The organism is Flagellimonas amphidinii, assembly GCF_013090115.1.
In the GTDB taxonomy this organism is placed as follows: domain Bacteria; phylum Bacteroidota; class Bacteroidia; order Flavobacteriales; family Flavobacteriaceae; genus Flagellimonas; species Flagellimonas amphidinii.
In genome coordinates this window covers 1-57671 of record NZ_JABFNN010000033.1, presented here as the reverse complement: position 1 = coordinate 57671, position 57671 = coordinate 1, and the positions used below count along the sequence as shown (strand labels likewise).

Below are 57671 nucleotides of genomic sequence, written 5' to 3'. Positions count from 1 at the left end.
TTCGTCCAATGCGCCAGTAAGTTTTATTTCTTTATGAAAAGTATCAATTTTTGCAGCATCTGACTCGCAATTTTCACAATCCACAGCATGGGATTTTCCATAGGAAATGTGTACTTCTACATTGTCAACGGGCCATCCTTTACGTTTAGCGTACATTTGAATGGTCATTACTGTGCATGCTGATAGCCCGGCGGATACGAACTCATAGGGAGAAGGACCAAAATCATTGCCTCCATAACTTTCAGGTTCATCAGCAAGCATATAATGATTGCCGATTTTCATTTGAGTGGTGAAACCGTCTTCACCATTTAAACTTGCAACTACTTGATGCTTTGTATGAAGTGAACTATCCACTTTTTCGCTGATATCGAGGTACCTCTTCGCCCATCCCGAAATGACATCCCCAACATATAGCGAGTCTTCTTTCCTTGACAATAAATGATCCGCTCCATCTAATGAGACAAAACTTTTTGGGTGATGCGCAGCAACATAAATATCTTCTGCATTTTTAATTTCCACGGTATCATCTTGGGGCGAATGCATAATCAATAATGGTTTTCGAAGCTTTTTAGCAACTTGGGGCAAAGATTGTTCTTCAAGATCCTGCACAAATTGCTGTTTTATTTTAAAGTCCCGACCTCCAAGATTTACAACGGCCTCACCTTTCTCCTTGATTTCATCCAATCCATTTTTCAACAAATGCTTTACATGAAGTGGATTTGATGGAGCTCCAATAGTTGCGATGGCATTCACGGAAGTTATTTTTTGAGCTGCAAAAACTACAGCAGCACCTCCCAATGAGTGGCCTATCAAAAGGGTAGGCGCCATATAATGCTCCGCAAGAAAACCTGAAGCGGCTACCAAATCCTCTACATTTCCGGAGAAATTGGTGTTGGCAAAATCTCCTTCACTTTCTCCTAGTCCGGTAAAATCAAATCGTAGAACGCCGAAACCATTAGATGTTAGAGCCTTGCTAATGTTTTTGACTGCCAATAAATTTTTGGTACAGGTAAAGCAATGTGCAAAAATTGCAAAGTTATGAGGATGTTGGTCAACAGGAAGTTCTAACCTGCCCACTAAGGTTTCCCCATTTTGGTTTTGAAAACTAACTTTTTGAAGACTCATGCCCAAATAATTTTGATGAACAAGGGCCTTCTGTTTACAATTTTGCCACAAGGACTAATCAGATGCGCCCGAGCTCTTGTTTTTCTTAAAGATACCCCTTAAGTCGGGATTATAGAAGAATCCTATCTGTAACCTATCAAAAACTGAGCTGGTAAATTGGTTGCGCAAATATCCAAATTGAACACTGCTATTTTCAGTAATATGGATACCAACGGCACCGTACAATCTGTTCTGTCCAAAAAGGTCATCCTGTAAATTGATGAACAGTTCATCGTAAAAGTTAAGAAAGAAAGTATCCGTAAGCGGTAATGTAACTTGAATGCGATATCGAGCTCTGTGTTGTGTGTCTGTGGAATTCCCAAAATCCAAAAATCGCTGTTCCAAACGATAGCGGTGTTCAAAAAGAAATTCCCATACTTTATTCTTTAGAATAAACTGTTCAAAAATTCGATGTTCCCTCGAATCCATTGCGGCAAAAGGTTCGTCAAAAGTATTGTCGGTTTTGATGAACCCATAACCTATAGTGGCAATGGCAGTAGGATTAATGTGATAATTCAATCCGGTACGGAGCAACAACTGATTGAAATTACTCGCGGTTTCGTAATAACGGAACTGAGCTTCGGTATGAATGCTGAATCGTTCTGCTACTTTGTTCGTGCCAAAATACATGTACCAAGCTCCTAAGTCCTCTTCCCCAGGATTTTGAGCACTTATTTTTGCGATGGCTAGCAAGACTATCCATAAAACCCATGTTTTTTTCATTAATTCAAACTAAAAGTTTCTGTTTCTTTAAAAGGAGATAGCTCCAAGGATTCAATGGATGTTCGGTATGGTTTCCATTTTTCTTCAAAAAAGGTATTTGTTTTTTCCAAAGCAGCCTTTAATTCATTTTCAGCAAATTCAACAAGTCTATGCTCCGTGGCCGTAATCCCATTTTTTCTGCTTCCAACATAATAACCAGCGGTATTGATTCTTTGCATAACAGTAATTTCAGGATTTCTGGTAATGCCTTGGCGTTTGTCCTCTTTTCCTAGATAGAGTGCTATTACAGTATCAATTTGTTTAACGACTTCTTTGGAGGCTTTGATTTGATCCTTGAACTTTTCTTTATCCAAATCTGTGAGCTCTTTTTGAAACTTGTTGGCCAAGTTTTTACTTTCCACCAATTGTTTTACGGCATCAGCAGCAGTTTGTGTGTAATTTTCAAGTTTTTTTCCTGTCTCATACACTTGGTTGATGGAAGCTGGACTCACTTCAAGTCTTGGGTCTGTTTTAACAGTTACATTGGTTGAATCCGTCAAACCCCCATAATGAATTTTGACCTTGTAGGTTCCAGGTTTAACGCTAACTCCACCAGACTCTTTTTTATCCTTACTGATTTTTCTTGAAGGAGCATCAGGGCCTTTTTCATCCAATCCCCAATAAATTCTATGGAAACCTGCCTTTTTTGGAGTTTTATGGCCCAAGGTTCTGATTAATCTATCTCCATCATAAATTTTAAAGTAAATGGAATCCTTGGATTTTTCTTTTTTCACTGTTTCATCGGTATCGTTGTCTTTTTCCTCACCTTCTGTTTTTTCTTTGGATTTTGAAACACCCTCTTTAAGGTAATAGGTAATCATGGCACCTGATTTTCGGTTTTCTCCATTGTAAAGCGCATCACCTCCAAAACGACTGCCAGTAGGTTGTTGGTAGGCGGCCAAATAGGCATCTGGACTTTTAAAAAGACTGACTTCTTTTTGAAGAAGAGACATATTTCCGGCTAAAGCTCTTAGCGGACGAATATCATCCAGTACCCAAGCAGCCCTGCCAAAAGTGCCGATTACAAGGTCATTTTCTCTGGGATGGATAGCCAAATCTTTTGTGGAAACTGTTGGAAATCCTTCACTCCATTTTTTCCAAGAATCACCAGCATTGAAGGAAATATAAAGCCCATCATCTGTACCTAAAAACATCAAGTTGGGATTTTCCGTATCCTCAATTATGGATAAAGTATAGCTTTTTACATCATTTTGATCTACAATTCGAGTCCATGTTTTTCCATAATCCTTGGTTCGGTATGCATAAGGTGTATAGTTGAACCTGCGATAATCATTGGCAATCAACAATGCTTCACCTTTATTTGTTTTTGAAGCCTTGATTTGGGGAATCCAACTATCTTTGGGCAAGCCTTTGATGTTATTGGTCACCTCAGTCCAAGAGGAACCACCATTTTGTGTAAAATGTACTCTACCATCGTCTGTCCCAACCCATAGCATATCTTTTTCTACGGCAGAAGGTTCAACAACTAAAATGGTACAATGGTTTTCAGCTCCAGTGGCATCCATTGTAAGGCCACCACTTTCACTTTGCTTTTGCTTTTCTGGGTCGTTGGTGGTCAAATCTGGAGAGATTACCTCCCACGTTAAGCCTTTATCTGTTGATTTATGTACAAATTGACTTCCGAAGTAAACTGTGCTATTATCAAAAGGGTCTTGCCCAATACCCGCATTCCAATTAAAACGTAGTTTGGTGTCAGCATCAGGTGGAGTAGGACGGACCGTAAAATTGTTCCCCGTTTTCCAATCGTACCGCCTTACATATCCTTGCTGGCTCATGGCGTATCCGTATTGGCTGTCATCCAAATCAGGAACCACATCAAAACCATCGCCAAAAGCGATTTCCTGCCAGTAACTGTTTCTAATGCCTTGAGCTTTCCAAACATAAGCTGGGCCTCTCCAAGATCCATTATCTTGCATTCCGCCATACACATTATAAGGGTATTCGTTGTCAACGTTGATATGATAGAACTGCGCTACTGGAAGATTTCCAATAAAGCGCCATGTTTTACCGCCATCTTTGGTAATATTCATACCGCCATCGTTGCCATCAATCATGAACTGGCCATTCTCAGGATGAATCCACCAAGCATGATGGTCGGGATGAACCCCGTTATCCACTTGGTAGGCAGGCATCAATTGGGTAAAGTTTTTACCGCCATCTTCAGAAACATTCACATAAGTAAAAATGGAATATACCCGATTCTCGTTTTCAGGGTCTACATAGATTTCTGAATAATAAAATGGACGGTTACCAATATCATTTTTGTCATTGATTTTTTCCCATTTGAAACCTCCATCTTCAGATTTGTACAATGCGTTTTTTTTGGCTTCGACCAAAGCGTACAATACATTAGGTTTGTTTTTGGCAATTGCAATCCCTATTCTGCCCAATTCCCCTTTGGGGAAACCATTCTCATCCGTTATTTTTTTCCAAGTGGCGCCCCCATCATGGGTAATGTGCAGTCCACTTCCATCACCGCCAGATTTAAAGAACCAAGGGTCACGTTTATGTTCCCACATGGCAGCGATCAATTTATTCGGATTGGTAGGGTCCATGACCATATCTGCAACACCGGTTTTGTTGTTGACAAAAAGGACTTTTTTCCAACTCTTTCCTCCGTCGGTTGTTTTGAAAACGCCTCGTTCAGGATGTTCACCCCATGGAGAACCAATAGCACCTACATAAATTACATTAGGGTCAGTTGGGTCGATAATGATCCTATGGATATGCCTGGTGTTTTCCAGTCCCATGGATTTCCAGGTTTTCCCTCCATCCAAAGATTTGAAGATGCCATATCCACCATTTAGGCTGTTACGGGGATTACCTTCACCGGTTCCCACCCAAATTACGGAAGGATTGGATTGTTGAATGGCTACTGCTCCTATGGAAGCCGTAACTTCTTTATCAAAAATAGGCTCCCATTTGATACCTCCGGAGGTGGATTTCCATAAACCCCCAGATGCTGTGCCCACATACATAATATCAGGATTGGAATGGGCTACATCAATTGCGGTAACACGACCGCTCATTCCTGCAGGACCAATATTTCTGGGTTTCATGTCTTGCACAAGTTCTATGGAAAAATCTTGGGCAAACAAACTGGAAGAGAGAATTAGAAGGATAAAGGGTAATAATTTTTTCATTTTCGGAAGTTAATTAGTCGCCTAAAGATAAAGAAAACGTTAAGCTGAATTCTTAAAGTGATGTTAAGGTGCTTGTGGACAATAGTTTGGTTTTGCGTAGTTTTGAAACAAAGGCGTTCATTATAGATTCCATAGAAAAAAACAGGGCACCGTGGTATTATCTCATTTTGCTGATTCTAGCAGGTGAAGCGGTATTCATTCTACCTTTTGTAATTCCAAGAATTTTTAGACCTACAGTTTTAGATGTATTTCAGATGTCGAACTTGGATTATAACCTTGGTGTTTCGGTATATGGGATTATAGCGATGGTTTCCTATTTGTTGGGAGGTCCTTTGGCCGATAAGTATCCCCCGAGAAAATTGATTGCCATTGCCCTTTGGTTGACCGCCTCGGGAGGGTTTTTGTATGCGCAGTACCCAAATTTTGGAACACTTCAAATATTGTATGGCTATTGGGGCTTTACTACTATTTTTCTGTTTTGGGCTCCAATGATCAAGGCCACAAGGGTTTGGGGTGGTGCCACAGCCCAAGGAAAAGCCTTTGGCTTTTTGGATGGAGGAAGAGGACTTACAGGAGCTTTGTTCGGTCTGTTAGGGGTGTTCATATTTTCTGTGTATATGACTCAGGATGGTCCTGAGACTTCCTTGGAAATCAAAAAGCAAACTTTTTCGTATCTAATTTACGCTTCATGTGGAATCATTATGTTGATAGGTCTTATGGTTTGGTTTTTCATGAAGTCTGGAAAAGATGATGAGAGTGTCCAACTAGAACGTGTTTCATGGAAAGAAATCAGACAGGTACTTCGGTTGCCATCGGTTTGGTTATTGATGATCATTATTCTTTGTGCCTATGTGGGCTATAAGATTACGGATATCATTTCTCAATATGCAGAAGAGGTGATGTTATATGACCAGGTGGGTTCTGCAAAAGTGGGCACGTTGTTGCAATTTCTGCGCCCAACAACTGGAATTGTTCTGGGGTTGATGGCCGATCGACTTAGGATTACCCTTTTGTTGGTGGTAGGTTTTGTGTTGACTTTTGCCGGAGGGATTCTTTTTGCAACTGGAATTATTGCCCCAAGCACAACTTTTTTGTTTTTCATGTCAGTTGTTATAATAGGTTTGGGGGTATATGCTTGCAGGGCATTATATTTTGGAGTGATGAGAGTAGGGAAAATTCCATTGGCCTTAACGGGAACGGCTGTGGGACTTATTTCATTGATTGGATACACTCCAGATATTTTTGCTGGACCAGCTTATGGTTATCTATTAGATCAGAATCCTGGGGAAATTGGCCATCAACATGTGTTTTGGATGTTGAGCGGTTTTGCTTTTGTGGGAGGAATTACAGCTTGGATTTACCTAAGATTGTATGGTGAAAGTTCTTTATGATTCTTTATAAAATTATCTCGTATTTCTTGATTTCACATTGTTTTCACAGAGGTGGATAATCTCTTCGATTCGTTTTTGACGCGTTGCCTCACGTTTGGCCTGTTTTAACCAATACAGATAACTTTTACGTTGTCCATGGGTAAATTGGTTAAAATTATGCAGTGCTTTTTTATTGTTGTTGAATGCTTTTTGCAAATCAGGCGGGACAATTCCCTTTTCCACATCATCCAAAACAGTCCAAGAACCATTTTGTTTGGCAATTGCAATAGCTTCCATCCCGCTTTGATGCATTAAGCCCATATCGGACAACTCTTTAATATGATCTTTGTTGACTTTGCTCCAAACACTTTTAGGTTTTCTAGGACAGAAATATTGCCTTCGTTTTCCGTTTCCCAAACTCTTTACAGTACTATCTATCCAACCATAACAAAGTGCCACACGAACAGCTTCTTCCCATCGCATACTTTCGTTTACATGGGCCACTGTATAAAAAATAAGATAGATTCCTTCAGAAGAGCGGTGATTTAGATGTAGCCATTTGCGCCATTCCTTATCATTTTTGAAATAGTGCTCTGGATACTTTTCCATGTCAGATTTTTTGTGTTTCGATATAAAAATTATTGTCAAAAATCATTTCCTCACCCGTTAGTTGCTCTGTTTTCCATTCATGATTGGGAAACAACCACTGTTCTTGCCCATCAACAAAAACCCGAATGGGCATATCAAAATCCTCAACAATGTTCACATATCGGTGCTTAATAGAGCCATCTTCTAGTTGGTATTCCAGTTTTGGAATCATGGTAGTCCTCAAATACTGGTTAAAGAAGGCGGAGAGGTCTTTTTTGGTTTTTTTACTGATGTAATTTTCAACTTGTTGGGTGGTTACAGTTTTGTGGTAAAACTCAGCATTCAATCCTCTTAAAATAATGCGCCAAAGCTCATCGTCTTCAATAAGTTGACGCAGTGTGTGAAGAATATTTGCACCTTTATAATACATATCGCCAGAACCACTTTTATTTACACCGTAAGGACCAATGATAGGTCTGTCGTTCAGGACATTGGCACGAGTGCCAATTACATATTCTGCTGAAGCTTTGGTGCCAAAATGATAATCCAAATACAAGTTTTCAGAATATGCAGTGAATCCTTCATGCACCCACATGTCTGCAATATCTTTATAGGTGATGTTATTGGCAAACCATTCATGGCCAGCTTCATGGATGATGATAAAATCAAACTTTAATCCCCATCCCGAACCGGATAAATCTCTGCCTAAATAACCATTTTGGTATTTGTTTCCGTAGGTAACAGAACTTTGGTGTTCCATGCCCAAGTAGGGGACTTCTACCAATTTAAAACCATCTTCGTAGAAGGGATAGGGGCCAAACCAATGTTCAAAAGCTTTTAGCATTAAAGCAGCTTGTTTGAACTGTTCCTTAGCTTTTTCCAAATTTTCAGGAAGTACATAGAAATCCAAATCCAAGATGCCTTTTTCACCTTCAAATTTTTCTCCAAAGTGCACGTAGTTTCCAATATTCACGTTCACTCCGTAATTGTTGATGGGGTTGGAGACAAACCAGTGATAGGTTTTAAAGTCGCCATTTTCCTCTACGCGCTCTAACTTTCCGTTGGAAACATCCACAAGGTTTTTGGGAACGGCCACACTTATACGCATGCTGTCAACTTCATCGTACATATGGTCTTTGTTGGGCCACCAAACACTGGCACCCAGACCTTGGCAAGATGTTGCTACAAACGAATTGCCATTATCATCTTTTTTCCAAGAAAAACCACCATCCCAAGGAGCTCTGACAGCCTTTCGGGGTTTTCCAGAATATTTCACCAAAAGTTCATTGAATTCCCCTGGGATCTGCTCTTTTTTAAGTTTGATGAAATGAGCAGAACCTTCTGAAGAGAACTCCAATTCCTTGCCGTTTTGTACAATGGATTCAATTTGCATGGGTTCTTGAAGGTCCAATTGTAGTACTTCGGCCTTTTCCAATACTTTGTATCGTACAAGATTACTACCAGAAATGAATTCTTTATCGGGTTCCACTTTGATGTCGAGATGGTAGTAATTCAAATCCCACCATTCCCGTTCTGGGGTAATGCTTCCGCGTAGGGTGTCTTGACGGGTGAAATTTTGGGCCGAAACGGCCAAAGAGGTTAAAAATAGTACTGCTAGTAGTGTCTTCTTCATGTTTATCTATATACTTTATTAGGGAAAACCACGGGGCTTTCATGTCCATTTTCACCAACGGATGCTATTCCGAAAAAATAATTGTCAACAACTATGCCTTGTAGTTTTTTGGTTTTAAAATCGGTTAAGGTAGTAGTTTATGTAAGATTTAATTACCTATAACTTCTACAAATACTCCATCTGGATCCTGAAATAAAATAAAAGTTCTTCCATCTGGCAAATTTATTGGTGTCTCACCAAGCAATGGAATATTGTTCTCTTTTAAGCGCTGTAGTATTTTATCTGTGGATTTGATAAAATAAGTGGTGTACTGCATTCCATTCTGATCTTGAATATGTTTGTCCGGAGTGGTTTTTTCATTGCCGAAGGTAACCAGTTTCAATTCAGTGGCATTAGGGTCGTCTACAACTTTCAATATTTTTACATCAAAAGGAGTACCACCACTCAATCCAGATCTTTTACCGAAAGTTTCATCAATACTGAAACCTCCGGTTTCTTTCATTCCCATGATTTTGGTGTAAAAATCCAAGGATGTTTCAATATCCGAAACAATTATTCCAATTGATATGGTAGGATTTGCATATTCGGTCTGTGCCCTGCCAACAGCGATGGAAAATGCTAAAAATAAAATGCTGAAAATAGTATGCTTCATAGTTGAAGGTTTTTTTGATTTCTTTAAAGTAGCAAATTGGATCAATCTATAAAAGTAACCTTGATGATTTTGCCATTTTGAACCTCATAAATGGCCACTGTACTGATTTGGGAACCATTAATGGTGACAAATTCTTCATCAATGACCTTGTTTCCCATAACAATACGATTCTTTATTTGGCAATGTAGGTCTGGCGTATTTTCAAAAAAGGTATTGTATTGTTTCTTCATTTTCTCTTTTCCTTCAGAAATCAAGTCATTGGGAAAATTATAGAGTTTAACATCTTCGGAATAGGTGTCCATGAAAGCTTCTATATTTCTTGCGTTGTATGCATCAAGCTGTTTTTGAACAATCACCTTTGGTGATTCCTCGGCCACAAATGCCAATCGGGTTTTAGCCGGATTGACTGCTATTCGGGTTATGTTATTGATTTCTTCCTGAGAAAATTGCATGATCTCTTGCCAACCTGATTCAGATTCGGTTTCAAACATTAACAAGGATTTACCATTGCCTGTTAAGATGAGATTATTGTTCAGCCAACATATATCTTCTTTTCCGTAGGTTTTGGCAATTGATACCATGTCCCCAGAAATGGGGTTTATAGACCTTATCTCCCAAACTTTGTTCGCTTTGCTGATAAAACTGATGAGGTCGGTACCTGGAATCTTGTGCAAAGACCTGCCCACATTTTTTTGAAGTGTACGATTGGTTTTGTTTTTTAAATCGGTCACTACCAAATCCAATCTGTCTTCCACTAATACCGATGAAACCAAAACATGCTCATTATACCAAACATGGTACCCTATTTTCAAATCTGAAATGGGTTTGGATTCACCTGAATCAATATCATATTCATAGAGCAATTGTAACCCATCCAAATCCAACCGTATGGATGAAATGGCATCTTTACCGGGCATTTTGAGTGGAGAATATTCGCTTCCCAAAGGTGTGTCCGATATCCAAGTGGAAGTACTTCCTTTATTGATATTGAACTTTAAAATATCTGTCTGGTCCGCTCTTGTTGAAGAAAACAACAAAGTGTTATTGTCCCAAAATGAAGGTTGGTTGTCATAGCCCTCATTATTTGAAATATTTTTAGGGTTGGAAAGAATAGGTTTTCCATTGTCCAATGTTAAATCAAAAAGATATACTTCTGTATTGGCTTGACCACTAAGAAACAATAGTCCAGAGAACCAAATCAGTATAAAAACCCTGAAGATCATTTTTTTACAAAACTTTTTAATACTTCCCGTACTCGTTTGGTATTTTCTACGTGGTATTTTGCTTGGGTTTTCTTGAGCCCAACCTTAACGGTGACTGCTGAATTTGGTAATTCTTGGAACATAAATTCATCTGTCCAGTCATCGCCCATGGCAAAAACAAAATCATAATCGGCTTCGCCTAACATCCTAACGGCAGCTCTTCCTTTGTTCACGTTGCTGCTTTTTACTTCCATCACCTTATTTCCGTTTAGGACGCTGATGTCATCATTGCCAATGAGGCTGGTAAGCACGGTATTGAGCTCTGTGGCTCTTTTTTCACCAAAATCAGGGTCGGTGTTACGATAGTGCCAAGCCAAGGAATAGTTTTTTTCTTCAACAAATGAACCAGGGGTTCTATCTACAAAAGATTCTAGAACCGGTCTAATCTTTTCCATCCATTCTCCTTTCACTTTTTCCAAAAGCTTAAAATCTTCACCATTTCGGGAAATCCATACCCCATGTTCCACAATCATATTGTACTTTTTTGGGAGGAACCATTTACCAAAAGTTTGTTTGTCTCTTCCACTGATCAAAAACAAAGTGGTGTTTTCTTGTTGTGCCAATTGATCTAATAGCTGATAAAGTTCTTCATCTGGGGAAGCCTTTTGTGGGTCTTTGTGAAAACCAACAAGCGTGCCATCATAGTCAAGGAAAACCAATCTTTTTTTGGCTTTGGCATAACTGTGTTCAATGTCTTCTAGAATAGAATCGGATAATTTTTGGGAGATGAATTCCTGACTTCCATCGCTTTTTTGCTTCAAGGCACTCATGAATTCATTGGCCCAGACTTCAACATTATAGCGTTCCAAACGGTTCTGGAGGAAAGTATTTCGGGCTATTTGTTCTTCAACCGTCATGGTTATGGCTTGTTTCAGAGTGTCCGCTTGTTGTTCAAAATTATTGGGGTTGATCAAAAGGGCTTCATTCATTTCATATGCAGAACCCGCCATTTCACTCAAGATGAGCACTCCAGTTTTATCAGTTCTTGTGGCTATATATTCTTTGGCCACTAAGTTCATGCCATCTCTTAGAGGGGTCAACCATGCTATATCACTAGACGTATATAAATCTATAAGGTTTTCAAAGGGCAAAGAGCGATAAAAGTACCAAATGGGAGTCCAGTTGACGGTGGAAAGTTCACCATTGATACGTCCGACCAGTTCATCAATCTCTTTTTTAAGTAATTGGTATTGGGGCACATTGGAGCGAGAGGGAACGGCGAGAATAATCAATCGCACCTTTTCTTTATACTCTGGGTATTTGTTCAAAAAATACTCAAAAGCATTGATCCGCTTGGCGATACCTTTACTGTAATCCAATCGGTCTATGGAAAGAATCAGTTTAGTATCTGGAGCTGAAGCTATATGGCTGTCGAGTCTTTTTTGAAGGTCACTTTTGTTTTTGTTCTTTTTCTTTTGGTGGTCAACAGCTGCATTTTTAAATTTTTTATAATCAATTCCCATAGGGAAAGAGTCCACTTTAATAACACGATTATCCATGTAAATATCATTGAAGCTTACCTCCAGACCCAGCAATCTTCTCACGGAACTTAAGAAATGACGTTCATAGTCATAGGTGTGAAAACCAATCAGGTCAGCACCCAATAAACCTTCTAAAACTTCCTGGCGCCAGGGAAGTGTCCTGAAAATCTCATAAGAAGGAAATGGAATGTGCAGAAAGAACCCGATAGAGGTTTTTGGTCTTTTTTCGCGTACCATTTGTGGAACCAATAGCAACTGATAATCGTGTACCCAAATTATATCATCTTCATCTGATTTTTCTATAATGGCATCGGCAAATTTTTGATTTACTTGCTTGTATGTGTTCCAAAAATCAAGTTCAAACTCAGAGTACTCCAAAAAATAGTGAAAGAGTGGCCAAACCGTACGATTGCTAAACCCAAAATAAAAACCTTCCACCTCATTGGCCGTTAAGTTGACCTTGGCGCAGCCATTTTCTTTCAAAGCTTCATCAATATCGGCTTCAAGTTCATGGGGAGTATCCTCAGAAGTAAGTCCAGACCAACCAATCCATAGGCTTTCGCCACCGCTGTGAACAGATTTCATACCTGTGGCCAAACCTCCTACACTCGGAATTGCATCAATATTTCCATTGCTAATTTGTAATTGAATTGGGAGTCTATTTGAAATTATGATAGTTTTGGGCATAAAAGATAGCTTTTGGCGGGTTTTACTTTTAAGTTTTTTTAAAATTCGTGAAATTCGGGCGCAAAAGCAATTGATTGGAAACCTTTTGCCGAAATTTGATTTATGGATAACTTAGATTACGGAATTATTGGTAATTGCAGAAGTGCTGCTTTGATTTCAAAAATAGGCTCATTGGACTGGTGTTGTTTGCCTGAGTTTGATTCTACCTCGGTCTTTGCAAAACTTTTGGATGAAAAAAAAGGAGGAAGCTTTCAAATCTTAACTGATGAAGAATATACCATTCATCAAGAATATTATAAGCACACCGCCATATTGGTTACTAGATATTCCCGTGAGGAAGATGTATTTGAGGTACATGATTTTATGCCAAGGTATCTTAAAAAGAACGGAAAGTATAACGCTCCTCCAGAGATTGTAAGGTATATTAAATATGTTTCTGGCACTCCTAGATTTAAGGTGTTGTACGACCCAAAACTAGAATATGCACTGGGGCAGACAGATCACCACGTTAAACCTAGTTTTGTGGTTAGCTTAACCCATAAAGTACAATATGACACATTGTTTCTCTATACTTCTTTTAATAAGAACACCGTTATGGATAGCGGTGAAATCATACTGAAGGAAGACGGATTTTTTTCCATCTGTTACAACGAAAAAATATTAAAACCCACCACTCCCAAAGTAGCTTTGGAACTTGAAAGAACAAAAGTCTATTGGTTGGACTGGGTGGACAGGACCCCAACGTACAAGCAGTTCAATGATGAAATCATCCGAAGTGGGATTACCTTAAAGATGTTGACATACGATAAAACCGGTGCCGTATTGGCAGCCGCAACCACTTCTTTACCAGAGACCATTGGCGAGGTAAGGAATTGGGATTATCGTTTCTGTTGGATACGGGATGCCTCTATGGTCATTAAGGTGGTATCAGAATTGGGGCATAAGAATTCAGCCAAGCGTTATCTGCAGTTCATCATCGACTTGATGCCAGATAAGGATGAAAAACTCCAAATCATGTATGGTATCAATAAGGAGAAGACCCTTACCGAGAAAACCTTAAAACACTTAGATGGGTATAAAGGTTCCAAGCCTGTGCGCATAGGTAACGCTGCTTATAAGCAAAGACAGAATGATATCTATGGTATTTTGATGGATGTGATTTATGAGCAGTTGGTCAAATTCAGTAATGATATTGAAAATGGTGAGGAACTTTGGAGTATCACCAAAGGCATTGTATGGATTGTGAGCAAACACTGGATGGAACCTGATAAGGGAATCTGGGAGTTTAGAGGTGAAGATAGACACTTCACTTTTTCCAAGGTTTTGTGTTGGGTGGCACTGGATAGAGCGATTAAAGTTGCCAAAATATTTGGAAAAAACCGAAAGATTGAAAAATGGACTGCTTTGGAGCAGGAGATCAAAAAGGACATCCACGCAAATGCATGGAACGGTGAAGTCAATGCATTTGTACAATCATATGGTTCTAAACATTTAGATGCTTCAGTACTGCTGATGGAACCTTATGGTTTTATTCATGCTAAAGACCCTAAATATGTAAGCACAGTTCAAGCGATTGAGGAAAATTTGAGCAATGATGGATTGTTGTACAGATATAAGAACGAGGATGACTTTGGGCTGCCTTCTTCATCTTTTACCATTTGTACGTTTTGGTTCATCAACAGTCTCTTTAAAATTGGAGAGGAAGAAAAAGCGTTGGAGCATTTTGAACGCTTGTTGAGCTACAGCAACCATTTAGGACTCTTTAGTGAGGATATTGATTTTAAGACCAAAAGGTTGTTGGGGAACTTCCCGCAGGCGTACTCACATTTGGCATTGATTGAATGTGCCATTAATTTCTCCCGCAAGAAGAGTGAGGAAAAGATTTTGGAATCGATACGATAAAAACAAAAACCGCTCCTTTAAGAGCGGTCTTCACAAATTTCAGCTTTGTCTCAGCATTATTTGAATTAGTCAAAGGTATACCCGTTATCCGCAGCTACTTTATCCGCAATTTGGGTGCGTAGTGCTACGACATTGGGTTGATTTGTATATTTCGTAAAACGTTTAAGGCCCATGAGCATCATGCGTTGTTCATCTCCTTCGGCAAAAGAAACAATGGCTTCTTTTCCTTTTTGATTGATGATATCCACAGCTCTGTAGAGGTATAATTTAGACATTGCAATTTGAGTAGCTTGTGCCTCCTCACCAAAACGTTTGGCATTTTTCTCTGTACGAAGAATGGTAGATTCAGCTAAATAAATTTGAATCAAAATATCAGAGGCTGACATTAACAGCATCTGGTGTTGTTCCAAGTCTGGTCCAAATTTTTGAACTGCACTACCAGCAACCATAAGGAATACTTTTTTCAAACGAGCTACCAAATCTTTTTCCTCTGCAAAAAGCTCGGAAAAATCAGGCGTGTCAAAAGAAGGGATTCCCATTAATTCTTCACCAACTGCCGTAGCCGGACCTAAAAGGTCTACATGGCCACGCATTGCTTTTTTCACCAACATGCCCACGGCCAACATTCTATTGATTTCGTTGGTTCCTTCATAGATTCTAGAGATACGGGCATCTCTCCAAGCAGATTCCATAGGGGTGTCGGCACTAAAGCCCATTCCACCAAAAATCTGGATTCCTTCATCTGTAGTATGTTGAACATGTTCTGAGACCGCCACTTTTAGTATAGAGCACTCAATGGCATATTCTTCCACACCTTTAAGCTCTGCTTCTTGATGGGAGTTGCCTTCAGATTGGCGAATAGCAATTCTATCCTCAATATTTTTAGCTGCACGATAGCAAGCCGATTCATCTACATAAGCATTGGTTGTCATATCGGCAATTTTAGCCTTAATGGCACCAAAGTTCATGATTGGTGTCTTGAACTGAATGCGCTCATTGGCATATTTGGTAGCTTCGGTAATGATTCTTCGTTGAGCTTCCAAACAGGCTGCGGCCAGTTTAATTCTACCAACATTTAGAGCATTCATGGCAATCTTGAATCCATTGCCTCTTTCAGAAAGCATGTTTTCTACAGGAACTTTGGTCTCGTTGAAAAATACTTGTCGGGTAGAGGAGGAGTGAATTCCCAGTTTCTTTTCCTCATCACCTAAGGTGATGCCGTTTTCTGGGTCATTTTCTACAATAAAACCAGTAATGTTCTTATCATCTTCAATACGGGCAAAAACAATGAATAGGTTACAAAATCCTGCATTGGAAATCCACATTTTTTGTCCAGTAATGCTATAGTGTTTTCCATCTTCGGACAAAACAGCTTTGGTTTTACCAGAATTGGCATCAGAACCAGCTCCAGGCTCCGTTAAGCAATAGGCGCCAAACCATTCACCTGAAGCTAATTTGGGGACGTACTTTTGTTTTTGTTCTTCAGTTCCATACAGTGTAATGGGCATTGTCCCGATTCCTGTATGTGCGCCAAATGCAGTACTAAAAGAACCTGTGGCTCCAGAAATATAATCGCAGACCAACATGGTGGATACAAAACCCATTCCCATTCCACCGTAGGCTTCAGGTACCGCTATACTGAGCAACCCAAGTTCACCGGCTTTGCGCATACATTCTTCTGTAAAACCATAATCTTTTTTCTCAAAACGCTCCCAATGCGCCCAAAGCTCGCGGTCTACATATTCTTTGGTACTTTCACGCATCATCTTTTGTTCCTCGCTGAGGTCTTCCAAGGTAAATATGTCTTCGCAGTTGGTCTCCTTTACCAAAAACTGACCACCTCGAAGTAGATCTTTATTTAGGGTTTCAGCACTCATAGCTATTGTGTTTAATTTTTCAGTTTAAAAATTCGTAAATACCAGCTGCGCCCTGTCCTGTTCCGACGCACATGGTCACCATTCCGTATTTGCCTTTCATGTCGCGTTTGCGCATTTCATCAAAGAGCTGTACGGATAGCTTTGCTCCGGTGCACCCTAAAGGGTGGCCCAACGCAATGGCGCCGCCATTGACATTGACCAGCTCTTGGTTCAGGTCCAATTCACGGATTACTGCCAAGGATTGGGAAGCAAAGGCTTCGTTCAATTCAATAAGTTCAATGTCCTTTTGTTGCATTCCAGCTTGTTTCAGCGCTTTTGGAATGGCTTTTACTGGACCTATACCCATAATCCTGGGTTCTACACCAGCTGCGGCATAGTTTACCAAGCGAGCAATAGGTTCAAGCTTCAACTCTTTTACCATTTCTTCGCTCATCACCATAACGAAAGCAGCACCATCACTCATTTGGGACGAGTTACCAGCAGTCACGCTACCATCTGCAGCAAAAACGGGGCGTAATTTGTTCAAGGTGGGAATATTGGTTCCTTTCCTTGGCCCCTCATCCTTGTTTACCGTGTAGTTTTTGGTTTCTTTTTTTCCGGCTGAATTAACGAAAGTGTGTTCTACTTCTATGGGAACAATCTGGTCTTGGAATCTGTCTTCTTCCAAGGCTTTCAATGCCTTCATATGGGAGTTGTATGCAAAAACATCTTGGTCTTCCCTAGAAACTTTGAATTGTTTTGCGACAGCTTCTGCCGTCAAACCCATGCCCCAATAATAATCTTCGTGGCCTTCTTTGGCCGTGGCATAATCTGGGGTGGGCTTATAGCCTCCCATGGGGATAAAGCTCATACTTTCTGAACCGCCGGCAATGATACACTCCGCCATTCCCGATTGGATTTTTGCTGTTGCAATCCCTATGGTTTCCAATCCGGATGCGCAATAACGGTTGACGGTGACCCCGGGGACATCTTCAATATTCAATCCCATCAAAGAAATAAGGCGGGCCATGTTCAATCCTTGCTCTGCCTCTGGCATGGCATTGCCCACAATAACGTCATCAATACGTTTTTTGTCCAATTGAGGCAGTTCTTTCATCATATGCTCAATGGTTTCTGCTGCCAGTTCATCGGGTCTTTTGAATCTGAACAGACCACGGGGAGCTTTTCCTACTGCCGTTCTGTATGCTTTTACGATATATGCTGTTTTCATTCTAGTTTCTTAAAGGTTTACCTGTTTTCAACATATGTTGGATGCGTTCCAAAGTCTTTCGTTCTGTACAAAGTGAAAGGAAGGCTTCGCGTTCTATATCCAAGAGGTATTGTTCGGTCACATAACTGGCTTCGGAGAGGTCACCACCTGCCATGACATAAGCCAATTTATTGGCCATTTTCTTGTCATGTTCAGAAATATACTGTCCCGCTTCCATGGAATCCGTGCCCACCAAGAACATTCCCAAGGCTTGTTTGCCCAATACTTTGACATCCTTTCTTTTTGGAGGTTGAGTATAGCCAGCTTCTGCCATCAATTTGGCATGTGCCTTTGCTGTAGCTATTTGTCGGTCTTTGTTCACAACCACTACATCTTTTCCTTTTTGAAGAATGCCCAAATCAAAGGCTTCATAGGCCGAAGTGGATACTTTTGCCATTCCTATGGTCAAGAAATATTCTTGTAGTACGTTAAGTTCCACATCATTTTTTCTAAAGGTGTCGGAAGCACGTAGTGCCATTTCCTTGGAGCCTCCACCACCGGGAATCACACCAACTCCGAACTCTACTAAACCTATGTAGGTTTCTGCGGCAGCCACAACTTTGTCTGCATGCATGGAAAGTTCACATCCGCCACCCAAGCACATACCGTGGGGTGCCGAAATAGTGGGAATGGACGAATAACGCATACGCATCATGGTGTCCTGAAAATATTTGATGGCCATGTTGAGTTCGTCATATTCCTGTTCGACGGCCATCATAAAAATCATTCCGATATTGGCACCGACGGAGAAATTGGCAGCTTGGTTACCAACAACCAATCCTTGAAAATCTTTTTCAGCCAAATCGATTCCTTTGTTGAGTCCGGCCAAAACATCTCCACCAATGGTGTTCATTTTGGATTGAAATTCCACATTAAGGATTCCATCGCCCAAATCTTCAATGACAACGCCACTATTTTTGAAAACCTCATTGGATTTTCTGATGTTGTCCAAGATGATAAAGGCATCCTGTCCAGGCACTTTTTCCATGGCCTTTTTGGGGATGTCATAAAAATAGGTCGCCCCATCTTTTACGGAATAGAAGGTTTCGATTCCAGCAGCTTTCATTTCTGAAACCCAAGAAGCAGCTTCCAATCCTTCGGCTTTGATGAATTCCAATCCTTTTTCCAATCCTACAGCATCCCAAATTTGGAACGGACCGTGTTCCCAGCCGAAACCGGCCTTCATGGCATCGTCTATCTTATAAAGCTCATCTGTGATTTCTGGAATGCGATGGGTGACGTAAGCAAAGAGGGCTCCAAAACTTTTTCTGTAAAATTCTCCAGCCTTATCTTTTCCAGCAGTCAACACAGCAAACCGGTCAATGACCTTGTCTATGGTTTTTGTCAACTCCAACGTGGCGAATTTGGCGCTTTTTTTGGAGCGATAGTCCATCGAATCCAAATCCAACGTCAGGATTTCACTTTTCCCATCATCTCCTTTGACTTTTTTATAGAAACCTTGGCCAGATTTACTTCCCAACCATTTGTTTTCCATCATGGTATTAATGAAGTCGGGGAGTTGGAATAACTCGTGGCGTTCATCGTCCTTACAGTTTTCACTGATTCCATTGGCTACATGCACCAAAGTGTCCAAACCAACAACATCCACGGTACGGAAAGTAGCTGACTTTGGTCTGCCGATAACAGGACCTGTAAGTTTATCAACTTCCTCCACCGTCATGCCTAAATCCTTCACGGCATGGAATAAACTCTGAATACTGAAGATTCCTATTCGGTTTCCAATAAATGCCGGAGTATCTTTGGCCACTACCGAAGTCTTGCCCAAAAATTGCTCTCCATATCCGTTTAAAAAGTCCAATACATCTTTAGATGTATTTGGACCGGGAATGATTTCAAAAAGTTTTAAATATCTAGCAGGGTTGAAAAAGTGGGTGCCACAGAAATGTTTTTGGAAATCCTCACTTCTTCCTTCATTCATAAATTTAATAGGAATCCCCGAAGTGTTGGAAGTGATCAGTGTTCCGGGAGTTCGGTGTTTATCCAGATTTTCAAACACTTGTTTTTTGATATCCAAACGCTCAACCACAACCTCAATAATCCAATCTACTTCGCTTACTTTGGAAATATCATCTTCCAAGTTTCCAGTAGTGATACGGTCTGCAAACTTTTTATGGTAAATAGGGGAGGGTTTGGATTTTAAAGCAGCGGTTAGGGAATCGTTCACTAAACGATTTCTGACCACCTTCTCTTCAAGGGTAAGGCCTTTAGCCTTTTCTTTTTCAGTAAGTTCTCTTGGAACGATGTCCAATAATAAAACCTCGACACCAATATTGGCAAAGTGACAGGCTATGCCACTTCCCATGATACCGGAACCGATTACGGCAACTTTGTTGATATGCCTTTTCATTTATGAAATTCTATTAATTAGTTGTTTTGATGTATATTTTCTTATCAGAGATAAGCTTGTTGATGACTTCAGCGGTTCTAAAAAAACTGATTAAATCTTCTTCCGAAACATGTTCCCGAACCACGTCATTGAATCTCAGTACCACATCTTTGGAGTCTTTACGTTTTTCCAATCCCAATGCCGTTAGGTGAATCAATACACCTCTTCCATCTTTTGGGTTTGGTTTGCGTTGAATGTATCCTCGTTCTTCGATGTTCTTTAAAATTCTGGAGAGACTTGTGGCCTCCATCCCCATTTTTGGCCCAAGTGCGGTACTTGGAGTGCCTTTTTTTGGATCAATACTCAACAACGTAAAACCAATGGCCATGGTAAGCCCATAGTTCTTAGCTTCTTCATTGTACATTTTACTCACCGCTTGCCAAGTGGCCCTTAGGGCATAATCTATCGTCAAATCTTTCATGAACGTTGGTTGAATGTGCTCAAATATAACAAAATTTATTATGCATGCATAATAAATTCGATAAATGATTCAACCTTTGAATAGAAAAAGTCCTCAAAACAAGAGGACTTAAAAGTTTCTATAGAAGAAGGTCATTTTTCTTAATGCCCATAGATATCATTATAGAGGCTTTGATATTTCTCCCGTATAATTTTTCTGCGCAGTTTCATGGTTGGAGTCAAATGTCCATCATCCACGCTCCACACATCCGGAGTCAACCTGAATTGTTTTACTTTTTCCCATTTGGCAAATTCCTCATTGGCTGAATCCACTTCTTGTTGGATGCGGGCAATTACCTTATCATTTAAAATAATATCTGAATTTTCTCCAATGGTTACCTCATGTCTATTGGCCCATTCATGTAAAAATTCAAAATTGGGCTGGATAAGTGCAGCAGGCATTTTTTCGCCTTCACCCACGACCATGATCTGTTCAATAAAACGGGATTGTTTAAATCGGTTTTCCAACAGTTGTGGTGCAACATACTTTCCGCCAGAGGTTTTGAACATTTCCTTTTTGCGATCCGTGATTTTTAAGAACCCTTCAGAATCAATCTCACCAATGTCGCCAGTGTGAAAATAATTATCCGTCATCACTTCGGCCGTCTTTTCGGAATCTTTATAATAGCCCATCATCACGTTAGGGCCTTTGCACAGAATTTCCCCATCATCGGCTATTTTCACTTCTACGCCATCAATAATACGACCTACGGTGCCAATTTTCCATCCTTTGTTACGTTCATCGTTCACAGCAATTACAGGAGAAGTTTCCGTTAGGCCGTAACCTTCCATAACGGGCATGCCAGCAGCTGCAAAAACTCTTGCTAAACGAGGTTGCAGAGCGGCACTTCCAGAAACCATAATTTCCAGATTTCCACCGAGACCATCTTGCCATTTGCTGAAAATCAGTTTTCTGGCCAAAGCCAACTTTTGATTGTACAGCCATCCATTTTGGCCATAGGGTTTGAATTTCAACCCAAGCTCCACCGCCCAGAAGAATAGTTTCTTTTTAACACCCGTCAACAAAGCTCCCTTTGCAATGATGGCATCGTATACTTTTTCCAAAAGTCGCGGTACTACGGTCATCACATTAGGTTTGACCTCTTTTACATTATCACTGATTTTATCCAAACCTTCTGCAAAATAGATTTCAATACCGCAATACTGATATAGGTATAAAATCATTCGTTCAAAGATGTGGCAAACAGGAAGGAAACTTAAAGCACTTCCACCGGATTCAAAAGGAACTCTTTTTTCACTGGAAACCACATTGGAAACAATATTGTCATGAGATAACATCACCCCTTTTGGTCTTCCTGTTGTTCCAGAGGTATATATTAAGGTAGCCAAGTCTTCTGGTTTTACTTGGTCTTTTAATTCCTGTACATTTTTTTGGTTGGATGTGTCGGCCCCCAAATCCAAAATTTCTTTCCAATTCTTGCAATTTCCTAGCTCATCAAAAGAATAAATATCCTTCAATTTTTTCAGTTTGGTACTGATGGATAGTACTTTTTCCAACACCTCGCCACAGGAAACAAAACAGTATTTGGCTTCGGAATGGTTCAGTACATATTCATAATCCTCTTCTGAAATCGTAGGATAAATAGGTACGGTCTGCGCTCCAATCTGCAGTACCCCAATATCCATAATATTCCATTCTGTTCTGTTGGTCATGGAAATAATGGCAATTTTATCATTGGGTTTTACGCCTAGTCTTAAAAGAGCCCTGCTCACCGCATTGGTCTTGTCTATATACTCTTGGGTTGAAGTAGCTACCCATTTACCGTTCTGTTTGGTCACCAATGCCTTTTCAAGGGGGAGGGTATTCAATTGATAATAGGGGAAATCAAATAATCTAGTAACTTTTTGCATAGTAAGTTTCAGTAAAGTAATTGCAAAATAGGGAAAGGAAGTGGGATTTTAAAATGGGTAATTCAAAATTTGGTCGGATTATTTGATAATCTTATGGAATATGTAGTTTCATTCCTTCATGGGAATCTATAAATCCCAATGATTTATAAAATTCCAGGGCATCGGGTCTTTTCTTATCCGTGGTCAATTGTATTACATGGGCTCCTTTTTCTTTGGATTTTTCAATGGACCACTTAAAAAGCTGTTTTCCAATTCCTTTTCCCCGATAATCTTCATGGATACGAACGGCTTCAATTTGGGCCCGGATTCCACCTTGATAGGTCAAATATTGGAGGAAACTCAATTGCAATGTGCCAATGATCTGATTGACCTCATTTTCAATCACTACCAATTCCTGATTGGAATCATGATTGATATTTTCAAAAGCCTCAAGGTACTTTTGGGGAAGCGGGTCCTTATAATCTTCCCGAAGCTTGCCCAGTTTGTCATTGGCCAATAGCTGGACAATGGCCGGGATATCTTCTTTTTTTGCCTTTCTAATGTTCATTGTTCACTTTTTCCACCCATTCCCTGGCATTCACAAAGGCCTGTAGCCAAGGGGAAACCGTATCTTCTCTATCCTTTGGATAGTGTGCCCAGTTCCAAGGGAAAGTGGAACGCTCAATATGCGGCATGGTCACTAAATGTCGACCAGTTTTGTCGCACAACATGGCTGTATTGTAATCGCTGTCATTGGGATTAGCGGGATAACCTTCATACCCATATTTGGCTACAATATCGTAATGTTCTTCGGCATGAGGCAAACTAAACTTACCCTCTCCGTGGGAAATCCATACACCCAAGGTGGTTCCTGCCATGTTGGACAACATCACGGAGTTATTTTCCTGGATTTTTACCGAAGTGAAATTGCTCTCGTGCTTGTCAGATTCATTGTACGTCATTCTACCATGGGTCTCATGCTCTGGATTAATAAGATCCAATTCCATGAATAACTGACAACCATTACAAATACCTACAGATAATGTATCAGGCCTGTTGAAAAAGTTTTTGAGGGCCTTATTGGCCTTTTCGTTGTACTTAAAAGCTCCGGCCCAACCTTTTGCGCTTCCCAGTACATCAGAATTGGAAAAACCGCCCACTGCGCCAATAAATTGGATGTCTTCCAAGGTTTCACGGCCCATAATCAAGTCGGTCATGTGCACATCCTTCACGTCAAAACCTGCCAAATGCATGGCATTGGCCATTTCACGTTCGGAATTACTTCCTTTTTCCCGGAGAATGGCCGCTTTGGGTCGACTTCCTAGAACAGGAACTTTGGGCAGCTCACCCGTAAAGCTTTTTGGGAAATTATAGTTTAGGGGTTGATGCTTGTAATTTTCATACCTGTCCTTTGCCAGACCTTTTGCGGTCTGCTGCTCATCCAATAGGTACGATGTCTTAAACCAAGTATCTCGGAGTGAGGCAATGTTCAATCCAATTTCAATACCGTTATTTTTGATTTGCAGCGTGTTTTCAGAAGTAACTGTTCCAATTCGTTTTACGTCGATTCCAGCTTTTTCAAAAGTTTCTTCAACGGAAGCATCCTTGGATTGAAGCACCAGTCCAACATTTTCAGAAAATAATAGTTTGATACTGTCCGGTTCTCCCAAATCGGAAAAATCTATATCAGCTCCCAGATCATTGTCCGCAAAGCACATTTCCAAGAGCGTGGTGATCAACCCTCCTGAAGCTACATCGTGCCCAGCTAGAATCTGGTCAGCTTTTATGAGTTGTTGAAGCATATTGAACACGGTTTTGACATACTCGGCATCCAATACCGAAGGAGCTTCGTTCCCAATGCCATTTAAAATCTGGGCAAAAGAACTGCCTCCTAGTTTGTGCTCGTCTTTGGAAAGGTTGATGTAGTAGATGTCCCCGCCATCTTTTTGCAGCACGGGTTCCACAACCTTGGTAATTTCATCACAATGGCCCGCAGCAGAAACAATTACGGTACCAGGAGATAAAACCTCTCCATCTTTGTATTTCTGTTTCATGGAAAGCGAGTCCTTTCCCGTGGGCACATTAATGCCCAAGGCAATGGCAAAATCAGACAGCGCTTCCACAGCTTCGTATAATCTTGCATCTTCGCCTTCATTTCGGCAGGGCCACATCCAATTGGCAGAAAGCGATACGGATTTTAATCCATCTTTAAGTGGAGCCCAAACCATGTTGGTCAATGCTTCGGCTATGCTATTTCTACTTCCCGCCACAGGATTGATCAAACCAGAAATGGGAGAGTGCCCAATACTGGTCGCTATGCCCTCCTTACCTTTAAAATCCAGGGACATGACCCCGCAATTGTTCAAGGGCAATTGCAAAGGACCGGCACACTGTTGTTTGGCCACATGACCACCAACGCAGCGATCCACTTTATTGGTCAACCAATCCTTGCAGGCAACAGCTTCCAATTGTAATACTTGCTCTAAATAGTCGTGAAAATGTTCTAGAGAATAGGAGAGAGGGGCGTATTGTCTATCCACAGAAACATCATCCATGATGGTTTTTGGAGAGCTTCCAAACATGTCGGAAAGCTCTAGATCCATAGGTTTTTCTCCGGTTGATTTGGATTCAAAAGTAAATCTGTGGTCCCCAGTTACACCGCCTACGTTGTACATGGGAGAACGTTCACGAGCTGCGACCCGTTCCAATAAATCCATGTCTTTTTCTCCAATGACCAATCCCATGCGTTCTTGGGACTCATTTCCAATCAACTCTTTTTTGGAAAGTGTAGGATCCCCAATAGGCAGTTTGTCCGTGTCAATGGTACCTCCAGTTTCTTCCACTAATTCAGACAGACAGTTAAGATGCCCGCCAGCACCATGATCATGAATGGAAACAATGGGGTTATCATGGCTTTCCAACAATCCGCGGATGGCATTGGAAGCCCGTTTCTGCATTTCTGGATTGGAACGTTGCACGGCATTGAGTTCAATAGCAGAGCTAAATTCTCCGGTATCGGCACTGGAAACGGCGGCACCCCCCATCCCAATGCGATAATTATCCCCACCTAGAATGACTATTCTGTCTCCTTTTTGTGGGGTGTCCTTCAAAGCTTGTTCGGTTTTACCATAACCAATGCCCCCGGCCATCATGATCACTTTATCAAAACCCAATTGTCTTGCCTCTTCCTGATGTTCAAAAGTGAGTACGGAACCAGCAATCAAAGGTTGCCCAAATTTGTTTCCAAAATCGGAAGCACCATTGGAGGCCTTAATCAAGATATCCATGGGGGTTTGATACAGCCATTCCCGCTCTTCCATGCCTTTTTCCCATGGACGATTTTCTTCCAACCGGGAATAGGAGGTCATATAAACAGCCGTTCCTGCCAAAGGCAGTGAACCTTTTCCACCAGCCAAACGATCCCGAATCTCCCCTCCTGAACCTGTAGCGGCACCATTGAAGGGTTCAACTGTGGTTGGAAAATTGTGGGTCTCCGCTTTTAAGGAAAGCACGGAGTCAAATTCCTTTTCTTCGTAAAAATCGGGAACATCGGCACTTTTTGGTGCGAATTGTATGGCTTTTGGCCCTTTGATGAAAGCCACGTTGTCCTTGTAGGCAGAAACAATGTCGTTTGGATTTTCCTCTGAGGTCTTTTTGATGAGTTTGAAGAGGGAAGCGGGCTTTTCTTTTCCATCAATGACAAAAGTGCCGTTAAATATTTTATGGCGACAGTGCTCAGAATTGACTTGACTAAAGCCAAATACTTCGGAATCGGTCAATTTGCGACCTAATTTTTTTGAAAGATCCTCCAAATAGGCAACCTCTTCACCACTAAGGGCCAATCCTTCCTTTTGGTTATAGGCAGCGATGTCGTCAATCTCCAAAATCGCTTCAGGAACAATATCAATGGTAAAGATATTCTGGTCCAACAGCCTGTATTTTTGGGAGAGCATGGGGTCATAATCCAAAAAGTCCTCAGCAACGGCATGGAATTCCTCTACCCGAAGAATTCCTGAGACTCCCATATTTTGGGTAATCTCTGTAGCATTGGTGCTCCACGGAGTAATCATGGCAGCCCGTGGCCCAACAAAAAAGGCGTCCAGTGACGCCGCTTGTATTTTGGGTTGGTTGCCAAACAACCATGTTAATTTTTTAGTGTCTTCTTGAGTGATTTCTTCAGTGGTCTGGACGGCAAAAACCTTGGTCGCCTTGTCCCCAAAAAAATGAATCATACAATTTTTGAGTTGAACGGATTAAGAAAGTGCAAATTTACGATTTTAGAGTGGATTTTGAAGTATGGAAGATTAGAGTTGTTAACTGGTGGTGTTGATAGAGTCGCTGTTTTCTTTCTAGTGATTTGTATATCTCCTTTTCAAATATTCTTTATTTGGGTTTTTGCCATCATTCCGCGCTCTTAATTCTTGTCCATCATATTTTGAATATGGTGTTTCTAAAAGGATTGGATTTAACTCAACACACAAGGTTTCAGGATTTATTCTAAGAAGACCTTCGTCAAAAAGATGATGTAAATCTGACCTTAAGAGCAATCCATTTTCAAGTTGATTTATTCCTGATTCGCTGTGTGGAATAATGTGACAAGCTTCTAAAACAATTTCAGGACCATGTCCACTGACACAACAATTTGAATCGTATACTTTCAACAGCGATTCTCGAAATTTTAGTTGCCTCCTTCTTATATTCCGTGCATATTGTTGTTTGGTAATGAAATCATCATTTGGGATGTGATTGGATTCTTTAACAGGGAATATGTCTAGATTGACATTAATTCTACTTATTGAATTTGTTTTGTTTGACCTTGGGTCACCACCAATATCATCAAATGAAAGAGCTGGATTAAATTCTTTGTAGTCGACTAAATGGGCAGCTAAACGTTTTCTTTGTTTTTCATCAGTATTTAATGGAGGTTTGGACTCAAGTCTATGAATTTTTCCAAAACCTAGAATACGTTTGTCATTTTTGGCAGACTTCTTGGTCAAACAGAAAACTAAAAAATCACCACTTCTAATTTGGTTAGAATTCGGGATTCCAATTGGATATTCATAAGTTTTGCCAATGATGTCTCCATATTGGGATTGTGTTTTATGTAATACAAGCCATGTGGCCATTATACCTTAATTGCTTATGAGGTTATACAATTTTTAGGTAGTCATACTATTTATTCAAATATCATGACTTCAGAATTCAGCTTTATTTGATTTGGGAAAGAATATTATTTGAAAAACATTTAAAACTAGCCATTTTTATCAACTACTTAAAATTTTATATATAGAATCCTTTTCATGACATCCTGTTACCCAAGGTTATAACTAGTTCAAATTAAACCTATAAGAAGCCTATATAGGGCTTTTTATAGGTTTGACGGATTGTAATTTAAACGAACATACCACCTGAAGCTTCTATGCGTTGGCCATTGATCCAAGCCGCGTCCTCAGTACAGAGAAATGCGACTATAGAACCGATGTCCTCACTTTCGCCCACTCTTCCCAATGCGGTTAAGGAGGCAATCATATCCATTATTTGTGGGGCTTGTTCAAAACGGTCTTTGTTGAAATCGGTATTGATTGCCCCGGGAGCAACTGTATTCGCTTTGATTTTACGTTCTCCCAATTCCTTGGCCAAATAACGTGTGTAGACCTCAATAGCTCCCTTCATACAGGCATAGGCCGAATATCCTGGGAAGGAAAAGCGTGCCAATCCGCTAGAAATATTTACGATGCCTCCACCGTTGTTTAAAGTGTCCAACAAAGTCTGCGTTAAAAAATAGACCCCTTTAAGATGTACATTCATCAAGTCATCAAAAGCTTCTTCAGTGGTTTCAGCAACAGAACCGTTATAGCCAAACCCGGCATTGTTGATTAAATAATCAAAGGTTGCGGTATCCAACACATTAGTTAACTGCTCAACCAGTTCTTTTTTAAAGTTGGAAAAGGAGCTAACATTTCTGGTGTCCAATTGAAGGGCCATTCCATTACTTCCAAGTGATTTGATTTGAGCGATGGTGGCTTCAGCCGCTTCTTTATTGGAATTATATGTAATGACAACGTCCAATCCCTTTTTTGCTAGGTTGATGGCCATGTCTTTTCCCAACCCACGGCTACCACCGGTAACCAATGCTATTTTCTTTGTATTCATGATGTTTTCTTTTTTAAAATTCAACACCACAAAGTTCTTGGAGATTCAGGCAAATAGTTTGCGAAGAAGAATCAAAGAATTGTAAAAATCAAACAATTTCCATTTTTCTGAAAGTAGCAGGGGAGTGGGCAGCATGTTTTTTGAAGAAATTGGAGAAATGAGCGGTTTCCTCAAAGCCTAGGGAATTGGCAATTTCCGAGACGTTCCAATTGGTATGGCGCAGTAATATTTTGGCTTCCTGAACGATTCGTTCGGTGATCAATCCCGAAGTGTTCTTCCCCATAGTCTCTTTTAAAGCACGATTTAAATGATTGACATGAATACTTAGTTGGTTCGAAAAATCGGATGCTGACCTGAGCCGCATGCGTTGCATGGGGCTTTCAATGGGAAATTGACGCTCCAATAATTCCATGAACAAACCAGAAATGCGTTCGGAGGCATTGGAATGGGTGTTTTCTGAAATATCGGCAGGCTGCATTTTAAGCGCGGCGTGAATCAATTCGAAAACCATGGTGCGGAGCACATCATATTTAAAAGCATAATCAGAATCGATTTCAACAAACATTTTTTGAAAAATAGGTGCGATTTCCCCCATTTGCTCATCGGTCAGTTGGAAAACCAGATTGCCATTGGGTTGGAAGACGGGATATTGGGTCAAATCTCCAAACTGATGAAAGAAAGTATCCGTGAAAACACAAAAATAGCCCGTCAATTGTTCGTCAATACGTTCCCAATTATAGGGTATTTGAGGGTTGGAGAAGACAATGGCCTGCTTTTCAACATGCACTACCTTATCTGCATAATGCACCTTGCTTTGTCCTTTCACCAAACTGATTTTATAATAATCCCTACGGTTGAAAGGCATGGGTTTGGGTTTGGGACCGGCAAACTCATCCAACTTAAAGACATTAAAATGGCCTATACCAGATTTTACGCTTTCAGGTACGTAATGGTGGGCAGTTTTATAAAATTCTTCTAAGGACACCTTTTTTTGCATAACCCAAAGTTACACAAATCAAATAATTAGCTGGACTTTTCCATCTGAGCCATGTAAAACCCGTCAAAGCCACTTTGGGAAGCAAGGATGCTCTGTTCTTTTATAAAAGTGAAATCTTGTCCGGCTTCGGAAGCTAAAAAATGCTGCACTTGTTCTGAATTTTCTTCAGGCAGGATAGAACAGGTGGCATAAACCAATTTTCCGCCCGGTTTTACCATTTTTGAATAGTCACGAAGTATATCTTGCTGGACTCCTTTGATGCGCTCCAAGAACTCAGGTTCCAATTTCCATTTACTATCTGGGTTTCTTCGAATAACCCCAAGTCCAGAGCATGGAGCATCCAACAATACGCGATCAGCTTTGTTGTGCAGTTTTTTGATGACCTTGGTGTTTTCAATAACTCGGGTTTCCATATTGTGGACACCGTTTCGTCTGGCACGCACCTTTAGCTTTTTCAATTTACTTTCATAAATATCCATGGCAATAAGTTGGCCCTTATTTTCCATTTGAGCGGCCAAATGCAAAGTTTTTCCGCCAGCTCCGGCGCAGGCATCTACAACCCTATGTCCTGGTTGCACTTCCAAAAAGGGGGCTACCAGTTGAGAGGAAGCATCCTGCACTTCAAAAAAACCATCTTTGAAAGCTTGGGTGGTAAAGACATTTTTTCGTTCTATTAATTTGAGGGCATCGGGGTATTCTTTCAGGGTTTCGGTTTCGATGCCTTCTTCCGCAAGTGCTGCCTGCAACTGTTTTTTCTGGATTTTAAGGGTATTGGTTCTGAGGATAACCTCTGCTTGTTGGTTCAATGCAGCTATTTCTGCAGTCCAAAGGGAACCGCCCAAGGCTTTCTCTCCCAATTCATCCAACCAATCTGGAATGGATTCTCTGAATTTCCTGATTTTTGAAAGCTCATCAAATCTTCCTTTGATGCGACGCTCAGGAGTACCTTCGAGCTGTTTCCAGTCTGGAATCCGGATTCCTTTCAAAACACACCAAACGGCAAACAAACGGAATAAATGAGGCCTGGAATAAGGTGCATGTACCTCAGCAATTTCAGCATACAAACGCTTCCAACGAACAATATCGTACGTGGTTTCGGCTATAAAACCCCGATCTCGAGCGCCCCAACGTTTGTCATAGCGCAATACTTTTTCAATGACCTTATCTGCATACTCTCCTTCATTGAAGATGAGATTCAAGGCATCTATTACGGCAAAAACTAGGTTTCGGTGTAAGCGCATGACAAAAAATAAGGTTGCAAAGGTATCATTTCTACTTACTTTTATGGAAAATAAATGCAATGCGGATTTTCAGTCTTCTTTTAGTGATAGTGGTTTTGGTTTCTTGTGCTGACCAAAAAGAGCATCGACCTTTTCAAACGGTAAGCGTGATACCAGTATTTGAGGACTCTGTGAGTATAAGGGCCATTACGTTTTTGGATAACAATACTTTAGCTTTTGCAGGTAGTAAAGGAATCTATGGAACAGTGGACGTAGCTACCCATAAAATTCGTGTCAATGTTCAGCAATATGACTCTATCATTCCCCAATTTCGTGCTGTAGGAAAAACAGCAGAGGACTTTTTTATGCTTTCTATAGATAGTCCTGCACTGTTATTTAAAACTGGTGAAAATGGGGTTATGGAATTGGTTTACAAAGAAGAAGGTGAAGGCGTTTTCTACGATTCGCTTACTTTTTGGAATGATATGGAAGGAATTGCTGTTGGAGATACGGTTAACGGATGTCTGTCCATCATTATTACAAGAGATGGAGGGCATACTTGGACAAAAGTCCCTTGTTCAGATTTGCCTGAGGGAATAGAAGGTGAAGGTGCGTTTGCTGCTAGCGACAGTAATATTGCTGTTATAGGCGATCAAGCTTGGATTGGCACTACCGAAGGTAGAATCTATCATACGGAAGATAAGGGGGTGAGTTGGAATGTTGTTGAAACCCCGATTATTCATGGGGAAGCCACTCAAGGGATATATTCCCTTCATTTTTATGACGAGAACAATGGTTTTGCCATTGGAGGGGATTATACACAACCTAAATCGAAAAAGGCCAATAAAATCAACACACATGATGGGGGCAAGACTTGGAATTTGATTGCTGATGGTCAAGAGCCCAATTATAAAAGTTGTGTGCAATTTGTTCCTAATTCCAGGGGAAAAGGATTGGCTGCAGTTGGTTTCACGGGAATCTCATATTCCGGTGATGGTGGTTTGCATTGGAAAACCCTTAGTGATGCATCTTTTTACACCCTTCGATTTTTGAATGATTCGGTGGCGTATGCAGCAGGCAGGAATAGAATTGCCAAGTTGGAGTTCCACTGAAAGAGCATCAAAGAGTACAAGAGGTTTTGAACAAATACTCCCTATTGCAATTTAAGATACTCTACAATGCTCTGAGCTACTAAACTGCGTCCATGGTTGTTCCAATGCATGTCGTAAATCAATGTCACAGGTCTTTTGGATTCCTCAAAAAACTCACCGAAGTTGATGATGTCGATGTTATTGATTTTGCAATATTCCAAAAATGTTTTGGAAACATGCCTTTCATCCAATAGTAAACTGGTTTTTGATTTGTCAATGGGATAGTCTTTTAGCAGTTTTTCAAAGTTGTTGATGTAAAGGCTATCTAAAGTTATATTGTCCTTATCAGAATGCAAAGATTCCTCTTTCTGCGCGTCCTTTTTGGCAGCCATGAGGTTTTTGATGGGATCTAAAACACCAATTTGCGATGCGTAATACAGTAGTTTTATCTTCTCTCGTAATTTAAATGGAGTGGAATTCAAGGTTTTGATTCTGCCAACATTAGGTTCATACGTATCTCGCACAAAGTCCATTGGATATTTTACGTAGACTACAATTTTGTCAATTTTGTCAAAATCTTCAGCATAAGCGTAAATCAAGTGTAGTTGATCTGCCAAATCCCAACCAGCATATCCATATTCGTAAACTTCTAGATCTTTGGTGCTGTTTTCTATTTTTTTTCCGATGGAATTATAATAATTCTGATGAAAGCCCTGTATGAAGGAATCTCCTATAAGTGCCAATTCCTTTTTGGAATAAGACGGGGTGAACTCACGATACGAATTAAAACCTTGATTGTTGATTCGGTATTCTGAAAAATTCTGTCTTCTATTTCCAGTAACACTATATCCCTTGTATTGAGGTACTCTTTTTTCAACTCCTTGTTTATCAATAAACCTTGGTGAATCTTCAGGATAGAGGTGAAAAGCTCTTACCAAGAGTTCTAGGGCAACAAGAATTAGGACGATATAGATTGATGATTTTACAAATAATTTTACCATATCAAAACTGAAAATAAATGAATGATCGATTAACACCGTCATCATAGAACAATAAAATTGCAAATATGACTAAAGTATAGGCACAAAACCTGACTACTCTATACTTAAATTTGAAAGGACTACGTTCATCTTTCCGAATAATATATTCGTAAACAACAAAAAGGGTCAGCAAGACAAAATAATCAATCATTCTGTACCCCATGGGATGATGGTAGGGTTCCCAATGGAGATTAGTAAAAAGCCTTTGGATGAATACGAATGAGTCATGTAGTGATTCTGATCGGAAAAATATCCTTGAAAATGTGACCAAAGCAAAGGTAGCAATCAACTGCCCTATTTCTTTTACAGACGGCAAAAGCGTATTTTGGGCAACTACTGTCTTTTTGTAAATGGTATTTCTTCCCAATAAAAAGACTGGAATATACGCCACTGCATGAAAGGCACCCCAAAAAATAAAAGTCCAATTGGCACCATGCCAAAAACCACTTACCAAGAATATGATGCAGATGTTTCGGACGGATTTTAATTTACTTACCCGTGACCCTCCTAATGGAATGTACAAATAGTGTCTGAACCATGTAGAGAGCGAAGTGTGCCAACGTTGCCAATATTCTGCAACATTTCGGGAAAAATTTGGAAATCGAAAATTTGACATAAGTTCAATTCCGAAAAGTTTGGCGGTACCAATGGCAATATCAGAATAACCTGAAAAATCTCCATAGACCTGAAAACTGAACAAGGTGACTCCCAAAGTTAAAGTGGAAGCTGAAAAAGTATCATAATTCGCAAAAATATCATCCACAATAGGGGCGATTCCATCTGCAATGACCATTTTCTTGAACAACCCCCAAAGTATGAGTTTTAAGCCTTCCACGGCCTGGTCATATTTAAAATACCTTTTATTGGTAATTTGTCCCAAGAGATTAGAGGCTCTTTCAATTGGTCCGGCTACCAATTGTGGAAAAAAGGCAACAAATGTGGCAAAATTTAAAAAGCTTTTGGTAGGCTGTATTCTTTTGTAATAGATATCAAGTGAGTAAGACATGGTCTGAAAGGTGTAGAACGAAATGCCCACCGGTAGAATAATGTTCAGGGTCCAAGTACTCTTGATGGAATAACCAAAAAAACCTACCATATCCACAAAAGAATCCACAAAGAAATTATAGTACTTGAAGAAACCTAAAAGAGAAATATTAAAAATGATACTGCACCAAAGGAAAAACTTCCCGGATTTTTCTTGTTTTTGCTCCCCGTGGATTGCCAGTCCCATAAAATAATCCACTAAAGTGCTGGCTAAGATCAAAAAAAGAAAACGCCAGTCCCAAAGTCCGTAGAAAATGTAACTGGCCATCAGAACCAATGTATTTTGGATTTTGATATTGCCCAATTTGGCAACCATCCAATACAATACAAAAACCGTGGGAAGAAAAATTAAATATTCTACTGAATTAAAAAGCATCGTTGCAAATTCTAATTAGGTTGAATTAATTATTAGAAAGATTAGGTGAAAAAGGCTATTTTATGAGTCTTTTTCCCTTGGAGTAAGTATTGGTCTTTGTTTTCAATATAGAATATCTTTACATCTGCTGCTGCTTCTCCGAAGAGGTATAAAAATTCGAAGAGTATTTTTTTTGTTTTTGGCTCAAGTTTTAAAAGCGTTTTTTTTGTGATATCACTATGTGCATCTATATCTTCAAAGACGAGCTTTTGGGTTGCATTATTCGAATTTATCTTACTGTCTCCATGTAATATAAAGCGTAGTTTGTTCAATATCAGGTTGAGTTCCCTTTCCCTCAAAAATTGTTTGAATGTAAAGAAACTACTTAAGACGGTTGCTTTTGTGCTCGATAAAATACATTTTGGGTCATAGATTATATGATATTCAAAATCATATTGTTGTGTGGCCCATCTTGTTTTATAATCAAAATAGCCCTTGGAAAAATCCAAGGTTTTAAATCCGTTTGCTATTCCCCAAGTTATGAGGTACATGATATTTACAGAACCTAAATGAAATTTGGCATAAGCAGTGTCAAAAACCGTAATGGCATCAAAAATTATATCTTTTGAAAAGTAGTTCAAAGTAACTGCTATGGGTTCATCCTTGTCAAAAATAACAAAGAGTCCTGCTTTCTTTTTCAAAATCATGGGATAGGCCACTTTTTTATAGAAATCCCATTCTTTTTGGTCCAGATTATTGTTGTGTTCACCTTTTCCTTGAAACCTTTTTTCCAGTAACATCCGAAACTTTTCAAAAATGGAATCAAATTCATTTTCTTTCATTTCTCCACGGTACATGGTTACGGAGATATCAAAACATTCGGAAAGCCTTCGATAATATTTATTCAATTTGTACCTACTGGACTTCTTGAATTTTTTTTGCATGAAGTCTGACAAGCTTTCATATGGATTTAGTGCAATTAAAAAACCCGGATATTGTTTTACTTTTTTGACTTTTATTTTTTTTGAAGATGTACCTGGGCAATCAAAATAGGCAGGAATATCATAGATAAGACAAGTTTTTCCTTTTAGGGAAATAGTAGAGTTCTCAATACAATAATGGATTCCTTTTGTGTGTGTTTTTCCTGCATTTATGTGTATCCCGCCCTTGTTGAAAAAATCAATACCTTCAATACCTTGAACATTTACTTTTGATTCCCTTGTTGCAAAACCATCAAACCAGATATTGGAGAAAGTTTGAGAGGTGAAAGGGTTGTCAATCATCACCCAAACAGTTTATTTTAGATATTTCTATTTCTGGGTTTTTCCCATCTCGGTATAGTGGAAAATAGCATGAGTTTTTATCAATTTCAACAGCATCTATAGCTTCTATTTGCTCAATAATGTTGTGATATTTCTTATGATTAGCGATGTACTGCCAAGAGCAAAACTCATGATAGTCTTTTGAGAAACCAGATTTAAAGTAAAAAAGTGAGTCCTTGGATTCGCCTCCAAGTCCTCCACCTAAATTAAAGTACTCAAAACCTTCTTCTGTAGATTTAACACGTACATAGTCTATGAGTAATTTCATAGGGTTTAAAAGAGCATATTCAGTTTTGACTCCTGATAGATGATATTGTACAATTCCATTGTTTTTGGTGAAAATTGCGCCTCCAGCAAAGTCTCCTGTTTCTTTATGTTCTACAACCAGTAATTGGGCATTTATTTGAGAACTCGCCAATAACTCATAGAAATATTTCTTTCCAAAGAAATAGTGAGGTTTGGCCATTACCCTTTTCATGTTCTCACAGTAAGCACCAATGAATGCATCGAGACACTTGCCGCTGGTGCCATCAACAATTTGATATTCTCTAGCTTCTTTGTTGATATAAGTTTTTAGCCTTTTGTTGTATTGTCTTTTTTGATTTTCAGGGCTTTGGGTAAGGTCAATGTTTACCACATTCCCATGGGAGATAATTTTACCCAACCCTTTTAAAATAGATCTTTGTTGCGGAATAAAAGGATGTAATCTTGAAAAGACAGAAACAATGTTATTGTCCCTTAAAAATCCGTCTAGTTTTATTTTGAAATTTATGTTGTCGCTATCAAGGCCAAGATTATTGGTTATTGGACCAGAATACCCATAAACGGAGGTAGCATCTTTAAGTGATGTTCCTTCTATTTCCCGAATCAGTATGGGTAATGCAATAAGTCGTTCACCTTCTGTATATTTTAACAAAACGGGTTTTTCCCCTTCATTTTTGGAGATTTGATGGTAATCATAAGTGTGGTAAAAGTCAGTCGTGCTACATTGCTCAAGTACTTTCCCCCAAGCGTTTCTATCCTCTATGACCTGCATGGCTCAATTTTTAAAATTTAGGGCAAATTATTTGATTTTATATTAAAATATGATTGCTGTTTTAATGTAAAATCAAAACGGTTTATGGTTTTCAATATTGCTTTTGTCACTATCATAATAATGTTAGTTTTTGTCTATCAGAATTTTATTCAGGTTTAAATACGGATAATTCCCAAAATAATTCCTGTCCAAGCGATAAATTCTTCTAGCAAGGCTAGAAATGCTTATATTTTATACTTTGTTTAAATGCAATTCTACTTTGACCTGAATCCCTATAAAATAATTTAAAAGTTTACGTATCGTATCTCTTCTTATTTTAGTTTTTTAGATTGATCAGTTAGTAATTTAAGCTATGGTTAAACATTGCCCAAACACTTTTTTATATCCCGTGTCAAGTTTAAAAAATCTTAAGGCAAATTACATTATGTTAAATATTGACATCATGACAAATATCATAGGCAAAGTTAAAAGAGGTAATTAGTTGAAAAAAATCGATGAAATTATAGCAAAGCTTTCATTTCAATAAAAAGAAGCGGCGATAAAATCGCCGCTTCTTAATTAACAACTAACCAAACCAACTATAGACTAAATTCTAAACGGTTACTACAACAAAGTCTCTACCTCTTTTTTTGTACCATACACCACGGTATTTGTAAAGTCTTCTTCCGTTTACATAAACCACTCGGTGAGCTCTTGGTAATGTTCTTACCTTAGTTCCAACTGGGGCGGCACATACCACATATTTTCTTCCTCTTGCTCTGTACCAAACACCATCCGCAACGTAATAATTTGTCTTTTTATGTACTACAATTCGAGGTTTTGAAATGGTGGTCACTACTGTTCCATGTTTGGGATATACACGTACTACTGTTTTTTGCGCACTTGCAATTGTAAAGCTTCCTAAAAGTGCTATGGTAACCAATATTGTTTTTAATGTTTTCATAATGTAGATTTTTATGGATTTGTATTAGTAAGACTTGGGTTTTGAATGATGGTTTAATCCGATATTGTTTTTTCGATAAACGGTAAATCCTACGGATAAAGCAGCAAACACCAAGCTTAGATAAAGCGCTGTTTTACTTTGGGCTGAAGATCGAGTTGCTTTTTTGAAGGTTCCATCACGTTCTATTTTTGTATTGTTGAAGGCATAGCGGTGTTTCTGGCCCTCAGCTGATATGGACACATAGTTTTTACCTTTTTCATATACGTCCAAAAAGCTTTCGACTTTAATTTGATAAGTTTCTGGATGCTTCGGAAGATTTTCTAGGGCAAAATGCAAAGAGGCATCATGAGTGTTCAGGTCAAAACCGGTCAATTTGAATTCAACGGAGGTACCGGAAATATTTAACCCAAGTTTTTCATTAAAATAGGTTTCGAAGTCAGCTGTATAATCTGAAAGATTGATCAAAGTGGATCTATCTATTTCGGCATGCAAATTTTTTAATAGGTCCACCGCGGATTTTGGTGTCAAGTAGATATTCAATTCCTTGGTGTCCAGATTGAAAAAATAACTGATGTCATTCGCATTATGGGCATATGAAACCCCAATGCAGGTGGCCCATAAGATCAATATAGTTTGAAGCTTTCCCATCATACCCTATCCTCCTATTCTAAAACTTTGGTCTGGGGTACCAGAGAAACATAGCGGAGAAGAAGGGAAGTTATCCGTAATCACATAATAATACTCATTATCTGAGTCTAGGGTTTTTCCAAACCTACCGTTGCAGGCATCCAGTTCGGATATGCCCTCTACATACTCATAATCTTGAAAGTAATAACCATCCGGACAACCATCGGGAGCAGTAATACCGTCACCGCCTCTGGCTTCAGATTTAAGTTGATAACCACTCTCCATGGTTATGATAGTCGTGTTGTCATCTGCATAACCATATTTGTAATAAATGGGAAAACCGTCTCCTGCGTAGCCAATTTTGACCATTTCAGTGCCGTTGGCAGAGAGTCCATCTAAATAATTGGAAGGTGTTCCGTGATAGTGGTATCTTCCCGTAGGTTGCACGTGGGCATTATTGCAATCAAGTCCCAAAGCGGTTGTTGTTTGTAAAGCAGTAATATTCCACTCCATATTCATTGTACCTGTTGACCCCACAAAAAATTCAGCAGTATATGGGTCAACCGCTACTCCTGAAAACAATACGCCAAAGGTGTATCCCTGTCCAATGGTGACATTAGTGGCAAGTTCTGGGTTTGTGGTCATGGTCAATGTTTCAGAGGCTTCGGAAATAGTATTTGGGTTCCCCCCGTTTGGGAACTGGCCAACCAGATGGCTTGCAACACCATTGATGAAAACCGTCCGTACATCCCCTGAAATGGTTTCGCTATACAGTGAGGTGGTACCCAATTGGGTTTGAATATCAATAGTGCAACCTGTTGGGTCTAAATCAATGGAGAATACGTTGGTCACATCCGAACAATCAAGACTTTGGGAATCATCTTCGTCACCTGGATCAGTGCTGTCTTCGGACGAGCAGGATAAAGCAAACAGTACAAACAATAGGAATGGGAATTTTAATAGATTCATGATTTTAGTTTTTAGATTTGATTCTATGACCTTTGTTTTTCCAAAAGGTTTAATCAAAAAAAAGAGGGGCCGATTGGCCCCTCTTTTATATCGAGTGTATTGTTCACCCACCTTCCCTGCGTTTGCGGTATTGCTGTAATAAGCGTTTTTTAAAATCTTCTTCTGCACCCATTAGCAGTAAGGTCTTTTTAGGGGAGATGACCTTTCGTATTCTTGAAATAAAAGTTTTATGAATTTCATGCTTTTCATTTTGAAGAGCTAGTAGCTTGTCAAGAAGCGCCGATGCTTCTCCGTTGGAAAGGTCTCCGCTTAAGGAAATCCGTTCGCGACGTTCCTTTCTTCTAATGGCTTCCAGTTTTTCCTCGTGTTCATTGTAAATGGGCCAAAAAGACTGGGCTTCTTCGCTGGTCAACCCAACTCTTTCGGTGATAAAGGCCACTTTAAGTGTCTTTATTCTGTCCCTGACGGGACCTTGGGCATAAAACCAGGTGGTTCCTAATAAGAAAGCCAGTAATATGAGTCGGTTTTTATTCATAATCACTGTAATCTAAATTTAATTCCTCAATATCCTCTACATTTTCATCCAAATAATCCAAAATGTTCTCCGCTTCAAGATTTACCTCCATTACATCGCTCAATTCGATATCTTCCAACGATACCACTTCAGCAATTTCATAGGTGCTCATATCCAATTCCGCGGTATCAAAATAATCATCTATTTCCGTTCGGGCCAAGTCCTCAAAACCTATTTCTGGTTCAGCAGTCCAGTTAGGAGCAAAAATCAAAAAGAATACTGCTGCAGTAGCAGCTACTGCATAAAATAACTTTTTGTAAGCCCCAAGCTGTATGACCTTGCCTTTTTGTCCATCTATTGTTTTGGAAAGGACATCTTGGGTGAGGTTGGCGAAATATCCATCTGGTACGGCAAAACCATCAGATTTAGGTATAATGGTTTCTCCAAGAGCGGTTTCCTCTTGTTGGATCTTGTCCATGAGCCGTTCATGGAAACTATCAAAGTAACCTTCAGGGGTTTTAAAATTTTCTTTATCCTTTTTCATTGTTTAGGTTTGACCGTTAATTGAATCAAAGGTTTAACCGTCCTTAATATACGCTTCAATTTTCTTTACTGCCAAATGATAGGAAGCTTTTAGGGCTCCTACCGAGGTTTCCAGCACTTCTGAAATCTCATTGTATTTCATTTCTTGAAAATATTTCATACTGAACACCAACTTTTGCTTATCTGGTAACGTGGCCATGGCTTTCTGTAATTTGAGCTGTATTTCGTTCCCTTCAAAATACACATCCGACTGCAAATTTTCAACCATAGTTTTCTTTAACTCCTCATCGCTAACGCCCAACTTTTTTGACTTTTGCTTTAGAAAGGTCAATGACTCGTTAGTGGCAATGCGATACATCCAAGAGTACAACTTGCTATCCCCTTTAAAGCCTTCTATGTTTCTATATACTTTTATAAAGGTATTCTGTAGGACATCATCTGCATCATCATGGTCTAATACAATTCTTCTGATATGCCAATACAGGCGTTCTTTGTAAGTATTGACCAATACTTCAAAGGCCTTTGCTTGGCTTTCTTTTTGTTGTAATTCTTTGACTAAGGTTTCCTCAGCGATCAATTGTCCTTGCAATTTGGTGCTATGACTAAGGTAAGGCTAAAAGGTTTAATCAAGCAGTGAAGGATTGCATTTCAACGAGCTTTTTATACCCCTTTTTTGATTTCATCAACTCTTCATGGGTGCCCTGTTCCACAATCTGTCCTTTGTTCAAAACCACGATGGAGTCTGCATTTTGAATGGTGGAAAGTCGGTGCGCAATGACCAGGGAAGTTCTGTTTTGCATCATTTTTTCCAAAGCATCTTGCACTAAGCGCTCACTTTCGGTATCCAAGGCTGAAGTAGCCTCGTCCAAAATCATGATAGGAGGGTTTTTGAGCACGGCCCTTGCAATGGAAAGGCGTTGTTTCTGTCCGCCGCTCAACTTGTTTCCGCTATCACCAATATTGGTATTGTAACCTTGCGGCAGTTCCATGATAAAGTCATGTGCATTGGCTACTTTGGCAGCGGCCATAATTTCTTCTTCTGAAGCTCCTTCTTTGCCCAGGGCGATGTTATTTTTTACCGTATCATTGAATAAAATGGAATCTTGGGTCACCAACCCCATAAGACTTCGTAGCGATTTTTTGGAAATATCTTTGATATTGGTTCCATCGATAAGAATTTCACCCTTATTGACATCATAAAATCGCGTTACCAAGTTGGCCACTGTACTTTTTCCACTTCCAGATTGCCCAACTAGCGCAACGGTATGTCCTTTTTCTACTTTGAGGTTGAAATCTTTCAGCACAAAATCTTCTTCGTATTTAAAGCTGATATTCTTTAAGTTGATTTCGCTGGAGAAATTATCCTTGTTGACGGCACTTTCTGTATCTGTAATAGGATTTTCAGATTCCAAAACTTCAAGAACACGTTCTGCCGCAGCATTTCCTTTACGAACACCGTAGGATGCTTTGCTGATAGCTTTTGCCGGAGTTAGAATGTTATAGGCAAGTCCCATGTAGGCAATGAATGAGGAAGCGTCAAGGGTTTTGTCCACCAATACCATCTTGCCCCCAAACCAAAGCAGTACTCCTATGACCAAAATCCCTAGAAATTCACCTGTGGGAGAGGCCAGATTTTGTCGATTTAATAGCGAATTAGAAAATTTAAAAAAGCGAGAGGTGGAGTTTTTAAAGGTGTTGAAAAATTTGGATTCTGCATTGAAGGCTTTGATCACCCGCAATCCTCCCAAAGTTTCTTCAACAATGGAAAGAAATTCTCCCTGCTCCCGTTGCACCTTGTCCGATTTGCGTTTGAGCGATTTTCCAATTCTGGAAATTATCATTCCGGCCAAGGGAATAAATATGAATACAAAAAGCGTCAGTTTGGCACTGATACCAAACATGACCAAAATAGTGAATACGATAGTGAGTGGCTCCCTTACGATCAATTCTAAAATGGAAAGAAAGGAGTGCTGAATTTCCAATACATCAGAAGTAATACGGGCAATGACATCCCCTTTTCTTTTTTCGGAGAAATAGGATATTGGCAAATCCACAATCTTCTTATACATTTTATTGCGGATGTCCTTGAGGACCCCATTCCGTAGGAATGTAATAAAATACATCGCCAGATAGTTGAAGAGGTTTTTCAGAAGAAAAAGAGCCAATACCAATCCAATGACCAATACCAATCCTTTCATATCGTCTCCCCCAGAATAATCCGTAACTCGATAGCTAATGTAATCCTTCAGGTAGTCTTTTAGTTTGGACACCCCTTGATATGCAGGTTCCACATAAACCTTTTGCTCGGGCTTGAACAGCACATCCAACATGGGAATGAGTGCTGCAAAAGAGAGTGCACTAAAAAGTGCATAAAGTATATTGAAAAAAATATTCAGGGCTCCATATTTGCGGTATGGTGCCGCAAACAGGAGAATCTTTTTAAAGTAATTCATTCACCTACAAATTCAATTCGGAACGGATGCCTTCCAGTTTGGCTTCCAACTGCGAATTTACGGATTTAAAATCCTCTGCTTTTTCCAGTTTTGCGTTTGTGCTCATGTAAAACTTCACTTTTGGCTCCGTACCACTAGGTCTAGCAGCAATTCGAGTGCCATCTTCAGTTTCATAGATCAACACATTGGACTTAGGCAGGTCAATTGATTTTTGCTCACCTGTCTGTACATTTTTGGCAATGGAAGTGTTGTAATCTTCAATCCAGACCACTTTGGAGCCTTGAACGGAATCTACAGGATTCTCTTTAAAATCCTTGAGCATTTGTTTGATTTCCTCAGCGCCACTTATACCTTTTTTGGTCAATGAAATCAATTTTTCCTTGTAAAATCCAAATTGCACATAGCAGTCTATCAATTCTTTGTAAAATGAACTGCCATTTGCTTTTGCATCGGCTGCAATTTCGCAGGCCAGTAGGGTAGAGGTTACAGCATCTTTGTCTCTAACAAAATCCCCGACCATATAACCGAAACTTTCTTCTCCGCCTCCAATAAATTCTGCATCTGGAAAATCTTTGATCATTTTGCCGATCCACTTAAATCCTGTCAGAGCAGTTTTAAAATCTACGCCATATGCTTTGGCCATTTGTTCCATCATAGGAGTGGAAACAATGGTTGTAGCTACAAATTCGTTGCCTTGAAATCCTTTTTTCTTGTACTGGTCCAGAAGGAACTTTGTCATCATGACCATAGTTTGGTTTCCATTAAGTAGTTCCATTTCACCATCCAAGTTGCGCACTGCAATTCCCAAGCGGTCACTATCTGGATCTGTACCTACAACCATATCGGCACCAATTTCTTCGGCTTTTGCAATGGCCATGGCCATTGCGGCAGGTTCTTCGGGGTTGGGTGATGCAACAGTAGGGAAGGCTCCATCAGGTTTTGCCTGTTCTTCTATGATGGTAACGTTGTTGTAGCCAGCTCGTTTTAGAACTTCGGGAATAGCAGTTATGGAAGTTCCATGTAAAGAGGTGAAGACTATTTTAAAATTGTCCTTGCCTTGTGCGTTAAAGTTTCCTTTTTTGACGGAAGCGTCAAAAAAGACCTCATCTACATCTTTGTCAATAAGTTCGATCAAACTATCATTAGCTTTAAAATTGATATCCTCAAAAGATAGTGCATTGATTTCTGCAATGATTTCACCATCTTGAGGCGGTACAATTTGACCACCATCTGTCCAATAGACTTTGTATCCATTATATTCAGGTGGATTATGCGAAGCAGTCAATACAATTCCAGCATGACATGCAAGGTGTCTTACTGCAAATGAAAGCTCAGGGGTTGTTCGAAGTTCTGAGAATAAAAATACTTTGATTCCATTGGCAGAAAGCACTTCAGAAACCGTTTTGGCCAGCGTATCCGAATTGTGTCGGCAATCATATGCAATAACCACCTTAATTTCCTCGCCAGTGTATATTTTTTTGAGGTAATTGCTCAGTCCTTGGGTGTTTTTTCCAAGTGTATATTTGTTGATTCTATTGGTTCCAACGCCCATTACACCGCGCATTCCTCCGGTGCCAAATTCAAGATCTTTGTAAAAGCGTTCTTTCAGCTCTTCAGTGTCATTTTCAATAAGATTTTGTATTTCTTTCTTGGTGTCTTCATCAAAAAAATCCGTTAGCCAAGATTGAGCTGTAGTGGTAATGGAATCCATAGAATAGTGAGTGTTTTTAGATGCTAAAAATACAAAGTTAAGGGTTTATTGCTGCCTTAAATATTAATTTTATTGGAGATTGTATAGCGCGTATCATTCTTTCTGGAACGAACCATGATTTCACCCAAAAAACCAGCTAAAAATAATTGGGTTCCAATAATCATGGCGGTCAATGCTATAAAAAACTGAGGCCTTTCCGTAATCAATCTTCCTGTTGGATTCAAGAATAGTTTGTCAATTCCCAAATAGAGGGAGAATCCAAATCCAACAATAAACATAAGTACCCCCAATGCGCCGAAAAGATGCATAGGCTGGCGTCCAAATTTGGATACAAACCAAATGGTAATCAAATCCAAGAAACCGTTAATGAAACGTTCAGCGCCAAACTTGGTGCTTCCATATTTTCTGGCTTGGTGTTGCACTACTTTTTCTGTGATATTATTAAAACCTGCATTTTTGGCCAATACAGGAATATAGCGGTGCATTTCTCCGGATACTTCAATATTTTTGACCACATCATGTTTGAAGGCTTTGAGACCACAGTTGAAATCATGCAATTTTACCCCTGATGTCTTGCGGGCAGCCCAATTAAAAAGTTTTGATGGGATATTTTTGGTGATTACAGAATCGTAACGCTTTTTTTTCCACCCGGAGACAATATGATGCCCGTCTTCTTTTACCAGTTGATAGAGTTCAGGAATTTCCTCAGGATTGTCCTGTAGGTCGGCATCCATAGTGATGACCACTTCTCCTTGAGCGGCTTTAAACCCAGCATGAAGTGCCTGGGATTTCCCATAATTTTTTAAGAACCGTATACCCTTTACAGTATTGTTTTTGGCAGAAAGTGCTTCAATTGTTTCCCAAGAACCGTCCGTACTGCCGTCATCAATAAAGATGATTTCATATAAAAAATGATTGGATTGCATAACTTTTACAATCCAATCATGGAGTTCTTTTAAAGATTCTTGCTCGTTAAGCAAAGGAATTACAATGGAAATCTGCATTGCTGGTCTCTGGAATTCCCTTCAAAAGTAGCATTTTTTGTCTTAGTAGGCAGGTTTGACCTTTTTTAGAATAAGTCCAGTAATCAACCCTAAAACAAGACCAATGATAATGTTAAGAATTAATATTACCGGATATCCCATCCACCAATATTTAATGCTTTGTTCCTTTTGCATATCAAATTGCTCTTGGGTAATTTGGCCACTTTCCAAAGCTGGGCCTAATCTTGCGTCCATTATTTTTGAAGGAGCATCTGGATCAATATAATTAACCAAGACAAGATTGTAGAGTATACCTATAATAGCTGCAATTAGGGCAATTCCTGCACCAATCTTTAGGGCTTCGCTCAGACTCAGATATCCGCTATTTGCTTTTTTAAATGCGGAAATCCCTAGAAAAGTAACCACAGCGGCCAGCACAATACCAATAATCATAAGTGCCGGACTTTGTGAGGTGTGAAGGTCTTGGGTATAAAGCATAACGCCAAAAATTACACTTACCCCTCCTAGAATTAGACCATAATTCAAGGAAAATTTACCAGTTTTTGGTTGTTGTTCTTCCATTTTTTAATTTTTTGTGTTGATTGTAGTTGTTTGTAGTATGGACGACTAATTTGTTACAACTTAAAGGTAGTTTTTTCTTTTTTACACTTTTTAAGTTGGAGGTATAAAAGAAATGATTAAATTTGCACCTCGAAAATTCTGAGATTAAGTTTTTAAGACGATGAGAAAAGGTATACATCCAGAGAATTATAGATTAGTGGCTTTCAAGGATATGTCCAATGATGATGTGTTCATCACTAAATCCACTGCAGAAGCAAAAGAGACCATTACTGTTGATGGTGTTGAGTATCCTTTGGTGAAATTGGAAATTTCAAGAACTTCACATCCTTACTACACTGGTAAGACCAAATTGGTAGATACAGCTGGTAGGATTGATAAGTTTAAGAACAAGTACAAAAAGTTTCAAAAAGAAGAGAAGAAGGCCGAGTAGGACCAGCTTTTTAACGAAATAATAATGACGCTCCTGATAGTTCTCAGGGGCGTTTTTTATTTTTACGGGATACAAACACACACCCATGAACTATATTCTTGCTGATGGTAACCATCGAGATGCGCTCTTACCATTCACATTTACAAGACCCGTTGCCGATATCCGGATTGGTATTTTGACCATACGGGAGAAATGGGAAAAATGGTTGGATGCTTCTACCAGCACAAAGACGAAGGCTTATCTTAATGAGAAGTTTCCGTTAAAAGTGGCCAAGGATAATGTGGTTATCAATGCTCATTATGTGCCAGATGCAGAATTGGTTGAAAGTGTCAAAGCTTTGCAATTAGGGGAGGCTTTGGTTGCTGAAGGAGAACCCTTGGCTTATGTGGCAAAAGACCCAGAAAAAACATTTAGCCTTTCGGAATATGCATCAGTTTCTTTTAAGGGAAATCTGTTCAAGGTTGAAAATACCTGGGATATTTTTTCTAAAAATGGGGATGCGCTTCAAATGGATTTTGATTTGTTGACCAAAGGAAGAAAGAGTCAACCCATTTCTACAACAAACCGGGTCGTAAATCCTGATAATATTTTTTTGGAAGAGGGTGCAGCAGTGGAGTTTAGCATTTTAAATGCTTCTACTGGCCCTATATATATAGGGAAAGACGCGAAAATATTGGAAGGGTGTACCATTCGCGGAGGATTTGCATTGGGACATGATGCTATCGTTAAAATGGGAGCTAAGATTTATGGCCCAACAACTGCGGGTCCGCATTGCAAATTGGGAGGGGAAGTCAATAACTCGGTACTTTTTGCCTATTCCAACAAAGGTCATGAAGGTTTTTTGGGTAATTCTGTGTTGGGGGAGTGGTGCAATATGGGGGCAGATACCAATACTTCCAATATGAAAAACAACTACGCTCCAGTCCGTTTGTGGAGTTATAAAACGGAGGGTTTTGCTAAAACTGGACTTCAATTTTGTGGATTGATGATGGGAGACCACAGTAAATGTGGTATCAATACAATGTTCAATACAGGAACTGTGGTAGGGGTAAGTGCCAATATTTTTGGTACTGGATATCCAAGAAATTTTGTTCCAGCCTTCAGTTGGGGAGGAGCTTCAGGTTTTACCACCTATTTACCTAAAAAAGCTTATGAAACTGCTACTGCAATGATGGATAGAAGAGGCGTCACCTTTGATGAAATGGACAAAAATATTTTGAACCATGTTTTTGAACTTACCAAAAAGTGGCGGAATTATTGAGATAGAAAAAGGCTTTTGTGCTGTTACAAAACTACTTGTTTGCCCTCTTAACCTAACTTCCAACAAATCACTATCTTTGCACCCCTTTTCAAAAGGTTGATGATGGATAAAAAAGTTGCGTTTTATACCTTGGGTTGCAAGCTCAATTTCTCCGAAACTTCTACCATAGCAAGAAGTTTTGAAAAGGAGGATTTTGAACGGGTCGACTTTTTCCAAAAGGCGGACATTTATGTTATCAATACTTGTTCGGTAACTGAAAATGCCGATAAACGCTTCAAGACTATCGTAAAACAGGCCCAAAAGAACAATCCAGATGCTTTTGTGGCAGCTGTTGGCTGTTATGCCCAATTGAAACCTGAACAATTGGCGGCTGTAGATGGAGTGGATTTGGTTTTGGGTGCCACGGAAAAGTTCAAGATTACGGATTATCTCAATGATCTGTCTAAAAATGACAAAGGTGAGGTGCATTCCTGCGAAATTGAAGAAGCTGACTTCTACGTGGGCAGTTATGCCATTGGCGACCGTACAAGGGCCTTTCTAAAGGTTCAAGACGGTTGTGATTACAAATGTACCTACTGCACCATTCCTTTGGCAAGAGGTATCTCGCGCAGCGATACCTTGGAAAATGTGTTAAAAAATGCCAGTGAAATTTCATCTAAAGGAATTAAGGAAATTGTGCTTACTGGAGTCAATATTGGCGATTATGGCAAAGGGGAGTTCGGCAACAAAAGACATGAACATACTTTCTTTGATTTGGTTCAGGCTTTGGATAGGGTAGCGGGTATTCACAGACTTCGTATTTCTTCTATTGAACCCAATCTTTTAAAGAATGAAACCATAGATTTTGTGGCCGAGAGCAATTCTTTTGTGCCTCACTTTCATATTCCCTTGCAAAGTGGGAGCGATAAGACTTTAAAGTTGATGCGCCGTAGATACTTGACCAATTTATATGTTGACCGTGTAAAACAAATCAAACAAGTTATGCCGCATGCTTGCATTGGGGTTGATGTGATAGTGGGTTTTCCAGGTGAAACAGATGAAGACTTTTTGGAGACCTATCATTTTTTGAATGATTTGGACATTTCGTATTTGCATGTGTTCACTTATTCTGAACGCGACAATACTTTAGCTGCTTCAATGGATAACCCTGTACCTAAAAATGTAAGAGGTAAACGAAGTAAAATGCTCAGGGGATTATCGGCAAAAAAAAGAAGGGCTTTTTACGAAAGCCAATTGGGTAGCCAAAGAACTGTACTTTTTGAAGGAGAGAACAAATCTGGATATATTCATGGTTTTACGGAGAATTATGTAAAAGTAAAAACTCCTTGGAATCCTGATTTGGTCAATACACTGCACCAAGTGGAGCTCACTAAGATTGATGAGGATGGATTGGTGCGCTTCGAGTTTGTTCCAGAAAAAATTATGGCATAAAAAAACCTCCCATAAAGAGAGGCTTTTAAATTTCTTTGTTGTTCGGTTAGATACGTATACCAACGGGCAACATTTCTTTGTACTGTCTGTTTTTTCTCAAAAAACCTGCAATGTGTGGACTGGTGGGAACAACTCGTAGGTTTTTTTCTTGAATCTGGTGCAAAACGGCTTTGATAAAAGTTTCTTTAAAGCCTTCTTGGTCAATTTCTTCTGGAATTACCAGTTTGGTCAAAAATACCTTGCGTTCCTGCGAAGAATATTCAATTTTAGCTAAATGTCCATTGACATTAGTTTCAAATTGGCGCAAGAAACTATTGTCATTGATTTCCATTTCTGTCATATAGTTTGTTTTAAAATTGACTTATGTAGTTACCCAGAAGGTAATTTTATAATTTCCCTTGTTGCAATACGTTATAAAATGGTAGGGCTATTTGCAAAAGGGACACAAAATTAGTCAAAAAATCCTTAATTTCCTAGCCCAATTCGTTAATTGGTGAGAAATGCCCGACAATAAAGCCCACGTCTACCTAATGCCAGGAATGGCCGCCAATCCTTCCATATTTGATGGTGTTCATTTGTCTCCAGAAGTTTTTGAGACACACAAGTTGGAGTGGTTTGTTCCAGAAAAAGGAATGAGCTTGCAGGAGTATGCAAAAAAAATGTGCACTAAAATAACTCATGACAAACCTGTTTTGCTTGGGGTATCTTTTGGAGGCATGTTGGTGCAGGAGATGGCCAAAAACATGGATGTATTCAAAGTTGTTGTAGTGTCTTCGGTGAAACATAGCTCAGAGTTGCCCAAAAAAATGATATTTGCCAAATATACCAAGGTGCATAAATTGCTTCCCACAAGTTTGGTCAATAATGTAGAGCTTTTGGCCAAGTATGCTTTTGGTGAAAGTGTGGTAAAACGATTGGAACTCTATGAAAAATATCTTTCCATTAGAGATAAAAACTACATTGATTGGTCGCTGGACCAAATCGTGAATTGGAAACAACAATCAACCCCAGAAAATGTGGTGCATATTCATGGCGAAAAAGATGCAGTTTTTCCTATCGCCAATATCAAAAACTGTATCAAAGTGAAGAACGGCACCCACACCATGATTATTCATCGGGCTAGGTGGTTCAATGAAAACCTGCCAGCAATTATTTTAGAATAAGGCAGTTCTATATAGTATATTTACGATACTTATTAAAAATAGAGCATGAAACACGCAAAAAATATCTTGGCAATTATTGGATTGGTGGCAGTGGTGAGCACACTTATTTTTGCAGTACAGACCAATGAAGTTGAAAAGCAGGAAACGGTTGCCCAGTCAGACCTTAAAGAAAAAAATGTGGCTGAGGGCTATCAAATCAGTGCCATAGAAATCCCTGAGGACTTGAATTTTGCTGGTGAACCGGTTCCCATGGGAGACCCAGAGGTTATGGAGCGCGTGGACCGTGAGTTCTTGGTGAATACCTATTGGCAATCCAATGCTTTATTGTTGATGAAACGTGCCAACAAATACTTCCCGATTATTGAGCCTATATTGGCCAAAAATGGCATTCCAGACGATTTTAAATATTTAGCCGTGGCCGAAAGTGCCCTTATCGATGTGGCATCACCTAAAGGTGCCGCAGGAATGTGGCATTTTATGAAGGCTACTGGAAAGGAATATGGACTAGAGGTAAATGCCAATGTGGATGAGCGGTACCATATTGAAAAATCCACACAAGCTGCTTGTGAATACATCAACAAATGGAAAAAACGTTTTGGTACATGGACGCTAACAGCTGCAACCTATAATGCGGGGCCGGGTGGTATTCAAAAATACATGAAGATTCAAAAGGTGGACAATTACTACGACCTTTTATTGGGGCAAGAAACGGGACGCTATGTATTTCGAATTTTAGCACTCAAGGAAATTCTTTCCAATCCAGATAAATATGGCTTTGAGTTGGAAAAGGAAGATTTGTATAAACCCGTTCCTACTTTTACGGTGGAAGTGGATACTGCGGTAACAAGCTGGGCAGATTTCGCCCAATTATATGAAATCAATTACAAGATTTTAAAAAGACACAACCCTTGGTTGCGTGAACCTCACTTGAACAATGCTTCCAGAAAGAAATATCAGGTGGAAATCCCGAACAAGGGATACTACAACTCCGTAGGGAAATAAAGTTGCATATTTTATGATATTTATCATATTTTTAAGTTTGTAATTTTCACTAAGTTTCATCACTTAAAAAAAATCAAGGAGTTGAAATTGAATAAAAAAAGAACACTGGTTCTGGCCGGTGGAGCCAGTCTTTTATTACTGGGTTTTCAAGCAATAAACAACCAACTGCACCTTCTACAGTCACCCGGAGTGGTCATTGAAGACTACATTGAGCCCGATTACGAACTGGGTTCTGGGCATATTGATTCGCTGATACCCTATCCAGATGTAGGCAAAGGAGAACGGACTCCATTTGATCTTTGGCGCTATGGAGGTCGTGGCAAGAGTTCTTTTGGTATTCCTGAACTTCCCATGTCGTGGGAGGAGTGGGTGGCCTTTCATGAAAAGCAAAAACCAGAACTCATGGCCGATGTCCGCAAATACATGGCATCTCGTTATGACTTCAATGGTGAAGTACATGAAGGTCAGGTCATGTCTGGCGGAAGAAAAGCCATTATGAAAGGACCCATTGCCAGACTCCCCAAGGGTATTGCCTCTTTTGAAGCATTGTCCAAGCTTTCCGCCGAGGAAATCAAACGTAAGGATTTGTTTCCATTCAAACCGTTGGCCCATCCGCTGGCCACAACGGCTCATATGGTTTTTCCAGATAATTGGAACAAAGCCCATCCAGAGCATATCCGAATAGATCTGGATCACGATTATCCAGTTGAATATTTGCCAGAATTTCCACCACCTATGTTTTTGACTACCCATAAAGAACTTGGAGACGTTACGGATGGGAGAGAAGTCACCATTGCCAATTATTATGAAATTTTTGATGGATTGCTCACTCCAGAGCAAATGGAAGGGCTAAAAGAGTTGTTACGCCCTACGGCAACAACATGGTTCAACCATACTCCTCACAGGGTGACCTTGGAACCGAGTGCTGGGGTTTCCTGTTTTTCATGTCACGTAAATGGGCATACCAACGCTGCTTTTGAATTGGGTCCTGACAGTCGCCCTAACTTGGCAAGACTACGCGTGGGGACACCTTCCATGCGTGGAAATTACAATTTGATGCAATTGGCCTCCAAACGATCCATAAGAAGCATGGACCACTTTGCCGAGGTTGAGGAATATTTTGATGGCGATCCCGGCATGCAACAACATATCGGCCCACGAAGCCAGCAACGTTCCACCACCAACCGAATGGGGGATTTTAATGCCATTCTCGACTTTCCACCGGCTCCAAAATTGGATGCACGGGGAAAACTCATTCCAGAAAAGTCTACCAAGCAAGAGTTATGGGGTGAAAAATTGTTCCAAGGTAAAGCTAAATGTGCCGAGTGCCATTATGGCCCTGCCTTTGTGGATGACTATATGCACGATCTTAAAGTGGAGCGTTTTTATGTGGGAAGGCCAGAAGGGCCCATAAAAACATTCCCCTTAAGGGGAATCAAGGATTCTCCGCCCTATCTCCATGATGATAGGCTCCCTACATTGGATGATGCCACGGAGTTTTTCAATCTGGTGTTGGAACTGGATTTGAGCAAAGAAGAAAAAGACGCTGTCACAGCGTATATGATGTGCCTATAATAAGGAAAAGGCGGCCATTTTGGTCGCCTTTTTTGTTTCTGGATTTAGGGATTCACTTATCGTAGAAGATATGGGCTCGTTTTAATGAGCTATATCGACCGATACTGAAACAAGTTCAGCACAGGCAAGTGAAGTTAGTGGATTTTAAGGTGAAAATCCAGTCCAGATGGATGAATAGTATGTATGATTTGATACATGCACAAAAAGTAATAAAAGAAAAATGTAGATAAAAAAGGTTTTGCCAGCTTAGATTTTCTTCATCTGCTGTTGCATCATCTTGATCTGTTCCGTGAGCATATTGTTCTTGTCCAATTTTTTGGCTTCTTGCAATAATTTGGTGGCTTCACGCTTTCTGCGCTTTTGCATGGATATGCCCGCCAAGCTCAATTTGGCCATGGCCAGATCATAATCCATGGTAAGGCCAAGTTTTAGGGCCTTTTTAAAGTATTTCTCCGCTTGCGTCAGATTTTTCTGTGAGTAGATAATGCCATGGAGATAATTATAGTACCCTTGTTGCTTTTTGATCAATGCCGATTCCGGGTTCTTGATCTTGGCCAACCATTTCTGGGTTCCCTCCATGTCCTGTTTACGCATTCTTAAGAAGGCCAAAAGGATAAGTTCGTTTCGGAAGTAAAGAAAAATAAAGACCAAAGAAAGCAGGATAAGGGCAATGCCATTGCCAATATATCCTTCTATAAATTGATAGATGGCATAAGCAATAATAAGTGCGGCAATAACAAGTTTTATATTTTTGTTGAACATATTTTTATAGTGAATTAAGCTAGAACTAAGCGGAGGCAAAAGTACTAAAAACTAATTTAAATATTTTTGCTTTCCGCTTGCCAAAGTAAAAACTCTTCGTATATTTGCGCCCAGAATTTTTCGGGAAGAATTATATTCCCATCCACAAAAATCCATTAAAAACAGTTCCGAAATGAAAAGAACGTATCAGCCGTCAAAGAGGAAGAGAAGAAACAAGCATGGTTTTAGAGAGCGCATGGCGACTGCCAATGGTAGAAAAGTTCTTGCGAGAAGAAGAGCCAAAGGAAGAAAAAGATTAACCGTTTCCTCTGAGCCAAGACATAAAAAATAAATGATAGTATTTTAGTTTTAAATTAAAGGTGTTACTTTTCTAGGTAACACCTTTTTTTTGGAATATTGAGAACACTAACGAGAAACACCCTATAGAATGCCTAAAAGAAAAGATTTAAAATCCATTTTGATTATTGGCTCTGGTCCTATCATTATTGGCCAGGCATGTGAGTTCGATTATTCAGGTTCCCAAGCACTACGCTCCCTGCGTGAGGATGGGATTGAAACTATTTTGATCAATAGCAATCCTGCTACCATCATGACCGACCCTTCCATGGCGGATCATGTATATCTGAAACCATTGACCACACGATCGATCATAGAGATTTTAAAGAAACATCCCAATGTGGACGCTGTATTGCCAACCATGGGAGGGCAGACGGCTTTGAATTTATGTATTGAAGCGGATGAAAAAGGTATTTGGGAAGATTTTGGAGTGGAAATCATCGGTGTTGACATCGATGCCATCAATATTACCGAAGACCGTGAAAAGTTTAGGGAGTTGATGTTGAAAATAGGCATTGGAATGCCTCCCCAGGCTGCGGCCACTTCTTTCTTAAAAGGAAAGGAAATAGCACAAGAATTTGGTTTTCCGTTAGTGATTAGGGCTTCCTTTACCTTGGGTGGTGCTGGAGCTTCCATTGTTTATGACCCTGAAAAGTTTGATAAACAATTGAGTCATGCCCTTGAGGTTTCCCCAATACACGAGGTGATGATTGACAAGGCCTTGATGGGATGGAAAGAGTATGAGTTGGAGCTGCTTCGTGATAAAAATGACAACGTCGTTATCATTTGTACCATTGAAAATATGGATCCGATGGGGATTCATACCGGAGATTCCATCACTGTTGCACCGGCTATGACACTTTCGGACAGAACTTTCCAACGAATGAGGGACATGGCTATCCACATGATGCGAAGCATTGGTGATTTCGCTGGAGGATGTAACGTTCAGTTTGCTGTAAGTCCAGACGAAGAGGAGGATATTATCGCTATTGAAATCAATCCACGGGTGTCACGGTCATCAGCCTTGGCTTCCAAAGCAACAGGATACCCCATTGCAAAAGTGGCTGCCAAGTTGGCCATTGGATACACATTGGATGAACTGCAAAATCAGATAACCCAATCCACTTCAGCTTTGTTTGAACCTACCTTGGATTATGTCATCGTAAAAATTCCAAGGTGGAACTTTGACAAGTTTGAAGGGTCGGACAGAAGTTTGGGGCTCCAAATGAAAGCTGTGGGCGAGGTGATGGGAATTGGACGCTCTTTTCAAGAAGCATTGCACAAAGCGACTCAATCTTTGGAAATTAAACGCAATGGGCTGGGAGCAGATGGCAAAGGCTATAAGGATTACGATACCATTATCCAAAAACTTAAAGTGGCCAGTTGGGATCGAGTGTTTGTCATTTATGATGCCATTCAGTTGGGAATTCCTTTGAAGCGCATCCACGATATCACCAAAATAGATATGTGGTTCCTAAAACAGTATGAAGAGCTGAACTTCTTGGAGCAGGAAATATCCAAACATTCGGTGCAAAGTTTGCCCAAAGCTTTGCTTTTGGAAGCGAAGCAAAAAGGGTTTGCGGATCGACAAATAGCCCATATGTTGGATTGTTGGGAAAGTGAAGTGCACACCAAACGAACCGATTTGGGAATCAATAGAGTCTATAAGTTGGTGGACACCTGTGCTGCCGAGTTTAAAGCGGTAACTCCTTATTATTATTCCACTTTTGAAGAGGAAATTCAAACGGCTGACGGCAAACGCTATGTGGCCAATGACAGTGTGGTGACAGACAAGAAAAAAATTGTGGTACTTGGTTCTGGCCCTAACAGGATTGGACAAGGGATTGAGTTTGACTATTGCTGTGTGCACGGTGTTTTGGCTGCTGCTGAATGTGGTTACGAAACCATTATGATCAACTGTAACCCAGAAACGGTTTCTACTGATTTTGATACTGCTGACAAACTCTATTTTGAGCCCGTTTTCTGGGAACATATCTATGACATTATCCGTCATGAAAAACCAGAAGGAGTAATTGTGCAGTTGGGAGGGCAAACTGCGTTAAAGCTTGCGGAGAAATTGGATAAATACGGTATCAATATTATCGGAACAAGTTTTAAATCGCTTGATTTGGCTGAGGATCGTGGCAGTTTCTCCACATTGTTGAAAGATAACAACATTCCTTATCCAAGATTCGGGGTTGCAGAGACTGCTGATGAAGCTTTGGAATTGGCCGACGAGTTGAATTTCCCACTATTGGTGAGACCTTCCTATGTTCTTGGTGGACAGGGAATGAAGATTGTGATCAATAAAGAGGAATTGGAAGCCCATGTGGTAGATTTGTTGCGAAGCATCCCCAATAATAAATTATTATTAGATCACTATTTAGACGGTGCCATTGAAGCTGAAGCAGATGCCATTTGTGATGGGGAAGAGGTCTACATTATTGGAATAATGGAGCACATTGAACCTTGCGGAATCCATTCCGGGGACTCCAATGCCACATTGCCACCATTCAACTTAGGTGAATTCGTTTTACAACAAATAAAAGACCACACGCATAAAATTGCGTTGGCCTTGAACACAGTTGGCTTGATCAACATTCAGTTCGCTATTAAAGATGATATGGTGTACATCATCGAGGCAAATCCAAGAGCTTCTAGAACTGTACCTTTTATTGCGAAGGCCTATGGTGAACCCTACGTAAATTATGCTACCAGGGTGATGCTGGGTGAAAAGAAATTGAAAGATTTCAACTTTGAGCCGCATTTGGAAGGTTATGCCATCAAGCAGCCGGTGTTCTCGTTCAATAAATTCCCGAATGTGAACAAAAACTTGGGTCCAGAAATGAAAAGTACCGGAGAGAGTATATTGTTTATAGATAGTCTCAAAGATGATGACTTCTACAACTTATACTCCCGTCGTAAAATGTATCTAAGCAAATAAGTAGAGAGACTAAAAAATAAGAAGAGGGGTGTTTATTGCCCCTCTTTTTTAGTTCTGCTGTTGTTCGATTTTTTTCAATCGTTCAGATAATTCTTGAATTGCCTTACTTTGCTTGTTCAAAACGTGGTTAATATTTTTAAGGCTATCAATTTCTTTTTGTTGTTGGATGGTATATAATGTGAGTTCTTCTATTTTTTGGAGTAATTTGGCATCCATGGCACCCAAATCTATTCCGTTTGCCTTTATACTTTTCTCACTAGGAATATTTGGCAGATGTCTATTCTTTAAAATAAATTTATCTACTTCACTTAAGGGCATCAAGTTGAATTTTTCACCAAAAACAAAATCGGGCCAATTTCCCTCTAGTTCAACTTTCACACCTTCTGCTATAACATTTCCAGCAACGGCAAGCATATAACCTTGCGTGTTGGTGGTTCCAATGCCAACATTACCAGTATTATATGAGATGTCATTGCTATTAGTGACCCATTGAGAACTTACTACAGCTGAACCATTTAACAAAATGTTTGTGGCATTCATTGTTCCAGAGACATCAAGAGTATAATTGGGGTCATTGGTTCCGATACCTACATTGTCTACGGTATAAAATGCTTCATTTCCATTAAGGCTCCAAACTTGGGTTGGCAGGGCAGATCCGTTCAACAGAATATTGGTA

The 57671-nt window shown here is 39.8% G+C and carries 46 protein-coding genes and 1 pseudogene (1 of these 47 running past the window's edge); 11 read left to right on the top strand and 36 right to left on the bottom strand.

What is annotated here, in order from left to right; genetic code table 11:
• The 3 genes in view from HJC33_RS09975 to HJC33_RS09965 are tightly spaced (at most 54 nt apart) and all read right to left on the bottom strand, a layout consistent with a single transcriptional unit that may run on beyond the window.
• Positions 1-1125 carry the 5' portion of a bifunctional alpha/beta hydrolase/OsmC family protein gene (locus HJC33_RS09975; protein WP_171658681.1) on the bottom strand. It extends 96 nt beyond the left edge of the window, so 1125 of the gene's 1221 nt are visible here — the first part of the coding sequence; it begins with the start codon at positions 1123-1125; the stop codon falls past the left edge of the window.
• Between the two features lie 54 nt (positions 1126-1179).
• The gene (locus HJC33_RS09970; RefSeq protein ID WP_171658680.1) at positions 1180-1887 is read right to left on the bottom strand and encodes a DUF2490 domain-containing protein; all 708 of its coding nucleotides are present in this window, start codon (positions 1885-1887) and stop codon (positions 1180-1182) included.
• Positions 1887-5090 carry a WD40/YVTN/BNR-like repeat-containing protein gene (locus HJC33_RS09965; protein WP_171658679.1) on the bottom strand — a complete coding sequence of 1068 codons (3204 nt, stop codon included), beginning with the start codon at positions 5088-5090 and terminating at the stop codon, positions 1887-1889. Before HJC33_RS09965 ends, HJC33_RS09970 begins: the two co-directional genes overlap by 1 nt.
• 131 nt (positions 5091-5221) lie before the next feature.
• Between HJC33_RS09965 and HJC33_RS09960 the strand changes: the two genes are divergently transcribed.
• Complete coding sequence (locus tag HJC33_RS09960; protein ID WP_171658725.1) at positions 5222-6481, top strand: MFS transporter; 1260 nt, start codon at positions 5222-5224, stop codon at positions 6479-6481.
• Positions 6482-6493: 12 nt separating this feature from the next.
• On the opposite strand, the gene HJC33_RS09955 is transcribed toward HJC33_RS09960, so the two are convergent.
• The 5 genes from HJC33_RS09955 to HJC33_RS09935 form a co-directional block, all read right to left on the bottom strand.
• Positions 6494-7069 carry a YdeI/OmpD-associated family protein gene (locus HJC33_RS09955; protein WP_171658678.1) on the bottom strand — a complete coding sequence of 192 codons (576 nt, stop codon included), beginning with the start codon at positions 7067-7069 and terminating at the stop codon, positions 6494-6496.
• A 1-nt stretch (position 7070) separates the two neighbouring features.
• The gene (locus tag HJC33_RS09950) at positions 7071-8681 is read right to left on the bottom strand and encodes a M1 family metallopeptidase (protein WP_171658677.1); all 1611 of its coding nucleotides are present in this window, start codon (positions 8679-8681) and stop codon (positions 7071-7073) included.
• Positions 8682-8829: 148 nt separating this feature from the next.
• A complete protein-coding gene (locus HJC33_RS09945; RefSeq protein WP_171658676.1) occupies positions 8830-9333 on the bottom strand; it encodes a VOC family protein in 504 nt (167 codons plus the stop codon).
• Positions 9334-9374: 41 nt separating this feature from the next.
• Positions 9375-10556 (bottom strand): nuclear transport factor 2 family protein, encoded by a 1182-nt coding sequence (locus HJC33_RS09940; protein ID WP_171658675.1) that lies wholly within the window; start codon positions 10554-10556, stop codon positions 9375-9377.
• Positions 10553-12763 (bottom strand): bifunctional alpha,alpha-trehalose-phosphate synthase (UDP-forming)/trehalose-phosphatase, encoded by a 2211-nt coding sequence (locus HJC33_RS09935; protein ID WP_171658674.1) that lies wholly within the window; start codon positions 12761-12763, stop codon positions 10553-10555. The genes HJC33_RS09940 and HJC33_RS09935 overlap by 4 nt, the downstream gene beginning before the upstream one ends.
• Before the next feature lie 102 nt (positions 12764-12865).
• Here HJC33_RS09935 and HJC33_RS09930 point away from each other — a divergent pair, with 102 nt between their 5' ends.
• Positions 12866-14665, top strand: coding sequence for a glycoside hydrolase family 15 protein (locus tag HJC33_RS09930; protein WP_171658673.1), 1800 nt, complete (start codon positions 12866-12868; stop codon positions 14663-14665).
• 65 nt (positions 14666-14730) lie between these two features.
• Here the strand turns inward: HJC33_RS09930 and HJC33_RS09925 are convergent, their stop codons facing one another.
• The 11 genes from HJC33_RS09925 to HJC33_RS09875 form a co-directional block, all read right to left on the bottom strand.
• Positions 14731-16542, bottom strand: coding sequence for an acyl-CoA dehydrogenase family protein (locus HJC33_RS09925; RefSeq protein ID WP_171658672.1), 1812 nt, complete (start codon positions 16540-16542; stop codon positions 14731-14733).
• Positions 16543-16561: 19 nt separating this feature from the next.
• Positions 16562-17752, bottom strand: a complete 1191-nt coding sequence (locus tag HJC33_RS09920) for an acetyl-CoA C-acyltransferase (RefSeq protein WP_171658671.1) — start codon at positions 17750-17752, stop codon at positions 16562-16564.
• A 1-nt stretch (position 17753) separates the two neighbouring features.
• Positions 17754-20159 (bottom strand): 3-hydroxyacyl-CoA dehydrogenase/enoyl-CoA hydratase family protein, encoded by a 2406-nt coding sequence (locus HJC33_RS09915; RefSeq protein ID WP_171658670.1) that lies wholly within the window; start codon positions 20157-20159, stop codon positions 17754-17756.
• A 13-nt stretch (positions 20160-20172) separates the two neighbouring features.
• A complete protein-coding gene (locus HJC33_RS09910; RefSeq protein ID WP_171658669.1) occupies positions 20173-20619 on the bottom strand; it encodes a MarR family winged helix-turn-helix transcriptional regulator in 447 nt (148 codons plus the stop codon).
• A gap of 140 nt (positions 20620-20759) precedes the next feature.
• Positions 20760-22529 carry an AMP-dependent synthetase/ligase gene (locus HJC33_RS09905; RefSeq protein WP_171658668.1) on the bottom strand — a complete coding sequence of 590 codons (1770 nt, stop codon included), beginning with the start codon at positions 22527-22529 and terminating at the stop codon, positions 20760-20762.
• A gap of 91 nt (positions 22530-22620) precedes the next feature.
• Positions 22621-23076: a GNAT family N-acetyltransferase gene (locus tag HJC33_RS09900; RefSeq protein ID WP_171658667.1), complete on the bottom strand. Its 456-nt coding sequence runs from the start codon at positions 23074-23076 to the stop codon at positions 22621-22623.
• Positions 23066-26740, bottom strand: coding sequence for a phosphoribosylformylglycinamidine synthase (gene purL / locus HJC33_RS09895; protein ID WP_171658666.1), 3675 nt, complete (start codon positions 26738-26740; stop codon positions 23066-23068). Before purL ends, HJC33_RS09900 begins: the two co-directional genes overlap by 11 nt.
• A 117-nt stretch (positions 26741-26857) precedes the next feature.
• On the bottom strand, positions 26858-27634 hold the full coding sequence (locus HJC33_RS09890; protein WP_171658665.1) for an HNH endonuclease: 777 nt from the start codon (positions 27632-27634) through the stop codon (positions 26858-26860).
• A gap of 265 nt (positions 27635-27899) precedes the next feature.
• Positions 27900-28661, bottom strand: a complete 762-nt coding sequence (locus tag HJC33_RS09885) for an SDR family NAD(P)-dependent oxidoreductase (protein WP_171658664.1) — start codon at positions 28659-28661, stop codon at positions 27900-27902.
• A gap of 88 nt (positions 28662-28749) precedes the next feature.
• The gene (locus HJC33_RS09880; RefSeq protein ID WP_171658663.1) at positions 28750-29658 is read right to left on the bottom strand and encodes a helix-turn-helix domain-containing protein; all 909 of its coding nucleotides are present in this window, start codon (positions 29656-29658) and stop codon (positions 28750-28752) included.
• A 26-nt stretch (positions 29659-29684) separates the two neighbouring features.
• Positions 29685-30899, bottom strand: coding sequence for an RsmB/NOP family class I SAM-dependent RNA methyltransferase (locus HJC33_RS09875; RefSeq protein ID WP_171658662.1), 1215 nt, complete (start codon positions 30897-30899; stop codon positions 29685-29687).
• 59 nt (positions 30900-30958) lie between these two features.
• Here HJC33_RS09875 and HJC33_RS09870 point away from each other — a divergent pair, with 59 nt between their 5' ends.
• Complete coding sequence (locus HJC33_RS09870; RefSeq protein ID WP_171658661.1) at positions 30959-31990, top strand: WD40/YVTN/BNR-like repeat-containing protein; 1032 nt, start codon at positions 30959-30961, stop codon at positions 31988-31990.
• Positions 31991-32031: 41 nt separating this feature from the next.
• Here the strand turns inward: HJC33_RS09870 and HJC33_RS09865 are convergent, their stop codons facing one another.
• The 14 genes from HJC33_RS09865 to HJC33_RS09800 form a co-directional block, all read right to left on the bottom strand.
• The gene (locus tag HJC33_RS09865) at positions 32032-32970 is read right to left on the bottom strand and encodes a hypothetical protein (protein ID WP_171658660.1); all 939 of its coding nucleotides are present in this window, start codon (positions 32968-32970) and stop codon (positions 32032-32034) included.
• A 1-nt stretch (position 32971) separates the two neighbouring features.
• Positions 32972-34429, bottom strand: coding sequence for an MBOAT family O-acyltransferase (locus HJC33_RS09860; RefSeq protein WP_171658659.1), 1458 nt, complete (start codon positions 34427-34429; stop codon positions 32972-32974).
• Positions 34430-34470: 41 nt separating this feature from the next.
• Positions 34471-35691, bottom strand: coding sequence for a GNAT family N-acetyltransferase (locus tag HJC33_RS09855; RefSeq protein WP_171658658.1), 1221 nt, complete (start codon positions 35689-35691; stop codon positions 34471-34473).
• Positions 35684-36766, bottom strand: coding sequence for a GNAT family N-acetyltransferase (locus HJC33_RS09850; protein ID WP_171658657.1), 1083 nt, complete (start codon positions 36764-36766; stop codon positions 35684-35686). Before HJC33_RS09850 ends, HJC33_RS09855 begins: the two co-directional genes overlap by 8 nt.
• A 592-nt stretch (positions 36767-37358) precedes the next feature.
• Positions 37359-37709 (bottom strand): DUF6515 family protein, encoded by a 351-nt coding sequence (locus tag HJC33_RS09845; protein ID WP_171658656.1) that lies wholly within the window; start codon positions 37707-37709, stop codon positions 37359-37361.
• 24 nt (positions 37710-37733) lie between these two features.
• Positions 37734-38360 (bottom strand): DUF6702 family protein, encoded by a 627-nt coding sequence (locus tag HJC33_RS09840; protein ID WP_171658655.1) that lies wholly within the window; start codon positions 38358-38360, stop codon positions 37734-37736.
• Between the two features lie 3 nt (positions 38361-38363).
• Entirely contained in the window at positions 38364-39305 is a 942-nt protein-coding gene (locus tag HJC33_RS09835) for a YHYH protein (RefSeq protein WP_171658654.1), read from the bottom strand.
• 103 nt (positions 39306-39408) lie between these two features.
• The gene (locus tag HJC33_RS09830; RefSeq protein WP_171658653.1) at positions 39409-39840 is read right to left on the bottom strand and encodes a hypothetical protein; all 432 of its coding nucleotides are present in this window, start codon (positions 39838-39840) and stop codon (positions 39409-39411) included.
• Complete coding sequence (locus tag HJC33_RS09825) at positions 39833-40363, bottom strand: hypothetical protein (protein ID WP_171658652.1); 531 nt, start codon at positions 40361-40363, stop codon at positions 39833-39835. The genes HJC33_RS09830 and HJC33_RS09825 overlap by 8 nt, the downstream gene beginning before the upstream one ends.
• Positions 40364-40396: 33 nt before the next feature.
• Complete coding sequence (locus tag HJC33_RS09820; protein WP_171658651.1) at positions 40397-40939, bottom strand: RNA polymerase sigma factor; 543 nt, start codon at positions 40937-40939, stop codon at positions 40397-40399.
• A 49-nt stretch (positions 40940-40988) separates the two neighbouring features.
• Complete coding sequence (locus HJC33_RS09815) at positions 40989-42815, bottom strand: ABC transporter ATP-binding protein (RefSeq protein WP_171658650.1); 1827 nt, start codon at positions 42813-42815, stop codon at positions 40989-40991.
• 4 nt (positions 42816-42819) lie between these two features.
• Positions 42820-44526 carry a phospho-sugar mutase gene (locus HJC33_RS09810; protein WP_171658649.1) on the bottom strand — a complete coding sequence of 569 codons (1707 nt, stop codon included), beginning with the start codon at positions 44524-44526 and terminating at the stop codon, positions 42820-42822.
• Between the two features lie 56 nt (positions 44527-44582).
• Positions 44583-45530: a glycosyltransferase family 2 protein gene (locus HJC33_RS09805; protein WP_171658648.1), complete on the bottom strand. Its 948-nt coding sequence runs from the start codon at positions 45528-45530 to the stop codon at positions 44583-44585.
• A 42-nt stretch (positions 45531-45572) separates the two neighbouring features.
• Positions 45573-46091, bottom strand: a complete 519-nt coding sequence (locus tag HJC33_RS09800; RefSeq protein ID WP_171658647.1) for a DUF4199 domain-containing protein — start codon at positions 46089-46091, stop codon at positions 45573-45575.
• Positions 46092-46251: 160 nt separating this feature from the next.
• On the opposite strand from HJC33_RS09800, the gene HJC33_RS09795 reads away from it, so the two are divergent.
• The 3 genes from HJC33_RS09795 (at position 46252) to mtaB (ending at position 49213) form a co-directional block, all read left to right on the top strand.
• On the top strand, positions 46252-46521 hold the full coding sequence (locus tag HJC33_RS09795; protein ID WP_171658646.1) for a type B 50S ribosomal protein L31: 270 nt from the start codon (positions 46252-46254) through the stop codon (positions 46519-46521).
• A gap of 85 nt (positions 46522-46606) precedes the next feature.
• Positions 46607-47782, top strand: a complete 1176-nt coding sequence (locus HJC33_RS09790) for a GlmU family protein (protein WP_171658645.1) — start codon at positions 46607-46609, stop codon at positions 47780-47782.
• 102 nt (positions 47783-47884) lie between these two features.
• Positions 47885-49213 carry a tRNA (N(6)-L-threonylcarbamoyladenosine(37)-C(2))-methylthiotransferase MtaB gene (gene mtaB, locus HJC33_RS09785; RefSeq protein WP_171658644.1) on the top strand — a complete coding sequence of 443 codons (1329 nt, stop codon included), beginning with the start codon at positions 47885-47887 and terminating at the stop codon, positions 49211-49213.
• Between the two features lie 46 nt (positions 49214-49259).
• Here the strand turns inward: mtaB and HJC33_RS09780 are convergent, their stop codons facing one another.
• Entirely contained in the window at positions 49260-49553 is a 294-nt protein-coding gene (locus tag HJC33_RS09780) for a GNAT family N-acetyltransferase (protein ID WP_171658643.1), read from the bottom strand.
• A 160-nt stretch (positions 49554-49713) separates the two neighbouring features.
• Between HJC33_RS09780 and HJC33_RS09775 the strand changes: the two genes are divergently transcribed.
• The 3 genes from HJC33_RS09775 to HJC33_RS09765 all read left to right on the top strand — a co-directional run bounded on the left by HJC33_RS09775 (position 49714) and on the right by HJC33_RS09765 (position 52953).
• A complete protein-coding gene (locus HJC33_RS09775) occupies positions 49714-50376 on the top strand; it encodes an alpha/beta hydrolase (RefSeq protein WP_171658642.1) in 663 nt (220 codons plus the stop codon).
• Positions 50377-50421: 45 nt separating this feature from the next.
• Positions 50422-51378, top strand: coding sequence for a transglycosylase SLT domain-containing protein (locus HJC33_RS09770; protein ID WP_171658641.1), 957 nt, complete (start codon positions 50422-50424; stop codon positions 51376-51378).
• A gap of 81 nt (positions 51379-51459) precedes the next feature.
• Entirely contained in the window at positions 51460-52953 is a 1494-nt protein-coding gene (locus tag HJC33_RS09765) for a cytochrome C (protein WP_171658640.1), read from the top strand.
• Positions 52954-53199: 246 nt separating this feature from the next.
• Here the strand turns inward: HJC33_RS09765 and HJC33_RS09760 are convergent, their stop codons facing one another.
• A complete protein-coding gene (locus HJC33_RS09760) occupies positions 53200-53715 on the bottom strand; it encodes a DUF2892 domain-containing protein (RefSeq protein ID WP_171658639.1) in 516 nt (171 codons plus the stop codon).
• 172 nt (positions 53716-53887) lie between these two features.
• Between HJC33_RS09760 and rpmH the strand changes: the two genes are divergently transcribed.
• Positions 53888-54046: a 50S ribosomal protein L34 gene (gene rpmH / locus HJC33_RS09755; protein ID WP_072882462.1), complete on the top strand. Its 159-nt coding sequence runs from the start codon at positions 53888-53890 to the stop codon at positions 54044-54046.
• Positions 54047-54142: 96 nt separating this feature from the next.
• On the top strand, positions 54143-56995 hold the full coding sequence (gene carB, locus HJC33_RS09750; RefSeq protein ID WP_171658638.1) for a carbamoyl-phosphate synthase large subunit: 2853 nt from the start codon (positions 54143-54145) through the stop codon (positions 56993-56995).
• A gap of 48 nt (positions 56996-57043) precedes the next feature.
• Here the strand turns inward: carB and HJC33_RS09745 are convergent.
• Positions 57044-57671: pseudogene (locus HJC33_RS09745) on the bottom strand (hypothetical protein); the annotation flags it as partial.

What these genes read in the sequence shown, in the direction of transcription:
- HJC33_RS09955 (WP_171658678.1), bottom strand. Translation starts at nt 7,069, where the DNA reads ATGGAAAAGTATCCAGAGCACTATTTCAAAAATGATAAGGAATGGCGC.
- HJC33_RS09970 (WP_171658680.1), bottom strand. Translation starts at nt 1,887, where the DNA reads ATGAAAAAAACATGGGTTTTATGGATAGTCTTGCTAGCCATCGCAAAA.
- HJC33_RS09885 (WP_171658664.1), bottom strand. Translation starts at nt 28,661, where the DNA reads ATGAATACAAAGAAAATAGCATTGGTTACCGGTGGTAGCCGTGGGTTG.
- purL (WP_171658666.1), bottom strand. Translation starts at nt 26,740, where the DNA reads ATGATTCATTTTTTTGGGGACAAGGCGACCAAGGTTTTTGCCGTCCAG.
- rpmH (WP_072882462.1), top strand. Translation starts at nt 53,888, where the DNA reads ATGAAAAGAACGTATCAGCCGTCAAAGAGGAAGAGAAGAAACAAGCAT.
- HJC33_RS09840 (WP_171658655.1), bottom strand. Translation starts at nt 38,360, where the DNA reads ATGATGGGAAAGCTTCAAACTATATTGATCTTATGGGCCACCTGCATT.
- HJC33_RS09875 (WP_171658662.1), bottom strand. Translation starts at nt 30,899, where the DNA reads ATGCGCTTACACCGAAACCTAGTTTTTGCCGTAATAGATGCCTTGAAT.
- HJC33_RS09890 (WP_171658665.1), bottom strand. Translation starts at nt 27,634, where the DNA reads ATGGCCACATGGCTTGTATTACATAAAACACAATCCCAATATGGAGAC.
- HJC33_RS09795 (WP_171658646.1), top strand. Translation starts at nt 46,252, where the DNA reads ATGAGAAAAGGTATACATCCAGAGAATTATAGATTAGTGGCTTTCAAG.
- HJC33_RS09780 (WP_171658643.1), bottom strand. Translation starts at nt 49,553, where the DNA reads ATGACAGAAATGGAAATCAATGACAATAGTTTCTTGCGCCAATTTGAA.
- HJC33_RS09905 (WP_171658668.1), bottom strand. Translation starts at nt 22,529, where the DNA reads ATGCAAAAAGTTACTAGATTATTTGATTTCCCCTATTATCAATTGAAT.
- HJC33_RS09830 (WP_171658653.1), bottom strand. Translation starts at nt 39,840, where the DNA reads ATGAATAAAAACCGACTCATATTACTGGCTTTCTTATTAGGAACCACC.
- HJC33_RS09930 (WP_171658673.1), top strand. Translation starts at nt 12,866, where the DNA reads ATGGATAACTTAGATTACGGAATTATTGGTAATTGCAGAAGTGCTGCT.
- HJC33_RS09810 (WP_171658649.1), bottom strand. Translation starts at nt 44,526, where the DNA reads ATGGATTCCATTACCACTACAGCTCAATCTTGGCTAACGGATTTTTTT.
- HJC33_RS09760 (WP_171658639.1), bottom strand. Translation starts at nt 53,715, where the DNA reads ATGTTCAACAAAAATATAAAACTTGTTATTGCCGCACTTATTATTGCT.
- HJC33_RS09915 (WP_171658670.1), bottom strand. Translation starts at nt 20,159, where the DNA reads ATGAAAAGGCATATCAACAAAGTTGCCGTAATCGGTTCCGGTATCATG.
- HJC33_RS09865 (WP_171658660.1), bottom strand. Translation starts at nt 32,970, where the DNA reads ATGGTAAAATTATTTGTAAAATCATCAATCTATATCGTCCTAATTCTT.
- HJC33_RS09815 (WP_171658650.1), bottom strand. Translation starts at nt 42,815, where the DNA reads ATGAATTACTTTAAAAAGATTCTCCTGTTTGCGGCACCATACCGCAAA.
- HJC33_RS09945 (WP_171658676.1), bottom strand. Translation starts at nt 9,333, where the DNA reads ATGAAGCATACTATTTTCAGCATTTTATTTTTAGCATTTTCCATCGCT.
- HJC33_RS09925 (WP_171658672.1), bottom strand. Translation starts at nt 16,542, where the DNA reads ATGAGTGCTGAAACCCTAAATAAAGATCTACTTCGAGGTGGTCAGTTT.
- mtaB (WP_171658644.1), top strand. Translation starts at nt 47,885, where the DNA reads ATGGATAAAAAAGTTGCGTTTTATACCTTGGGTTGCAAGCTCAATTTC.
- carB (WP_171658638.1), top strand. Translation starts at nt 54,143, where the DNA reads ATGCCTAAAAGAAAAGATTTAAAATCCATTTTGATTATTGGCTCTGGT.
- HJC33_RS09910 (WP_171658669.1), bottom strand. Translation starts at nt 20,619, where the DNA reads ATGAAAGATTTGACGATAGATTATGCCCTAAGGGCCACTTGGCAAGCG.
- HJC33_RS09920 (WP_171658671.1), bottom strand. Translation starts at nt 17,752, where the DNA reads ATGAAAACAGCATATATCGTAAAAGCATACAGAACGGCAGTAGGAAAA.
- HJC33_RS09950 (WP_171658677.1), bottom strand. Translation starts at nt 8,681, where the DNA reads ATGAAGAAGACACTACTAGCAGTACTATTTTTAACCTCTTTGGCCGTT.
- HJC33_RS09900 (WP_171658667.1), bottom strand. Translation starts at nt 23,076, where the DNA reads ATGAACATTAGAAAGGCAAAAAAAGAAGATATCCCGGCCATTGTCCAG.
- HJC33_RS09800 (WP_171658647.1), bottom strand. Translation starts at nt 46,091, where the DNA reads ATGGAAGAACAACAACCAAAAACTGGTAAATTTTCCTTGAATTATGGT.
- HJC33_RS09845 (WP_171658656.1), bottom strand. Translation starts at nt 37,709, where the DNA reads ATGAAAACATTAAAAACAATATTGGTTACCATAGCACTTTTAGGAAGC.
- HJC33_RS09870 (WP_171658661.1), top strand. Translation starts at nt 30,959, where the DNA reads ATGCGGATTTTCAGTCTTCTTTTAGTGATAGTGGTTTTGGTTTCTTGT.
- HJC33_RS09775 (WP_171658642.1), top strand. Translation starts at nt 49,714, where the DNA reads ATGCCCGACAATAAAGCCCACGTCTACCTAATGCCAGGAATGGCCGCC.
- HJC33_RS09940 (WP_171658675.1), bottom strand. Translation starts at nt 10,556, where the DNA reads ATGATCTTCAGGGTTTTTATACTGATTTGGTTCTCTGGACTATTGTTT.
- HJC33_RS09935 (WP_171658674.1), bottom strand. Translation starts at nt 12,763, where the DNA reads ATGCCCAAAACTATCATAATTTCAAATAGACTCCCAATTCAATTACAA.
- HJC33_RS09850 (WP_171658657.1), bottom strand. Translation starts at nt 36,766, where the DNA reads ATGCAGGTCATAGAGGATAGAAACGCTTGGGGGAAAGTACTTGAGCAA.
- HJC33_RS09790 (WP_171658645.1), top strand. Translation starts at nt 46,607, where the DNA reads ATGAACTATATTCTTGCTGATGGTAACCATCGAGATGCGCTCTTACCA.
- HJC33_RS09835 (WP_171658654.1), bottom strand. Translation starts at nt 39,305, where the DNA reads ATGAATCTATTAAAATTCCCATTCCTATTGTTTGTACTGTTTGCTTTA.
- HJC33_RS09825 (WP_171658652.1), bottom strand. Translation starts at nt 40,363, where the DNA reads ATGAAAAAGGATAAAGAAAATTTTAAAACCCCTGAAGGTTACTTTGAT.
- HJC33_RS09805 (WP_171658648.1), bottom strand. Translation starts at nt 45,530, where the DNA reads ATGCAGATTTCCATTGTAATTCCTTTGCTTAACGAGCAAGAATCTTTA.
- HJC33_RS09770 (WP_171658641.1), top strand. Translation starts at nt 50,422, where the DNA reads ATGAAACACGCAAAAAATATCTTGGCAATTATTGGATTGGTGGCAGTG.
- HJC33_RS09860 (WP_171658659.1), bottom strand. Translation starts at nt 34,429, where the DNA reads ATGCTTTTTAATTCAGTAGAATATTTAATTTTTCTTCCCACGGTTTTT.
- HJC33_RS09965 (WP_171658679.1), bottom strand. Translation starts at nt 5,090, where the DNA reads ATGAAAAAATTATTACCCTTTATCCTTCTAATTCTCTCTTCCAGTTTG.
- HJC33_RS09880 (WP_171658663.1), bottom strand. Translation starts at nt 29,658, where the DNA reads ATGCAAAAAAAGGTGTCCTTAGAAGAATTTTATAAAACTGCCCACCAT.
- HJC33_RS09855 (WP_171658658.1), bottom strand. Translation starts at nt 35,691, where the DNA reads ATGATTGACAACCCTTTCACCTCTCAAACTTTCTCCAATATCTGGTTT.